Raw genomic sequence first — 57,671 nt, 5'->3', positions numbered from 1 at the left:
AGGTTGAAATAAAAGAGGTAGAAGATAAGTTACAAGACGCCATTGTTGAGGCCACTAAAAACCATACCAAAGCCTTAGAAAAAAAGAAAGAAGTTGAAGCCAAACTAGAAGCGCAATACGCCCTGCTTAAACAAGCAAGACAAGCTTTAGAAGATATAGCCGATAAACAATCTACCGAGTATGCCGAGGCCATTGGTAAAGTAACCACTTTAGAGCAAAAAGTAGAAGAATTAGAAGGTTTAAAAAATGCCTACACAACTTTAGCTGCCAGTAAAGATAGCTTTGTACATAAACATAACTTAACAATAAAAGTACTAACATCATTACGCAGCAACTTGCAAACACACCGCGCTAAATTAAAGAGTGATACCGAAGAGCGTTTAAAATATTATGATGGTTACGTAGTAGCATTAAAAGCACGAACAGACCAAGAATTTGCAGCAATTTTAGAGCATTTAGGTGTAAAAACCGATGAGCATATTGGCGAAACCCTAGCAGCAATGCATACCGCAAGTGCCAGAGCACGTCAAGATATGATGGACAACATTCCGGTACACGAAAAAGTAATGCAAGGTGTTTACAGCAGTTATGCCGAAGCCTTACAAGAAATTCGTGAAAAAGACGTAGATATACAAAAGAATTTTGCAGAGCGTTATGGTATAGACATGAAAGAAATTTTTGAAGAATATTATAAAGCAGATGCTAACAAACCAGCCAATGATGGTGCCCCAGAAGGCAACCCAAAACCATCAACAACTGAAGATGATTTGTTGTCTTAAAACATAAAGGGCGTTACCCCGATGAAAAATCGGGGTCAGGCTTTTCGTTGCAAGTCCTCGCTTCGCTGTGGGCTTTCCACTACAATCCTTAACGCACCTATTTGCTAACAAAAGCAAAAATCACAATGTATTTTCTGCCCTTCGCAATTGTACACTCAATATTAAAAAATGTCAATCAACCACATTACAACACCATTAGATTCCGCAACTTTAGACTCTAAAGAACATTACATATTTTACCATAAAATGGTAGATTTTGTATTCAAAGAACTCATAGTTGCCATACAGCGCCATAAACTTATCAATTCACAAGAAATAAACATGTTTAAACAATACTGTGATTTGTTATTGTATTCAGTAGAAGCTATGCGCGTAAAATACATGTATGATGAAGAAGATAACATGAAGGTTGATTTAACCGAATCTGGTTTTCCTAATTACTTAGAGTTTAGGTACCTGTTTAATGATTTAGAATTGCGTAACGAATATTTGCAAAAACTAACACCAATAACAGTACTACAAAACGAGTTTTTAGATACACTTATGCGCAAAAAAGAACCTATACAGCGCAGTAAACTTTTTCAAGCAGCATCAATTGTGTACTACACATCAGTTAATAAACAATTTATATTTAACCGGTTTGTACAAGGTAAAATTGTAAGCGCACCTAAAGATGCTCCTGCCAGTTTATTAACCAGTTGGAGTTTTTACGATGTAGCTACTAACAGGCCTTTTGTATGTTTTATGTACTTTAATTATGAAGGCAATAGAATAAACGATTATAAAAACGAAATTTATGAAGTTTTAAAACATAGTGCAGATAGAAAAATGAACCTAGACACTATGGCTTATGGTATTGATAGAAAATTAGAAAAAATATCACCTAAACTTATAAAACGCATAGATTTAGGACCACTTCATAATATGTTTGCTAAAGATGAAAATAATTTAACTCACACAATTTTAGAGGGCTTAAGTAAAAAAGAAATCCCTTTAGAATCTTATGCTTTATCATTAAAAATAGACGAAGTAACATCAAAAAGTGAATTTAAAGAAGGCAGCTTTTTTAATAAACAAATATTACAACGTTGGGATAACGTTTTTAAACAAAAATATGTATTTGCACCACACAGAATTATTCAACTATTCTATAATAAAACACCAGAATTAATGAACAAATTAGCTATTCCGCCAATTGAAATGGCAGATTTGAAGATTGAAAAAGTTAAAAATTAGTTAAGTCTATTAAGCATTATATTTTAAAATAGAGTCATTACACTTTTAACCTCTCAACCAATAACTTTTTACTAAAAAAAATGGAACACAACTCAACATTTCCTATAAAACAAACTGAATTAGATATGCTTCGTGATGAAGCAACCTCATACATAAAAAGCATACAATGGGAGCAAGGTGCTAAAGCAAAAAGTAGAGATAAAAACAACAAAGATGAATCTATTTTACTCTATTTATCACGTGCTAATAATGGAACAAGCACCACTGAAATAACATCAGTATCAAAAACTATTTTAGCTTTAAAAAAGCGTTTATTACCAGATTCTGTAGCAATACCGGTGTATTTAAACCAAACACTATTTGTAGTGCAAGAAGGCTTAACGTTGGGTATTTGGATTAAAGATAGTTATTATGACGCTTCAGGCTTAACAAGTTTAAACCAAAACAAATCGGCTTTAGATGCTACAGGAAAACGTGAGTTTGAAAGTAAAATGCACACCGCAACAGCATTTATGTTGTTTGCAACATCCTATAAAATTTTGCACGATTTAAAACCACATGCTTCAGATGATTTAAGTGTTATGAAACAGAAGTTTGCGGGCATTCCTGAAGTATCATTACTATCGCCTATAAAAGGTATATCATGTGCCTTATTTTACTTTGATAAGTATTTGGGCCATCCAGATATTATTAAATCTGATAAAGATGTTATAGATTTTACGGTGGTGTATTTTGAAGCTTTAATTGATGAAATTCAGCTTCGTAAAAATAGTTTAGAATACACTGAAACCATTGAAGACAGAACATATAAACTAGAAAACAGTGAATTTGCTGTAGCAGGCTGGAGCAATGTGTTTTCTGGCACTGCAAAAAGCGTAGAATTCAATAAAATTAAGTTTGAACAAATTGTAGGTAACCGTGATGCTAAACACTTTGCCCGCCGCTTAACCGAACGCATGTTAAGTTATGATTTTTCAGTAAAGAAAAACCCATTTCAAGAATTAGGTGGTTTTATGCCTGTGTTTATGGGCTATGGAATTCCCGGTACTGGAAAAAGCATGCTTATTGCAGCCATTGCAACCAGATTAAAAGAACATTGTGATGCATTAGACATTCCGTTTCTATTTCATCCCATGCCCGATACGCTAATTAGCACATTTCAGGGCGGTTCTGCCGAAAAAATGGTAGAATGGATGAAACCAATGCAAGACCCTTCAAAGTTAATTTTTGCACCTATTGATGATGCTGAAAATAACTTACAAGAACGTACAGCACAAGGCGTATCAGCAGGTGTAAAAGAAGTTATTGGTGTATTTTTACGTTACACTGAAGGTGCTTACGCAGTAAACTATGGTAACAGTTCTATTGGGTTGTTTACCAATTTACCCGAAATGCTTGATAAAGCAGTAATTTCGCGTGTACAAGGGCGTTTTAAAATTGATGGCGCACGTACTGAGCATGATTTTTTAGATCAAGATCACCTGTGGTGGCGTAAATTAGATGATACCATGCCTAATTTTGTAAACATGCAAGGGCCTGAAAATTACAGCTATTTACAAAATCAAGGCTTGGCTAAAAATATGGGTGAAATTTTAAGTCATGTTGAAAAACCAACTGAAGCCCGTGTTCATGCTATTTATGATGCGGTAGAGAAACAATTTAAAACCAATCAGCATTTGTTTTTTGCAAACTTGTATAAAGCTATGCAAGATGAATTTCCGTTCTTTTCATCGCGTGATGTTAGAAACATTCAAAGCGCCATTTCATTGCGTTTAACCGATTTTGATTTAGAAGAAGACTGGTTTACAAATCCTGAAATTTATTTCAAACAAGATTATGATACTAAATTTAACATGCTACAAGAATTAATGCGTAGTAACATGAAAGGTTTAAACTTTTCTGAAATTCGTCGTCAAGAAGTAGTACGTTATTTAGATAATGTGGCCACTATTGCTGATACCGATTTTAAACGAAAAGTTGATGCTAGAGTAAACCAATTAAATATTGAAATGGAAGCCCGTAAAACTTTTGACAATGCCTAAAGAATACATAAAAAACATAAAAAAAACGCTACTTTCAGATAATTATTATATTCTTAACAAAGTAACGTTTGATTATTTGATGAAAAACGGACGCTGGGTTAATACCATGCGTGAGGTGTATGATAGAGGTGATGGTGCTGGCATTCTTCTATATAACAAAAAAAAGCGCACCGTAATTTTAACAAAACAATTTAGAATGCCTACATATTTAAATGACAATGAAGATGGCTTTTTGGTTGAAATTGCTGCAGGCATGTTAGATAAAGATAACCCAGAAGCCTGTATTATTAGAGAAACCGAAGAAGAAACAGGCTACCGTTTAAAAAGTATTGAAAAAGTTTATGAAGCTTACTCATCACCGGGTGTAATGACCGAAAAAATGCATTTTTTTGTAGGTGAATATACTGATGATATGAAGGTAAATAATGGTGGAGGCGTAGCTAATGAACATGAAGATATTGAAGTGCTAGAAATGCCCTTTAATGAAGCTATAGATAAGTTACACAATGGCCAAATAGTTGACACACGCACCATAGTTTTGCTACAATATGCCATTATTAATAAGTTATTAGAATAATTTTGTTATGTCGTTTAAAGGCATAAATCACAAAAATTAAGTGTACAAAGTAAAAATACATTCCTGCTTTAGCAGTATGGAAATATGGAAAAATTAATAGAAGCCAATTTATACCGAAGTGAATTAATACCCGTAAGCGGTAAACTGGTAGAGCGTTACAACAAATGCTTGGTGAAACTTGGTTTTACACCAACAAAACTTACCAGTTTTTTAATTGACGGTATAGGCTGGAGCCCTGAAATTGCCGAAGAAAAAAACAATATAAACTACTTAAATAATGGAGAAGCAAACCCACACGGAATTATAATTTCGCCATTGCAAAAAGGCAAACCAGTGTATTTACCATTTCATACATTTGATAGAGATATGATGAAACATATTTTTAAAGTGTATGAACATCAAATTAAAGATATAACCAGAGACTCGGCCATTTGTATTGATTTTGATCAGAAAATTGATGCATTCTATGAACCTTTAGATGTGCTTAAATACAATACTATTCATATAAATTTTCATTTAATGAATAACTTGTATCATCAACAAAAAGAGCAACTTGCTTTAATTGATAAGTTTAAACATCACCATAATTTTATAAATGAAGATATTCACAATGAAATTTTAAAATCTGTTAAAACTTATGGCGATTTACGAGATAGGAATTTAGATTTACCAGCGCTCGATTTTTCAGTAAGTTCTTTTTATACAAGAGCCTTTGGTGGTGTGTATGTTTTAAGAGATTTTATATCGCCAATAGTTATTTTTGAAGATAAAAAATGGCATAAAGAAGCTATAAAAGACACTAATTATGATGTGTTAATTTTTCATATTCAACAAAAAGAATTAATGGATAAGTTAAGAGATCACATGATTATAGAGTATGATCTTGAAAAATCTGTTGAAACAAAACAATACCAACGTATAAAAAAGTTTGAGTTAGCACAACATTTAAAAGCACCCGAGCATCCTATTAACGATATTTTAAATAACCCCATACTTTTTAAAAGTTACTTAAATAAATTGACTATTGAAGACAGAAAAAAAGTAATGAGTGTAGAGCGTTATTTAGAAAAATTAGAAACTAGCAACCAGTATAAAATTGCCGATATAATAGACCCAGCAATGTTTAATGCATTGCATAAACCACATTCATCATTAGAAACAAAACACCAAGATTTAATTTGGAAACTCTTGGTAAACATAGCTCCAAAAGATGTATTATATTGGTATTGGTATGATAAACAAGATTTTTACAAGCATTTTGAAACATGGAATAATGCATTAAAAACTTGGGTAGTACAAACTATTAGTAACAATGTATAAAAATTTTATACTAATAATTGTAAACGGTTATAACGTAACAAACAACTAACAACAACAAACAAACAAACAACTATGGGATTAGAATTGGTAATTTTCATTGGCGCTATATTAGTAGGAATTCTTGTGTATTGGCGTGAATCACAAAGCAATGCTTTATACAGGTTTTTCAATAAAATTTTCAACAGTAAAGCACTTCAAATGAAACCAACAGATAAAAAGGGTTTTGTTTTTAAGCAAGCTTTTTTACCAAGATTAGTGTATGTAGTAGGCATTTTTTTAATTATAGGCTTAATAGTTCAGTTTTTAACACCTTTTAAAATTTTTACCAATTACAATGGTATTTCTGCGTTTTCATCGGTGGTTGTTGGGGTTTTAATTGGTACGTATGTGGCTAATTTCGTTTTAAAATCGGGTAAAGTTATTGAAGAAAAAGCCGATGTTGTTGAAGATTTAGTTAATGACGCTGTTGAAAAAGGTAAAGATTTAATTGAAGACATTACAACAAAAGAAGTTGCTGCTGATGATGTAACACCAACCAAAGAAAACGTACCTGAAAGTAACACAGATAATGAAACTAAAAAAAGCGCCAGAGAACGCTTAAAAGATAAAGGGTACCTTAAATAGTTAATAAAAAGCATTAAAAATTAGTGATAAAGCCATAATAAAATGATAAAATCTTACTGGAATAAAGGCGCAAAACAAAAGCGTAACACCATAATTTTTGGTTTAATTTTACTCATACTCCTTTTTGTATTAAGAGATGATTATCAACCAGCACTATTATTTATTAGAAAATTTATTTTTGTTATTCTTTTGAGTGCTTTGGTATTGTTTTTTGGATTACGAAAATTTAGAAATACCGCTAGTACAGGTGGCAGATTGGGCATTTTAGCACTTTTAGTTGTGTTTTTTGGTATTTTATATGTAGTTGGTTGGCATTACAACATGTATAATTACATGAAAACCTATAATGTATTTAATAGTTTAAATAAAATTGAAATTAATGAGTTGCCATTAACACAAAACGAGCGTATACAGCCATTACGCAATATTTTTTCAATGGCCAATGAAAGTGTTGGCGAAACCAAAGATGTATCATTACCACATTTAGTTAGAATAGGCAATGAAAATAAATGGACCATGGCCATACAACCAACCGAAAAATACGTTTGGCAAGGCATGACAGATAATACAGAAGAAGTTTTTGCGGTGTCCAGTACCACGCCTTTTCCTAGATTTTCAAGTGAAAACCGTATTCCGGTTACATTCTCAATTGGCGAGTCGTTAAAATTTAGCCGAAACACATACAATGCCGTAGTACAGCGCTTTAACTTTTTTCAGTTGTTTACCATGGAACCAAGTGATACCTATTATATGAAAAATGATAATGGACAATGGGTGCAAGTTGTTAGTTTAATAAAGTGGAAAGGTTTTTTATTTCCGTATCCAACCTTTGGTGGTGTTATGGTAATTGATAATGGCGAGCATAATTTAAAGGATTATTTAGAGCGCATTGCCATAGGTAAAGGCACCTATGTTAGTCCAGAAAACATGAGTAATTATCCATATTTAACACGCCAAAATACCTTAGCTGAAAAAGTATCACGCTTGCAGGCAGAATCGTTAAAGTTTTTAGGTGGTTTTAGTGATCCGTTACCATGGAATATGGAAACCGCTGTTAAAATTCCTATACTACCCGATGACCAAAATCAACAACCATTTGTAACAGATTTTGATTTTTCTGACACTAACACAAATGCTTACAGCGGTTTATATCACTGGTTTGGTTTAGAGCCCGTTGGTGACGAGCGTACAAGCTTAACCTTTAGTGTTTTTGTGCCTGCCGATGGTACAAACAAGTTTTACTACTATAATCATGCTGCTAAAAAACAAGGATATGCAGGCGTATCGGCAATGCCATTAAAAGTTATTGAATCTAGAAAAGAGTTTGATTGGTCTGTTAATAAACCTGTTGAATTTAGGCCGTATATTAAGAGTATTGCAGGTAGAAAACGTATGTTTTTCTTAGGAACTATTTCTGCTATAAGAGATAATGAAGCCGAAAAGTTTGATGGGTCTGCAACTCCAGATTTGGCATTAATAGATAGTGAATATAGAGATGTTATTTGGATAGATGTTAAGCATCCAAGCCAATGGGATAAAACAGTTTACAATCAATTAGGCGAAGCTTGGAGAGCAAGCGAGGGTATTGGTTACTACTTTGTTGAAGAAACTAAAGATATTGATGTTGAAACCCAAACAATTGACGCTACGTCTGTATCCATAAAAACAGAAAAAGAAATTCAAATAGAACAACTTCAAAAACAAATAGATTCCTTAAAATCATCTAATTAACAGTTAATTATGTTAAATGTATAGTTTTTGTCAAGTTTTATTTGGCATTTACAAAACATTTGTTTCATTGCAATAACCATACGTTTTAGTATTAACTTTAGTTGTCGTTTAATTTTGAATAAATCATAATTAATAACGATGAAATTAAAGTTAAACGTACAAGCATATATAATGCTTTTTACTATTTTTTTTGGTGTTGTAGTAAGCTGTAATAGTTGTTCTAGCAGTAATTCTAATGAGGAAGAACAAACCGAAACACCTAATGATACACCAACAGCTAAAAATGATACTTTAACAGTTTTAGAAAATAGTACATCTGGCACCGCTAATCAAATTGATGTATCACAAAATGATGATATTGGTAATGATGGTGGCGATACTAACAATTATAGCATAAAAACTAATGCTACAAACGGCAGCGTTACAGAGGTTTCTGATGGTGTGTTTGAATATATTCCCAATACAAATTTTAGTGGGCAAGATAGTTTTGTGTATACCTTAACAGATGAAGATGGAGATACAAGTGAAGCCACAGTAACCATAACAGTTACTGAGGTTCCTAATGGACCAACAGCAGAAGATTTTAATAACATTGACCCAAATTTCCCGTCATTTGTTTCTATTGAAAATACAACACCAACAGGAAAAAAATGGGTAAAACATGAACCCATGTCTGATGAGTTTGATACCTGGGATAGTACAAAATGGTTTAAATCTACATGGCATTATGGCGCACCTGTATTTATGTCAAATTCAGCTACAAACTCAGGAGTTACTGATGGTAAATTATGGATTAAAGCTACCTTAAATGAAAGTAATCCAGAAAATAGATGGTTTCAAACTGCAAGAATTCACTCAAAAGCAGAAACCAAATATCCCATGTACACTGAGGCTAGTATAAAAACAGCCCATATTTCAGCATATAATACGTATTGGTTAAACAACGGTGATATTAACAATAGAGATGAAATTGATATTATTGAAAATAACTCTAAACCTTCATGCACTAATTGCGATGCCGAAATTTTTCCTGAAAGAATGAATTCACAATATTTTCAGGCAGATGAGAATGAAACACCGCAAACCATTAGAAATAAAGGAACCTATCTTAGAGCAGATTTATCTGATGCAAATCCTTTAAAAAATAAAGGGTGGAATGAAGCTTACCATACGTACGGCGTTTGGTGGAAAGATGCTAAACACATACAATTTTACTTAGATGGTGAACCTGCAGGAAGTGTTGTTGTAGGAGAACATAACGATGGAAATACTTATGACAGAGTGTTTACCCGCGATTTAGAAATTATTTTTGATTTATGGACCAATGAAGCTGGTTGGTTAGGTGGTTTGCCACCAAAATCTGATTTAGCAGATGATACAATTAACACTATGCGAGTTGATTGGGTAAGAACTTGGAAGTTAGAAGACGAATAGTTAGTCTTTTTAATTTAGTTTGTTTGTAAAAACCGAAGTTTTAGCTTCGGTTTTTTTGTTTTAAAAAATCAATTCCATTTTAATATCACTACGTTTATAAGGTGAGTTAGGTTCAACAGGAATTTCAACAAAGCCAAATTTTTTATAAATATAAATAGCGTTTTCAAGTTTTGTGTTAGAGTAGAGTATGAGTTTAGGTAGTTTCATAGTATGTTTTGCAAAATTTATACAATGCTCTAATAATTTCTGACCAATTTTTAAACCTCTATGTGTAGTTGACACCGCCATTTTTGTGAGCTCAAACTGGCCATTATTACCAATAGGCATTAAAGCTACTGTGCCAACAATGGTATTGTTTAGTTTAGCAAAAAAAATGTGGCCGCCTTTATTAATAATATATGTTTCAGGATTGCTTAAAACATTTTCATCAAAAGGTTCAACCACAAAAAATGTTTTTAACCATTCAATATTCAAACTGTAAAAATGCGTTGTATATTCAGGTTTAAAAGTATCAAATTCAATGTTCATTTGCTTTTATAAAATCTGTTATTAAATAAGTTATTAGTTTACCAATTTGTTGTTGATTTTTCTTTTTTGGTATGGCTTCACAAATGTGTAAATAGGTAGCGTTTTCGTGTTTAGCAAAATAATTTATAAATTTTCGTGTTTTACTAACACTAAATCCGCTGGGTGTCATAGCACTGCTTGTTATATTTTCAATAGCATCACAATCTACTTCAATACCAAAATTAAATTTACTTATATGGTTTAAAGCGCGTTCCATTTCGGATTTAAACTTAAGTGTGCTAGTTATTTCAATACTTTCAAATGTATTATATTTAACAGCTTTAACTATATTTAATGAAGTTAAAACAGCTTCAGAGGTGTAGTTTTCGTGCAAACCAAACACAAAGTATTTTTTTAAAAAACCTTCTGCATAAGCATAACTAAATCCGTTGCCACTGTGTCTTCCTTTGTCAAATCTAAAATCTGTGTGAGCATCAAAATTAATAGCGTTTATAGGGCTGTTTAAAGCCAATGCGGCTCCTTTAATGTTTCCGTAAGCATTATTGTGGCCACCACCAATAATAATAGGTTTTTTTCCGGCAGCAATAATAGTATGTACTAAATGCGTAACATCTTTATCAATAGTATCAACTAAATTTCGGGCTTTCTTTATGTTGGCTTGTGTTTTGCTGTTTAAAGGCTTTATGTGGTTTAAGGCATCAGTGAAGTTTAAATGCCCTAAAATTAAAACACGTTCGGGTTTAGTAAAACGGTTGCTTTGTATGTTAAGCAAAGCCTGTAAGGTAGCTTCCCAGGCTTTGTGAGTTCCTGTGTTTCCGTAGTTTGCATATACGCCAACATCTTCACAAATACCAAAAATTACGTAAGAAACATCTAAATTAACAAGTTGCTCGTATATGTTAGAAATGCTTGAAAGTAATTTAACATGTTGTCCAAATTTAGATTCGCCTAAACGCTTATTTATAAGTTTATTTTTAGTAACGCTATCTAATAAAACAAGTTTATCCATTTGGTGGAAATTTTTATATAAAAATACACTAAATAATTATTTAAAAGCATTACATTGAAAACAATAAATTAAACTTAAATTTTACATTAAAAAACACATAACTATGGAAGGAAATAAAGGTAACACAGGGCTTAAGGTGGCGTTAGGTATTGCTTTTGCTTTATTTTTAGGACTTGGTTTTTATACCATGAATTTAATGAATGAAAGCAAGCAAACTAAAAACGATTTAATGGCTGAAAAACAGCTAGTAATGAATGATTTAGATGCTATGGCTAAACAATATGACGAGGCTATTGGTGAAAACAAAACAGCTAATAAAAATTTAGTTGATGCCAGAGAACGTATTCAGGGATTAATAGATTCTTTAAAAATTTCAGAAACTAACGTAAGAAGCCTATGGCGTTATAAAAAGAAATACTTATCGTTACAAAAAGAAATGGATGTATTGTTAGCTCAAAATGATTCATTACGTGTTGAAAACAGCTACTTAGCATCATCATTAGATAGTACACGCGTAAGGTTAGAAGAGCGTACAATGTTTACAGATTCATTATTAGTACAAAACACAGCTTTAGCCGAAGTTGTTGAAAATGCTGCAATTTTAGGTACAGTTGGATTAAAAGGATTTGGGGTAATTGAAAGAACTTCGGGTAAATTAATTCCTACTGAAAGAGCTGGTAGAACCGATAAAATTAGAGTATGTTTTACCGTAGCTAAAAATAATTTAGTACAAGCTGGAGATCAAGAACTTTATATACAAGTTATAGACCCTCAAAACAATATTTTAGGTTTAAATGAACAGGTACAATTTGACGGACAAACATTAAACTACAGTACTATTAGTAAGTTTAATTATGAAAACGCTAATTTAAATGTTTGTGAGTTTGTAGTTAAAGCCGATGAAGATTTTGAAAAAGGACGTTACGTTGTAAATATATACAATGAAAAAGATTTAGTTTCAACTTCAGAATTTACGCTAAAGTAAATTAATATAACACTTAAAGTTAAGCTCCTAGTTTTCTGCTAGGGGCTTTTTATTTTTACTATTAAACAAGATTATTGGTAAATAGTAGGGAAATAATTGTGATAAATTAATAAACATTTTAACTTAGTTTAACCAATTTACCCTAACAAAATTTTAATGCATCCTAACTTTCATTTTTTAAACAAACTTGGTAATATATCTGAAGAAACATTTTTAGAAATTGCAAACATTACAGAGTTTAAACGCTTAAAAGCGGGTACACAGCTTATAAAACATGGCGAAGTACCCACTAAACTTTATTTTTTAGTAGGTGGTGTTGTAAGGTGTTATGTAACTACCGAAAAAGGAAAAGAGTTTAATAAATCATTCTATTTACAAAACCATTTTGTAGCTTCTTTAACAGCTTTAGTTACTAATAAACCATCAAAATTTGTATTTGAAACACTTACCGATTGTAAAATTTATGAAGTAGATTATCATAAAATTAAAGATATGTGTAAAACCAATTTAGCGCTTAGTAATTTAAACGCTACAATTTTAGAGTATGTGTATATAAATTATGAAAAACGCCTGTTAAATTTAATAACGCTTGATGCTACTGAACGCTACTTAGCTTTACGTAAAGAAATTCCAGATTTAGAAACTATTATTCCGCAATATCATATAGCTTCATATTTAGGTATTACACCCGTACAATTAAGCCGAATTAGAAAAAAAATTGAAGCACGTTAACATTTGTTAACTATTAAAAACATCAATAATTATATATTTGAGATATATTCCTTGTAACATTTGTAATTTATGTAAGGATTGATAGCTAACTAACCAAAAAAAACCAGGTAATAATTAATTAACCTGGTTTTTTGTTATAAATAGTATGTGTTTTTTGGTGTTATTTTAAGCTACCAACCATGTCTTTAGGGTTTACCCATTCATCATATTCTTCAGCAGTAACATAACCTAAATTAATAGCTTCTTCTTTTAAAGTAGTACCATTTTTGTGCGCTGTATTTGCTATTTCAGCAGCTTTATAATACCCTATTTTGGTATTTAAAGCAGTAACAAGCATTAATGAGTTGTTAAGCAGTTTTTCAATTACAGTATGGTTAGGCTCAATTCCAACAGCACAATTAACATCAAAACTCACACAGGCATCTCCAATTAATTGAGCCGATTGTAAAACATTTGCTGCCATAACTGGCTTAAAAACATTTAATTCATAATGGCCTTGAGTGCCACCAACAGTTACAGTTACATCATTACCAAAAACCTGTGCGCAAACCATCGTTAAAGCTTCGCATTGTGTTGGGTTTACTTTTCCGGGCATTATAGAACTTCCTGGTTCATTGGCAGGAATTATAATTTCTCCAATACCACTTCTTGGTCCAGAAGCCATCATTCTAATATCATTAGCTATTTTATTTAATGATACCGCTAATTGTTTTAAAGCACCGTGTGTTTCAACTAAAGCATCATGAGCTGCTAATGCTTCAAACTTATTAGGTGCTGTTACAAATGGTAAATTGGTAAATTTTGCAATATATTCAGCTACACGTTTATCATATCCTTTAGGCGTGTTAAGGCCTGTACCTACAGCAGTACCACCTAAAGCAAGTTCACTTAAATGCGGCAAGGTATTTTCTAAAGCTTTAATGCCGTGGTCTAGTTGTGCTACATAACCCGATAATTCTTGCCCTAAAGTTAAAGGTGTAGCATCCATAAGGTGTGTTCTACCTATTTTTACAACATCTTTAAATGCTTTAGATTTTTTATCTAGTGTGTTTCTAAGTTGTTTAACACCAGGAATAGTAACTTCTACTATTTTTTTATAGGCAGCAATGTGCATACCTGTAGGGAAGGTATCGTTTGATGATTGCGATTTGTTAACATCATCATTAGGTTGTATTGTTTTTTCACCTTCACCAATAGTTTTTCCAGCCAATTGGTGTGCTCTGTTTGCAATAACTTCATTTACATTCATATTGCTTTGTGTACCAGAACCTGTTTGCCAAACAACTAACGGAAATTGGTCATCATGTTTTCCTTCTAAAATTTCATCACAAACTTGGGCAATTAAATCGCGCTTTTCAATAGCTAAAACGCCTAATTCGCAGTTAGTGTAAGCTGCGGCTTTTTTCAAATACGCAAATCCGTAAACAACTTCAAGCGGCATTGAAGCAGCCGGACCAATTTTAAAGTTATTTCTAGATCGTTCTGTTTGTGCACCCCAAATTTTATCGGCAGGTACTTTTACCTCGCCCATGGTGTCTTTTTCTATTCTGAAACTCATGTTTAATACGTTTTAATTGTATAACACAAATTTACTGTTTACTAACTTTTTATCTATGATATTTGTTATTTTTTTTAACAGATATATAACACAAATTTTTTTCGTTGCATTGTAAAATCTACTAATTTAGTAGGAAATAAAAAACTATATAAAATTTAAATATTATGGCAACAATAAGGTTAGGAGATACGGCTCCAAATTTTACAGCGCAATCAACTGAAGGTGATATAAATTTTCATGAATGGTTAGGTGATAGTTGGGGGGTGTTGTTTTCACATCCGTCTGATTATACACCCGTTTGTACTACTGAGCTTGGTACTGTAGCAAAATATAAAGATGAATTTGATAAACGTAACACCAAAGTAGTAGCTTTAAGTGTAGATGGTTTAGAATCTCATAAAGGTTGGGTTAATGATATAAATGAAACCCAAAATACAACGGTTAATTTTCCAATAATTGCCGACGAAGACAAAAAAGTATCTGAACTTTATGATATGATTCACCCCAATGCCGATAGTAATTTAACTGTTAGATCTGTTTTTATTATTGGTGATGATAAAAAAGTGAAGTTAATTATAACATATCCTGCATCAACAGGTAGGAATTTTGATGAATTACTTCGTGTTATAGATTCTTTACAACTTACAGCGTACCATAAAGTGGCAACACCAGCCAACTGGAATCATGGTGATGATGTTGTGGTAAGTCCTGCAATTTCAACTGAAGATGCTAAAACCATTTTCACAAAAGGTGTTAATGAAGTGAAACCTTATTTACGCATGACACCACAACCTAATTTAAACTAGTTAAAAACTCTGTTAATAAATTTAAAAACTATATTGTATAACAAATAGCTTTGCATTATCTTTGCAACAGTTTATTAAAAGAGAACTTACAATTATGTTTGAATTTGACCAATATTTAGGATTTTTAGCTTTTTTAACCATTTTAACAATAGGTTTTTGGTTAATGATATTTTTATTAACGTTTGTAATTCCTTACTGGATTTTTGGATCTTCAATTGAAAGATTAAAAGAAATAATAGAGGAAAAGAAAGCTAAACGTGCTCAAGCATAATTTCAAAAATACTTTAAATAAAAAAAGGAAGCGATTAGCTTCCTTTTTTTATGCCTATTATTTGGCTTTTACATTTCCATGCCATCGCCGCCGCCATCATAATCGCCATTACGCTCGCGTTTTTTCTGTTGGTTAAATCTGTATGTAAATGATACGTTATAAATTGTACCTCCTCTAAATTGTATTTCTTGGTAGGCTCTAAACGTATCGGCAGTAATATTGTTTCTAGAGTAGCCACTGTTAAAAACATCTCTTACATTAAAGGCTATAGATGCTTTATCATTAAATAAATCTTTACTTAGCGCTTGGTTTACTGAAAACACACCTTCTCTGTCGTTTTGATTATCTGAACTTGGGCCACGGTAATTAGCCATGGTTTGCCAGTCTATATCAAAAGGAAGCGTTACTTTATTTGAAATTCTTCCACGCCATGTAAAATTATCAGCACCTAAATCTATACCTTCAAAACTGCCTTCTCTTTCAAATTTAAAAAAGTTTACATCGGTATTAATACGCCATTTTCTAGAAGGGCTATAGTTAAGGTTCAATTCTATGCCATAACTATCATCTGTAGCAACATTAACAGGGCTTCTTTGTATTACAGGAAATGCTTCATTACCAACCATAGCAGTTTCACCAGTTTCTCTACTTACAAAGGCCATAACATCGGTAGCGTGGGCATAATACACAGCCGAACTTAAGGTAATATTACCAAACCTATTTAAATAACCAATTTCATATTTGCTGGTGTAAGTTGGGTCTAAATCTGGGTTTCCTTGAAATACATTTGTAATACTTGAGCGTGAGGGGAATGGGTTTAACATAAAACCACCGGGTCTTCTTAATCGGCGGTTGTAGCCCAAGGTAATACTTTCATCATCACTTAATTCTAAATTTATATTTACCGTTGGAAATAGGCCTGTTAAGTTTTTTCGTTTAAAATCGCCAGTTGTAGGTTGGTCTAGGGTAGTACGTGTGTTTTCTAACCTTACACCTAATAAATATGAAACTTTGTTTATTTTACTACCATATTGCGCATATGCAGCCATTAAATATTGTTTGAAGTTGAATACGTTTGATAAATCTGTGTTTACTTCAAATTCATTAGTGTTAGTGTTTAATAATTCAACATTATAATCGGTTGAAGTATTATTGAAATCACCACGAACACCCATTTCAATTTGGCTCATGTTTCCTATTGGCAATACGTAATCTGAACGTAAAAGAATTTTAGATTCCTTTTCAATATTTTCTAAAATATCGGTGTCTGTACCGTTAAAGTTAATTAATGAAAATTCATTATCATCATTATCTTCATACTGAAAATCTAACGTAAGTTTGTGGTCTGTTTTTTCAAAATCTTTCGTAAAATTTAAGGCATACTGAATGGTTTTTCTATCGCCATCTTCCGGATCTAATCTAATATCGGTAGTTGTGGTATTATTTATTTTATCAAACTGAATCATGCGGTTTACAGAGTTGTTTTCATTGTTGTTGTTTCTGTAAACAACCGATGTGGTAATAGAAGCTGTTTCATTTACATACCACTCTAAACCTACATTTGTGGTAATACCATTGTTAATTCTGGTAAAATCGCGTCTTTCGTTTAAATCGGGTGTGTTAATATCAAAATATTCTACATCGTTATACCAGCGTCCGGGTCTTTCATTGTATCTGTAGGATGTTGTATTAAAAAAGTTTAAATCGCCTGTTCTGTAATTTATATTACCTGAAATTCCAGCGGCTTTTGGATGTCCAGCATTGGCTGTTACAGAGCCGTTTAAACCCTGTAATTTACTACGGCGTAAAATAATATTTAAAATACCAGCAGTACCTTCAGCTTCATACCTTGCTGAAGGCGAGGTTATAACTTCAACTTTTTCAATAGCATCAGCTGGTAATTGCTGTAAGGCGTCTGATGAATTTAAACCTACCAAGCCAGATGGTTTGCCGTTAATAAGTATACGTACGTTGTCATTTCCGCGAAGCGCAATACCGCCTTCAGCATCAACAGATACCGAGGGTACATTATCTAAAACATCACTAACGCTGCCGCCACTTACGGTTAAATCTTTACCTACGTTGTATATTTTTTTATCTAACTTTATTTCAACCGATGTTTTTTCGGCTATAATTTCAACTTCGCCTAAAGAGGCAATATCAATATCTAAAAAAATAGTACCTAGGTTTTGCGATTTAAATATATTTTGATTGAATAGTTTTTGTGTTTTGTATGAAATATATTCAATAGTTATATCATAAGTGCCTTGTGGTACAGGAATGCTAAAGCTACCATTAATATCAGTAATACCGCCGGTTACAACTTTATTAGCCTTTTTACTAAAAAATGAAATGGTTGCATATTCTAACGGGTCATTGGTTTCTTTGTCTAAAACTTTACCTGTAACGGTAACATCTTTTATGGTTGATGTTTTTATTACTAAATTTTCTTGGGGTTTTGGTTGGGCATTAGTGTTTATAACACTTGTTAATAAAAAAAAGAGTGTAAAAATTTTATACATAATTATAGTTTAGACTTAAGACTCCAAAAATATAATTAGGTAAAACCGATTTTAGTTAAAGTTGTGCTAAATTGAAGATTGAAATGTTAAATTATCTCTTTAATTTTCTCAGGAGGCCTGCCAATAACGGCCTTTTTGTTGTTTATTACTATAGGTCTTTCTATAAGTTTAGGGTGGTTTACCATAGCCGAAATAATAGCATCATCAGATAAATCTTTACCTTTAAAATCTGTTTTCCAAATAGTTTCATTTTTTCTAACAAGGTTAATTGGGGCAATGTCTAACAGTTTAATAATGGCTCTTAATTCGGTTTCTGTAGGTGTGTTTTCTAAATACTTTATAACTTCAAAATCTTTACCAGAAGCCTCTAAAATACTTAGGCCTTGTCTTGATTTGCTACAACGATTATTATGGTATATCGTAATCATTTTTTTAACGTTTAAATATTAATGTTGAATGTTTTTAATTCTGAAATAAGCTGTTCAGGATTTTTAAATTGAATACCGTTAATACCCAATGTGTTTGCTGCTTGAATATTACGGATGTTATCATCTATAAAAATAGCGTTTTCGGCAGTAATATTGTAACGGTTTAGCGTAGTGATGTATATATCTTTAAAAGGTTTTCTGGTTTTTTCATCACCAGAAACTACAATGCCTTCAAACCATTGTAAAAATTCAAATCTTTTTAGTGCAATAGGGAAGGTTTCATTGCTCCAATTTGTTAAAGCTACTACTTTATATTTTTTTGAAGCAATCATTTTCTTAAGAATATCAACTGTTCCAGAAATGGCATCACCTAACATTTCTTCCCAACGCCCGTAATACATTCTAATTAAATCTTCATATTCCGGAAACATGGCTACTCTTTCTTCTGTTGCTTTAGCAATAGGGTAGCCGGCATCTTGGTTTTCATTCCAATCCATAGTACAAACATTGTTAAAAAACCATTGCATTTTTTCACGATTGCCATTAAATTCATTAAGATAAACGTATTCCGGATTCCAGTCTATTAAAACACCACCAAGATCAAAAATAACAGTGTCTATTTGTTTCATTTTAAAGCTCGTTTGTGTTTTCTTCTTGTTGGCCCATCATCATTAAATAGGCTTTTAAAAATGGGTTTATGTCGCCATTCATAACAGCATCAACATTACCTGTTTCATGTGCTGTTCTAACATCTTTAACCAATTTATAAGGGTGCATTACGTAATTACGTATTTGGCTTCCCCATTCAATTTTCATTTTACTAGCTTCAATATCATCACGTTGCGCGCGTTGTTTTTCTAGCTCAATTTCATATAATTGAGAGCGTAACATTTGCATAGCACGGTCTCTATTATCATGTTGCGAACGTGTTTCTGAACATTGAATTTGTATGCCTGTTGGTTTGTGTAATAGCTGAACTTTTGTTTCAACCTTATTTACATTTTGCCCGCCAGCACCACTAGAGCGTGCGGTTGTAATTTCTATATCGGCTGGGTTTATAGCTATTTCAATGGTATCATCAACTAAAGGGTACACGTAAACCGAAGCAAAACTTGTGTGGCGTTTAGCATTACTATCAAAAGGAGATATTCTTACCAACCTGTGCACTCCATTTTCACCTTTAAGCCAACCAAAAGCAAAATCGCCATTAATTTCTAAAGTAACGGTTTTAATACCAGCCACATCGCCTTCTTGGTAGTTAAGTTCTTTAACTTTGTAGCCTTCTTTTTCGGCATACATTAAGTACATGCGCATAAGCATACTTGCCCAATCGCAACTTTCAGTTCCGCCAGCGCCGGCTGTAATTTGTAATACAGCACTTAGGTTATCACCTTCATCAGATAGCATGTTTCTAAACTCTACATCTTCTAAAAAGGTAGCTGTTTTATTAAAATGCGTGGTAACATCATCTGCTGTAGATTCGCCTTCTTTATAAAATTCATAAAGCACCTCTAAATCTTCAATTTGCGATTTTAAGGTTTTGTAATCTTCAACCCATTTTTTCTTAACCCTGAGCGATTTCATTACAATTTCAGCTTCTTTGGGGTTGTCCCAAAAATTAGGGTCGAAGGTTTTTTCTTCTTCGTTTTGTATTTCAATTAATTTCCTATCTATGTCAAAGATAGTGCCTTAGTTTGTCAAGGCGGGTATTAAGATCTTTAATTTGATCTGAAGTAATCATAATTTGAATATTTTGAACAAAAATATAATTAATACCTAACAGGAAAAAACTTTAGATATTTTTTTAGTTTTATCTTTTTAAATTTCTCAGAGTAATGAAAATAGACTTAAGAAGTGATACTGTTACCAAACCAAGCGCCCAAATGCTTGATGCTATGATGCAAGCTACTGTGGGCGATGATGTTTTTGGAGAAGATGAAACCATAAACCTCTTAGAACAAAAGGTAGCCCGTATGTTTGGTAAAGATAAGGCTTTGTTTTTTCCAAGTGGCACTATGGCAAATCAAACAGCTATAAAATTACATACACAACCAGGTAACCAAGTTATTTGTGATGCATATGCACATATTTATAATTATGAGTCTGGTGGTGTGGCTTTTAACAGTGGTGTGTCTTGTAAACTATTAGATGGTAATAATGGCCGATTTACAGCTAAACAGGTTGAAGCCGCTATAAACCCTACAGATTATTGGTATGCTGAAACACGTTTGGTAGCTTTAGAAAATACAACCAATAAAGGTGGTGGTGCTTGTTGGGATTTTAGTGAAATTGAAAAAATAAAAAACCTGTGTATTGATAAAAATTTAGGGCTTCATTTAGATGGGGCCAGACTCTGGAATGCCTTAGTGGCTAAAAACGAAACTACACAACAGTACGGAGCTGTATTTAATACCATATCGGTTTGTTTAAGTAAAGGTTTAGGGTGCCCTGTTGGATCTGTTTTAGTTGGCGATGCTACCATTATGAAAAACGCCCAAAGAATTCGTAAAGTTTTTGGAGGTAATTTAAGGCAAGCAGGGTATTTAGCAGCCGCAGGTATTTATGCGCTAGATAATAATATAGCACGCTTAGCCAATGATCACAAAAAAGCTATAGAAATTGGTAATGCACTTAATAGTTTACCAATAATTAAGGTAGTAGAACCAATTGAAACTAATATTGTGATTTTTGAGCTAAACCCCGATGTTAACGAAACACATTTTATTAATAAACTAACTGAAAATAACATTCATATTATTAGTATGGGTAGTAATAAATTGCGTATGGTAACACATTTAAATTACACCAATGATATGCATGAAATACTGTTAAGGGTTTTAAAAAATACTAATTTTAACTAACAACTCTATTTAAACATATCCATACCAGGAATATTCGGTAAGCCTTCTTTGGCGGCGGCAGCTAATTCAGCTTCGTTTACTTTGGTGGCTTTTTCAATAGCTTTGTTTAGTGTTAAAACCAAGTAATCTTCAAGTTGCTCTTTGTCTTCAAGTAGGGTGTCGTCTATTTCTAAACCTTTAATTTCTCTATTGGCAGTAATAGTAACTTTAAGTTTATTGTCTGAACTCGCTTCATCAATTAAAACCGTATTTAAGCGTTTTCTAGTTTCTTCTACTTTTTTTTGGGTTTCTTTAAGTTTCCCCATCATATTCATCATATCTCCAAACATATGGTATCAAATTTTATAAATGCAAAACTATTTAATTTTATATTTGTGCGCTAAAATTTAACAATAAATTGAAAAATACAATAACGCCCCCAAAAGCAAAAAAAAAGCCAGAACAACTTCAGGCGCATAACGATATTAGAATAGATAACTACTTTTGGCTTAATAATAGAGAAGACCAAGAAGTAATAGATTATTTAGAGGCCGAAAACCAGTATACAAAAGGTATTTTAAAGCATACTGAAGCTTTTCAAAATTTACTTTTTGAAGAAATGAAAGGCCGCATAAAGGAAGATGATGAAACTGTACCGTATAAATTAAATGGCTATTGGTACATTACACGTTTTGAAAAAGATAAAGGTTACCCCATTTACACACGTAAAAAAGGAACACTAGATGCCGATGAAGAATTGCTGTTTGATTGTAATGAAATGGCCAAAGACCAAGCTTATTTTAAACTAGGTAGTATAGCTATTAGTCCAGATAATAAGTTAGCCGCTTTTACAACCGATTTGGTAAGTAGGCGCCAATACACAGTACAAATAAAAGACTTAACCACAGGCAATATTCTGCAAGATACTATTATAAACACCACAGGTAGCATTACTTGGGCAAATGATAATAAAACGCTTTTTTATGCTTTAAAAGACGACGTTACGCTACGTTCGCACAAAATATGCAAACATGTTTTAGGCACGCCTGTTAGTAATGATGTTGATGTATTTCATGAAACTGATGATACCTTCAATACCTTTGTGTATAAAACAAAATCTAGAAAATACATTGTTATTGGTTCATCAAGCACCTTATCTACAGAATACAGATTTATAAATGCAGATACGCCTGAGGCCGATTTTGCAATATTTCAAGAAAGACAACCCGATTTAGAGTATAATATTTCGCATTATAATGACGCCTTTTATATTATGGCTAATAATGATGGTGCTACCAATTTTAAACTTTTAAAAACACCTGAAACAGCTACAGCTATTAATAATTGGGAAGAAGTTTTACCACACAGAGATCACGTTTTGTTAGAGGATATTGAAATTTTTAAAGATTATTTGGTAGTTAATGAACGTGAAAATGGTTTAAATAAACTACGTATTATAAGTTGGAATGGTGAAGAAGATTATTACTTGCCGTTTAACTCTGAAACTTACACCGCATACATAGGTAATAATCCAGATTTTGAAAGCAATTCATTGCGTTACGGTTTCAATGCATTAAACACACCAAGTTCGGTAATTGATTATGATTTAGAAACCAAGCAAAGCACCATAAAAAAAGAACAACAAGTATTGGGCGGCACATTTAACAAAGCCAATTATATAACAAAACGTGTTTGGGTTACCGCACGCGATGGTGTTAAAGTTCCTGTGTCTTTAATATACCGAAACAATTTGGTTTTAAATGGTGAAAATCCGCTATTACAGTATGCATATGGTTCCTATGGTTCTACCGTAGATCCTTCGTTTTCTTCCATTAGATTAAGTTTATTAGATCGTGGTTTTATTTATGCCATAGCACACATTAGAGGTAGTGAGTATTTAGGAAGAGATTGGTATGAAAACGGTAAATTACTTACAAAAAAGAATACGTTTTATGATTTTATTGATGTATCTAAATATCTTATAGAAAACAAATACACATCAAATAAACATTTATACGCATATGGCGGGTCAGCAGGAGGTTTACTTATGGGCGCTGTAATGAATATGAATCCTGAATTGTATAATGGTATTATTGCAGCAGTACCGTTTGTTGATGTAGTTACTACCATGTTAGATGAAACCATACCATTAACAACAGGTGAGTATGATGAATGGGGCAACCCTAATGAAGAAACCTATTATCATTATATGAAATCATATTCTCCTTATGATAATGTAGAAGCTAAAGCTTATCCAAATGTATTAGTAACTACAGGTTTGCATGATTCGCAAGTACAATATTGGGAACCTGCAAAATGGGTAGCTAAGCTACGCGAATTAAAAACAGACCAAAATATTTTATTATTGCATACTGATATGGATGCTGGCCATGGTGGTGCTTCGGGCAGATTTGAAAGCTTAAAAGAAGTAGCCTTAGAGTATGCTTTTTTATTAGATTTAGAAGGTATTAATGCTTAATTTAAAAAAAAAACTTATTTTTGTCAGGTTTTAAGTCGCGTTTTAATAATACATTGCGCCCTTTAAAAAGCATTTAATGAAACAAGACAATAAGGTTTACAACAGTTTTTTAGACTTAATTGGCAATACGCCGCTTGTTAAGCTTAATAAAATAACCTCAGAATTTGAAGGTAATTTCTATGCTAAAATAGAATCTTTCAATCCGGGTCAATCATCAAAAGATAGAATAGCACTTTATATAATAGAGGAAGCCGAAAGAAAAGGTATTTTAAAACCAGGTGATACTATTATTGAAACCACATCAGGCAATACAGGCTTTAGTATAGCCATGGTTAGTATCATAAAAGGCTATGAGTGTGTTTTAGCAGTAAGTTCTAAATCTTCACCAGATAAAATAGATATGTTAAAAACTATGGGTGCTAAAGTATATGTGTGTCCTGCACACGTTAGTGCCGATGATCCTAGATCTTACTACGAGGTTGCAAAACGTTTACACCAAGAGCGTAAAGGTTCAGTATATATAAATCAATATTTTAACGAATTAAATATTGATGCACATTACCACTCTACAGGTCCTGAAATTTGGCAACAAACCGAAGGAGAAATTACACATTTAGTTGCATGTAGTGGTACAGGTGGTACTATTTCAGGTACAGCAAGATATTTAAAAGAGCAAAACCCTAACATTAAAGTTATTGGTATTGATGCTTTTGGATCTGTTATTAAAAAATATCACGAAACACGTGAGTTCGATGAAAAAGAAATTTACCCATACCGTATTGAAGGTTTAGGTAAAAACTTAATACCTGCAGCAACAGATTTTGATGTTATAGACGAGTTTGTAAAGGTAACCGATGAAGAAAGTGCGCACACAGCAAGAGAAATTGCAAGAACAGAAGGCATGTTTGTTGGCTATACTTCTGGCGCTGTAGTACAAGGCTTAAAGCAATTAGGAGAAGCAGGAACCTTTAAAAAAGATGATAAAGTAGTGGTTATTTTTCCAGATCATGGCTCAAGATATATGAGTAAAGTATACAGTGATAAATGGATGAACGATCAAGGATTTTTTGATAGTGTAAATGAAGAAACACTAGAAAAAGTTCAATATATAAAGTAAAAAATATACTTTTCAATAAAAGAGATTGTGTTTTGTTTTAAAGCAAAATTTAATCTCTTTTATTTTATAATAATTGCGTGCTAAAAATTATGTTCAAAACAATTAAATAATTAATTTTGCACCAACTAACTAAGGTACTAAACTAAATATTTTTTATCCGTAAAAAAATAGTGTGTTAGCACAGTAAACAATCACCTTAATTAGTATTATCTTAGAATTAAATAGCGTTAAGACATTTTTAAATGAAGGATTTATTTGAAAAAATTTATAAAGACAAAGGGCCATTAGGTAAGTGGGCATCACAAGCAGAAGGGTACTTTGTATTTCCTAAATTAGAAGGAGAAATTTCAAATAGAATGAAATTTCAAGGGAAAGAAGTTATTACTTGGAGTATAAATGATTATTTAGGTTTAGCAAACCACCCTGAAGTAAGAAAGGTTGATGCTGAAGCTGCTGCTCAATACGGTTCTGCATATCCAATGGGAGCACGTATGATGTCTGGTCACACAGATTTGCATGAAAAACTTCAAAATGAATTAGCTTCATTTGTTAATAAAGAGGCTGCATACCTTTTAAACTTTGGTTACCAAGGTATGGTGTCTACCATAGACGCTTTGGTTTCTAAAGATGATATAATTGTGTATGATGTTGATGCGCACGCATGTATTATTGATGGTGTGCGTTTACACATGGGTAAACGTTTTACTTATAAGCATAATGATGTTGAAAGTTTAGAAAAAAACTTAGAGCGTGCCTCTAAAATGGCAGAACAAACAGGCGGAGGTATTTTAGTTATTTCTGAAGGTGTGTTTGGTATGCGTGGTGAACAAGGACGCTTAAAAGAAATTGTAGCTTTAAAAAAGAAATTCAATTTCAGATTATTTGTTGATGATGCACACGGTTTTGGTACATTAGGCGCTACAGGTGCTGGTGCTGGTGAAGAACAAGGTGTGCAAGATGATATTGATGTGTACTTTGCTACGTTTGCAAAATCGTTAGCAAGTACAGGTGCTTTTATTGCAGGTGACAAAGAAATTATAGATTACTTAAAATATAACTTACGTTCTCAAATGTTTGCTAAATCACTACAAATGCAACTTGTAGTTGGTGCTTTAAAACGTTTAGAAATGTTAAGAACCATGCCAGAATTAAAAGCGAAACTTTGGGAAAATGTTACAGCTTTACAATCTGGTTTAAAAGCCCGTGGTTTTGATATTGGTACAACACAAAGTTGTGTAACACCAGTGTATTTAAAAGGAAGTATTCCGGAAGCCATGGCTTTAGTTAAAGATTTACGTGAAAATTACGGTATATTCTGCTCTATTGTAGTATATCCTGTAATTCCTAAAGGTTTAATTTTATTACGATTAATACCTACGGCATCACACACGTTAGATGATGTAAATGAAACACTTGCTGCCTTTGAAGGGATTAGAGACAGGTTAGAAAACGGTACTTATAAGCGTTTATCTGCCGCTGTTATGGCAGCAATGGGTGAGTAATAAATAAATTAATTATTCTCATAAAAAAGTCCGAATTTTAAATTCGGACTTTTTGTTTTTATAAATCTTTTCTAAAGGTTTTACGCTTGCGGTACACTTCAGGACTAAAATGCTTCCAAATTTGATGAATAGCTATGTTGTCTTCCAATTCGGGTGTTCTATAGCAAAATTCAATGCCTTTTTCAGTAAAAGTTTTATAGTATTCATTAAAAATTACTGCATGTACACCTTTATTTTGGTAATCTGGGTGAATACCTATAAGGTAAAAGTTAACGTCTTTACTGTGTTTTTTTGCTTTTAAAATATGCCTAAAACCAAATGGAAATAACCTGCCATTGGCTTTTTGTAAGGCTTTTGCAAATGAAGGCATTACTATGGCAAACCCTATTAAATTATTGTCTTTGTCAATTACAAACTTTATATATTCAGGGTTTACAAAACTTATAAATTTCTTTTTAAAATATTCCTTTTGAATATCAGTAATAGCTACAAATGATGATAATGAGGCGTAGGTTTCATTAAATAAATCAAACATTTTATCTACATACGGCATAACTTCAGATGTTTTTGTGAAGTTTAATGCGGTAAGTTGGTAACGTCTTTTTATAAGTGCTTGTGCCTTTTCAAAGGTTTCAGGTTTTACATTACTAAATGGAAATTTACTTTCTATATATCCTTTTTCAACCTTATAATTTGCAGCTTCATAATGTTTAGCATAATAGGGGTGGTTATACCATGTTACCATTGGGGTATTGTGCTCAAAACCATCGGTAATTACGCCAACTTTATCAAGGTTTGAAAACCCAACAGGACCTTCGGCATACTCTAAATTATGCGCTTTTCCTATTGCTTCAACTTTGTTTAATAATGCTTTTGATACTTCTAAATCATCAATAAAATCAAACCAACCAAAACGCATTTTTAATTGTTTTTGGTCTTTTACTTCAAGCCAATTAATAATGGCAGCAATTCTACCAACTACGGTATTGTTTTTATAGGCTAAAAAAAGTTTAGCTTCGGCATCATTAAATACAGGGTTTTCGTTGGTGTCAAAAGTTTTTAATTCCTGACTTAAAATTGGTGGTGTCCAGTATTGAGAATTTTTATAGAGTGTAAACGGAAATTTAACAAAGGTTTTTAAATCCTTTTTATTGCTAACTTCTTTAATTGTAATCATATACAGTTAACGTCTTTTTGTGTTATTTAGTTTAATCAAAGTCTATGCTTCGTTTTTTTTGTTTCTTGGGGCTATTATCATTGGTATCTTTATTTTTTTTAGATGCTTTTTTTGATCTTTTTTTGCCGCTTTTCCTGTCGCGTCTGCCAGCTTCATCTTCAGCACTTGTGCCATTATCTATTACAGGGTCTTTATGAAAATCTAATCTATATGAAGCACCAATGCTTGCGTTAAAAACCGAAGGTGTATCTTTGGTGTTAAAGGTTATAGCGGTGTCTAATTGAAAATTTTTACCAAATAAGCGTGCACCACCAACTCTAAATAAGTTATCGGCATAAAAATCACTTTTAATACCTTGCGTTTCACCAAAAATAACCCAATTAGCGTTTAAGGCGTGTGTTAGTGTTAGTATGTATTGAAAATCAGATTGGTCTGTGCCAATACGGTCTTTAATTAAATTCATTACAAAAACCCAACCGCCAGCAAAATTGTTTTGCGTAGCAATCATTACTTTAGGGCTTATGCCTTCAATACCCGGCGCGGTAAAAGGATTGTTTTTAGTGTCATAGTTTATACCAGCAAAAATAGAAACGGCGGGTATTAAATTACGCCATTTAAAACGGTGGTTGGCTTTCCAGCTATAAAGGTTTGGTTTGTTGGCTTCTTCGTTCTTATAAGGATCAAAAATTAAATATTTAGCACCCAACGCTAAGTGTTTAAAGTTGGCTCTATCATCTTCGGCGCCTGCTTGGTAGGTGTATGTTTTTGTATCGTTTTGGTAGGTACCTTCAATATTAATTTCTAATTGCTCAAATAAAAAGCCATAACGAGCTGCAAAATCAGCTCCTAAGCCAGAAACTTCGTAAGTAGTTGCAGGTGTGCGTTTTTCTTTCACAAAATAAGGGCCAACTTCAAACTGTACAACGTTTTTTCCAACTGAAAAAGCACTTCTAGATACTCCTGGGCGATTTGAGTTTATAACATCAGTATATTGACTAAAGGCGTGTATAGTAATAAAATACATTAAGGCTAAAAGGATAGATTTGTAAGGCTTCATCATAAAAATTAAGTATTATAAAGAATAAAATAAGGTATAACACATGGGGCTGTTACCTTAAATTTGGTTACCAAATATATATATTTTATAGTTTTTTTATCAGTTTTAAACGTTTTTTAAGTATATAGAATTGTATTTTTGTTTAAAAAAGAATTTTCATGCAACAATTTGCATCTGCCACAGGTTTAGTAAAAATGATTCTCATCATTTTGTTAATTTATTTTGGTGTTAAAATATTGGCACGCTTGTTTTCGCCTTTTTTAATAAAGTTTGTAGCTAAAAAAGCAGAAGAGCGTTTTGGGCAACAGTTTAATGGCGGCTTTCAAAATAGAAAGCCACAAGAAAAACCTAAAAAAGAAGGCGAAGTCACCATAGATAAAATACCAACACGTAAGACTTCAAATAAAGATGTTGGAGATTATGTGGATTTCGAAGAAATTGATTAATTTCACAATCATTGATTTTAAAGCACGTTCATGCAACTTTCATTTAAAAAAATATGGCCGCACATACTTGTGTTAGTGGGGTTTGTAGTTATTTCATTAGCCTATTTTAGTCCTGTTTTACAAGGAAAAGCTATTTTTCAAAGTGACATCAAGCAATATATTGGGATGTCTAAACAGCAAAAAGATTATAAAGCACAAACAGGTGAAGAAACCTACTGGACAAACAGTGCTTTTGGTGGTATGCCAACCTACCAACTAGGGGCTAAATATCCGCATAACTACATTAAGAAGTTGGATTTAGCATTGCGGTTTTTACCAAGACCAGCCGATTATTTGTTTCTATACCTTTTAAGTTTTTATGTTTTGATGCTGGTATTAAAAGTAGATTTTAAACTAGCTGCTGTTGGTGCTTTAGCGTTTGGTTTTTCTACCTATTTAATTATAATTTTAGGTGTAGGGCACAACAGTAAAGCGCATGCTATTGCTTATATGCCATTGGTTTTAAGTGGTATATTGCTTACGTTTCAAAAAAAATATATAGCAGGCTTTTTACTAACTACTGTGGCTATGGGGTTAGAGATTGTATCTAATCACTTTCAAATGACCTATTATTTACTATTATTGGTTATTGTTTTAGGGGTCGTGTATTTAATTGATGCTTTTAAAAAACAATTATTACCACATTATTTTAAGTCGGTTGGTATTTTAGTGCTAGCGGTAGTGTTATCAATTGGTTTAAACGCTACAGGAGTTTTGGCTACCCAAGAATATGTAAAAGAAAGTACCAGAGGTAAAAGTGAGTTAACTATAAATGCTGATGGCACTCCAAAAGAAGTCACTTCGGGCTTAGATAGAGATTATATTACACAATTTAGTTACGGTATTGTTGAAACTTTTAATTTGTTTATACCACGTTTTATGGGTGGTGGTAATTTTGAACACGTAGGAAAAGATTCTGAAACCTATAAAAAATTCCGATCTGAAGAAGCACCAACTTACTGGGGTAATCAGCCCATTGTAGAAGCACCAGCATACGTAGGTGCTGTTGTTCTTTTCTTGTTTGTTTTGGGGCTATTTTTAGTTAAAGGCCGTTTAAAATGGTGGTTAGTAGGCGGTACACTATTGTCGTTACTTCTGTCTTACGGAAAAAACTTAGGCTTTTTAACCGATTTATTTATTGATTATGTGCCGTTTTATAATAAGTTTAGAGCCGTAAGTTCTATTCAAGTACTATTAGAATTGTGTGTGCCTGTGTTAGCCATATTTGCTTTAGCACGCTTGTTAAATAATTTTGAAAAAGACCATGAAAAACTTAACGCGCTTAAATACACTACCCTTATTACAGCGGGGTTAGCTGTTGTGTTTTTGTTGTTTAAAAACACATTGTTTACATTTTCTGGTGCAAATGATGGGTATTATTTACAAAACTATGGGCAAGATTTTATAAACGCTGTCAAAGATGATAGAAAATCTATTTTTACTGCCGATACTTTACGAACATTGGTTTTAGTATTGCTGGCTGCGGGTACTGTATATTTCTTTCTAAAAAATAAAATTAAAGAAAACGGTGTCATTGCTGTTTTCGCTATACTTATTGTATTCGATTTGGTGGTTGTTGATAGGCGATATGTTAATAATGATGATTTTGTAGCAGCTATTAAAGTAAATAAACCATTTTCTGCAACTGCTGCCGATAGTGATATTTTAAAAGACGAAGGACATTTTAGGGTGTTTGATATTACTAATGAAGGTTTGCAAAATAGAACCAGAGCATCATATTTTCATAATTCGTTAAACGGATATAATGCAGCAGAATTAAAACGCTACCGTGAAGTTTTTGATTTTTATATTGCAAAAAACAATATGAATGTGCTTAACATGCTTAATACAAAGTATGTGATAATTGATGGCGAAAAAGGGCCTTCGGCATTATTAAATGATGAAGCAAATGGTAATGCTTGGTTTGTTAAAACCTTAAGAAAAGTAGCTACAGCTAATGACGAAATTTTAGCTTTAGATAGTTTAGATACTAAAAACAAAGCTGTTTATACACAAGGATCTGTTGCGAAGCATATGTTTACAGTAGATTCTTTGTCAAATATTGAATTACAAGAAGTTGCGCCTAATTATTTGAAGTATACATCTAACAATAAAAATGATGGGTTTGCGGTATTTTCGGAGGTGTATTACGGAAATGGCTGGACAACCCTTTTAGATGGTAAACCAACAACACACATGCGTGTTAATTACACGTTGCGTGGCATGCAAATACCAAAAGGTACGCATACCATTGAATTTATTTTTGATCCTGAGGTTGTTAAAACAGGTAGTAGTATTGCTTTGGGTAGTTCTATGTTGCTGGTGTTTTTGCTAGCTGGTGGTTTGTTTTTTGAATTTAAAAAAACACGCCAACAACGTGCATAAAAAAGCACTCATAATAACTTATTATTGGCCGCCTGCTGGTGGTCCTGGTGTACAGCGCTGGTTAAAGTTTGTAAAATATTTACCAGATTTTAATATTGAACCTATAGTTTTTATTCCTGAAAATCCAAATTATGCGTTAACAGACCCTAGTTTGGTTGAAGATGTGTCTAAAGATTTAAAACTGCTAAAACTCCCTATAAAAGAGCCGTATAAACTAGCGCGCTTTCTTTCAAAAAAGAAATCAAATACCATAAGTAAGGGTATTATTTCTGATTATAAAAATCAGAGCTTTATAGAAAAAGTCATGTTGTTTATTCGTGGTAACTTTTTTATTCCCGATGCTAGGAAAAATTGGGTATCGCCTGCTGTTCGGTTTCTGCGTGAGTATATTGAAAATAATCCGGTAGATGTGGTTATTACTACAGGACCGCCGCATAGTTTGCACTTAATTGGTATGCAATTAAAAAATCAGTTACACGTTAAATGGCTAGCAGATTTTAGGGATCCGTGGACAACCATTGGGTATCATAAAAAACTAAAACTAACAAAGCCTGCAAAAAAGAAGCATTTGTTTTTAGAAAAACAAGTATTAAACACTGCAGATAGGGTGGTGGTAACTAGTTTTGTTACTAAGCAAGAGTTTTTAAAACTCACGAATAAGCCTATTGATGTTATTACTAATGGCTATGATTATGAAAACGTACCACCAGTGGCTTTAGATACTAAATTTTCACTAGCACATATAGGGTCACTATTGTCAAAAAGGAATCCTGAAATTTTATGGCGGGTGTTACGAGACTTAGCTCAGAAACATCCTGAATTTAAAAAGGATTTACAACTCAATTTTATAGGCGCTGTTAGTAATGATGTGTTGCAGTATATTGAAAAAAATGGTTTAAGTAATTGTGTGAATGAGTTTGGTTATGTTTCTCATAAAGAAGCTATTGTGTTTCAAAAAAAATCACAAGTACTGTTGCTTGTTGAAATTGATTCCGAAGAAACTAAGTGTATTATTCCTGGTAAATTGTTTGAGTATATGGTTTCAAATCGTCCTATCATAGCTTTAGGGCCAAAGGGGTCTGATGTTGAAAAAATAATAAAAGAAACCAATACAGGCGCCTATTTTAATTACGCTAATTATGAAGCGTTAAAAGTTGCTATTTTAAATCACTACAAAGCCTATAAGAATGATAGTTTAAAAGTGCATGCTGTAGGTTTGCAAAAGTATAGCAGACAAAAATTAACACAACAACTAGCTGAAATATTATAATGGGTATTGTTGCATCTCAATCTTTAAAAAATGTAGCTTCAACCTATTTAGGTTTCATAATAGGTGCTATAAATACGCTGTTTTTATATACCAAATTCTTGTCTGATGAGTATTATGGTATGGTGGGTGTAATGCTATCTGCAGCACATGTAATGATGCCTTTAATGGCGTTTGGTGTACATAATACGTTGGTTAAATTTTACAGTTCATTCAAAACACGTGTGTCATTAAATAGTTTTTTAACGCTTATGGTGTTGTTACCCATGCTTGTTATTATACCGGTTAGTATTATTGGGTATGTGTTTTATGATGTTATTGGTAATTTTTTAGCATCAAAAAATACACTCATTAAAAATTATGTTTGGCATACCATTGTTATAGCTGTTGCTTTAGCTTATTTTGAAGTGTTTTTTGCTTGGGCTAAAGTGCAAATGAAAACCGTGTTTGGTAATTTTATGAAAGAAGTTTTTCATAGAGTTGCTTCTATGGTTTTGTTGTTTGGTTTGTATTTAGAGGTTTTAAATGTAGAGCAGTTTATGGTGGGTTTGGTCTGTATGTATTTGCTACGCATGCTTATTATGAAAATGTACGCATTCAGTATACGCTTGCCGGTAATAACATTTAAAAAAATAGGTAATGTATCTTCTATACTAAAATATACGTCACTTATATTGATAGCAGGCTCGGTAGCTAGTATTTTATTGGATGTAGATAAGGTGATGTTGGGTAAATTATTAGTTAATTTAAATAACGTAGCGTATTATAATGTAGCGGTTTATATAGCAACGGTTATAGTAGTACCTCAACGTTCTATGCATCAAATATTAATGCCCTTATCAGCTAAGTATTTAAATGAAAAAGATTTTGATGCGCTGGATGCCTTGTATAAAAAAAGTTCTTTAAACTTATTGATTGTAAGCGGATTTATCTTTTTGTTAATAGTGCTTAATGTAAAACAATTTTATTTTTTAATAGATCCGCAATACAGTGTTGGTATTTATGTGGTTTTGTTAATTAGTACTGCAAAATTATATGATGCTATGCTAGGTAGTAACAATGCAATTTTGTTTAACAGCGATTATTACAGGGTAATACTTGTGCTTGGTGTTGTGTTGGTGGTATTAACACTTGTTTTAAATATTGTTTTTATTCCACGTTATGGTATTAATGGGGCAGCTATAGCAACGTTTTTAGCTATTGTTTTTTATAACTCTGCTAAACTATTTTTTGTGTATAAATATTTCAAAATACAACCGTTCACACAGCAAAGTTTAAAAGTAGGGGTGTTGTTGTTAGCTTGTGTAGTGTTGTTTTATTTTTGGGATTTCCCTTTTACGCCCATTGTAAGTGTTATTTTAAAATCTACTTTAATTAGCGTGTTGTATCTTTTTGTGGTTTATAGGTTTAGGTTATCTGAAGATATTACGTATGCTATGCAAAAACTCTTAAAAAAGTAAAAAAAGAAAACCCCATGATGCTGCTTTGAGGCAAACGTATCACAGGGCTTTCCAACTAACCAACCAAAGTTATTATGATCTTCTTCTTGAAGTAGATCGTGTATTGTTGCTAGACGTGCTTCTGTTTTGAGAAACCCTAGCGTTGTTATTTTTATTAGCACCTCTTGTTATGGTTCTTTGCGGCATGCTTTTGCGTTGTGTACTGCTTGATCTTTGATAACTTTTTTGAGGTGTTCTTGTAGTTTTATTAGCTACTTGTGGTGCTCTTCTTGTGTTACTACTGTTATAATTTCTAGATGTAGTAGTCTGTGGTTTATTGTATTTGTTGCTTTTTCTGGTAATGTTTGTATTACTAGATCTGTTTATGGTAGTATGTCTATTAATAATAGTTTTTGAGTTTCTATTGTTATTAGATACACTTCTAGAAGTGTTGTTATTTCTATTGTATGTGTTGTTACTTTTTCTAGAACTATTAGCGTAAGCTTTATAGTTTCTGTTTGTAGCATATCGGTTAACGCGTGTTACATTTCTGTTGCTGCGGTTTACGGTAGCATAACTTCTGTTTCTTATAATGTTGTGTCCGCGTCTGCTAGCAACAGCAGTTCTTGGTCTGTAATTATTGTAAAAAGGTCTTGAGTACACATATCTAACAGGTGTATAATATCTTCTATAAGGCCTGTTGTAAACCACACAGTAATTAACAGCTGGTACTGCGTAGTATCTATGCCATGGGCGGTATACGTAATTTCTATTGTAAATGTTTATAAAGCCTGTACAGTGTGAAAATGTATTATATCTATTGTAGTGTACATATAGTCCGCCAACTCTAGATACATACCCAAAATTGTTATAGTATATGTTTACATTTCCTGCTTGTACTATACGCCCGTAATGATCATAATAAATAGGTGTGTTTTCAATTTGAATAATAGCGCCAAATTCGTCATATTGCACATAAGCATTATAATCATACCCAGAATTAAAACTAACATGAACGTTAGGTGAACCAATTGATACGTTAAATCTGGCATTACCTCTCACAATGTTAAAATCGAATTGTCCATCTCTAAATACCGAGAATTCTATTCCGTTTTCTACAAATATGAAAGAATTACTGTAGCCTCCAATATAAGCAGATGTGTTGTTACTATTTTTTTTGGTGGTTGTAACGGCATTAGCAGTAAATCCTGTAAGGATAAATCCGGCTAAAATAAATAGTATTTTTTTCATAATCTGTAAGTTTAAATGTGAATACGATTATGTAATACCAAACAGCGTGCCAAAAAAATGAATGGATGTTTTTGGTAAGTATCAAAATTATGAATAATTGCAATTTTGAATCTATTTTTTTAATGTCAAGTTTATATCGAGTATTATTTTATGTGCTGTTTTGTGTGGTTAATTACATTTGGTTTAACTATTAACTAAATACATTAAGCATATATGAAAAACATTACATTGCTATTACTTTTTTTTATTTCAATGGCTTTTGCGCAACGAGTAGAGCCAACTTTTAATTGGTCTAATAAAGCTGATTATCAAATTAACGGCGAAACAGCAGTTACCTTTAAACCCGGTGATAATATTACTGTTGAAATAACGTATACACTAGGAGTCACTAACGGCACTAATGATGCGTTTAATTTTATGCTTGCGGGCTTGCAAGATGAACCTATAGCTAATCATGATGTGATTAATGGTACGTGGGCTAATGAAACTGTAGCGCAACCTAACGATTACGTGTATCCAGGGGCAGGAGCAGGTGGTGTTACTACGGTTAGTTATACCATTCCTGCAGATGCACAGTTGAGTTCAGAAAATGCTAATTTAACATATAGACTATTAACGTATTTAGCGTATACACCCGATGGAGGTGCTACTATTTATGGCGGCCCTGGCGCTAGTGATCCTACTTTGGTGTATATAAGAAGTCAGGCAGAAATAAATGCGTTATCAACGTCTGGTTTTAATAAAAATAAATTGAAAGCCTACTATAACGCCAATACAGAAGCTATCGTCTTTAAAGATGCTACTATTGCCGGTGATTATGCTGTTTATAATTTAATGGGGCAAGAGGTTTTAAGGGGGGCTGTATCAAAAGTAATTGCCGTAAGCACTTTAAAACCCGGACTCTATATCTTATCAACAGCAGGAGGTAGTCTAAAATTTGTTAAGTAATTTAAAATACGTAATTAATTAGTTTGTTGGGAAAAAGAACGCTTAAGTAGGCGTTCTTTTTATTTTATAACTTATCTTCTAAATACGTGCCCGTAACAGATTTTTTGTTTTTCACAAGTGCTTCAGGTGTGCCAAAAGCAACAATGTTACCACCATTTTCACCGCCTTCAGGTCCTAAATCTATAACATGATCTGCGCATTTAATTAAATCTAAATTATGCTCAACTACAATAATAGAGTGACCTTTAGCAATAAGAGCATCAAACGATTTTAATAATTTTTTAATATCATGAAAATGTAAGCCCGTAGTGGGTTCATCAAAGATAAATAAGGCTTTGTCTTTGGTGTTGCTTTTTCCTAAAAAAGTAGCTAGTTTAATACGTTGTGCTTCACCGCCAGATAAGGTTGAAGAACTTTGCCCTAAGGTAACATAGCCCAAACCAACATCTTGTAAAGGCTGTAGTTTGTTTTTTATTTTGGGTTGATTATTAGCTTCAAAAAAGGCAACAGCATCATCAATGGTTAGGTTAAGTATATCATCAATATTTTTATTGGCAAATGTAACCTCTAACACGTCTTTTTTAAAGCGTTTGCCTTTGCAGGTTTCACATTCTAAATGCACATCGGCCATAAATTGCATTTCAATGGTTACTTCACCTTCGCCCTTACAAGTTTCACAACGTCCGCCATCTACATTAAAACTAAAGTGTTTGGGTTGGTAGTTTCGTATGGTGCTTAATTTTTGTTTGGCAAATAGGCTTCTAATATCATCATAAGCTTTTATGTAGGTAACCGGGTTAGAACGTGAAGAACGCCCAATAGGGTTTTGGTCAATAAATTCTATGGTTTTAATATTGCTATAGTTGCCTTTTAATGCTGAAAATTGTCCGGGTTTATCACCAAAATCTGTTAGCTGTTTTTGTAGTGCTGGAAATAAAATTTTCTTAACCAATGTACTTTTTCCGCTGCCAGAAACACCTGTAACAACAGTAAGCATACCTAACGGAAAGCTAACATCAATATTTTTTAAATTATTTTCTCTAGCACCTATAATATCTACATGATATTTAGAAGTTCTGCGTGTTTTAGGTACTTCAATTTTTAAAGATGCATTTAAATACTGCGCGGTTAAAGAGTTTGAGGTCAGCATATCATTAAACGTGCCTTGTGCCACTACCTTTCCCCCGTAGGTGCCTGCTTCTGGGCCAATATCAATAACAGTATCGGCAGCTTTCATAATATCTTCATCATGTTCAACCACAATAACCGTATTACCTAAATTGCGTAACGATTTTAATACCGAAATGAGCCTTTCTGTATCTTTGGGGTGTAAGCCAATGCTGGGTTCGTCTAAAATATACATGGAGCCCACCAAACTACTACCTAGCGAAGTGGCTAGGTTTATACGTTGGCTTTCGCCACCAGATAAGGTGTTTGAGCGTCTGTTTAATGTTAAATATGATAAACCTACATTGGTTAAAAAAGACAGCCTGTTATTAATTTCGGTTAAAAGTCTGGCTGCTATTTTAGCATCATAATCGTTAAGTTCTAAATGTTTAAAAAATTGCGATAGCTTGTTTAATGGCATTTCCACCAAATCGGTAATGGTGGCATTACCAACTTTAATGTAATTAGCTTCCGGACGCAAACGTTTACCGTTGCAGGCTTTACATGTTGTTTTTCCGCGGTAGCGCGACAACATAACCCTGTTTTGAATTTTGTAGGCTTTGGCTTCTAATTCTGTAAAAAAGCTATTTAAACCTTCAAAATGTTGGTTACCGTCCCATATAAGTTGCTTTTGGGCATCGGTTAATTCAAAATACGGTTTATGAATGGGGAAATTAAATTTATGTGAATTGTTTACCAGTTGGTCCTTATACCAACCCATACTATCGCCTCGCCATGGGAAAATAGCGTTTTCATAAACCGACAAGCCTGTATTGGGTATCACTAAATCTTCATCAATACCAATAATATCGCCATAACCTTCGCATTTAGGGCAAGCGCCATAGGGGTTATTAAAGCTGAATAAATGTACATTAGGTTCTAAAAACGTCATGCCATCTAACTCAAATTTATTGCTAAATGTGCGTTGTTGGTTGTTTTTTAACGTTTCAATTAAGCATACGCCTTTGCCTTCATAAAAAGCGGTTTGTATGGCATCGGCTAAACGGTTGTAAAAATCGTCTTCATGTTTTACAATAACACGGTCTACTACTAACAAAATTGTATCGTTTTCGGTAACTTCAGCCTCATCAATACGCTGCACCTGCTTGTTTACTTGTATACGTGCATACCCTTGTTGGCTAAGTGCTTGTAGCTTGTTATTTATACTGCGTCCTTCTTCTAAAAAAATAGGCGCTAAAAGTAATAACTTATCGCCTTCAGTAAAGGTTTTAATGTGGTTTATAACATCGGTTACCGTTTCTTTTTTTACTTCTTGGCCAGAAATAGACGAGTAGGTTTTACCAATACGCGCGTACAGAAGTTTTAAGTAGTCATAAATTTCGGTGGTAGTACCAACAGTAGATCGTGGATTGGTAGAATTTACCTTTTGTTCAATAGCTATAGCGGGTGCAATGCCCTTAATATAATCTACTTTGGGTTTGTTTAAGCGCCCTAAAAACTGACGTGCGTAACTTGATAGGCTTTCAACATAGCGTCTTTGGCCTTCGGCATATAAGGTGTCAAAGGCTAAACTAGATTTTCCTGAACCTGATAACCCCGTGATTACCACTAATTTATTACGAGGTATAACAACATCAATATTTTTTAAATTGTGCAATTTAGCACCTTTAATAATAATGTTTTCTTTGGGGTTTACGTCTAAAATGTCAGTACTCATGGGCTTTTTAAAGATATAACCTAACAAAGATACTACAAGAATTTGAACTTAAAAAGTATAGGTAAACGTAAGGGTAGCATAAAAAAAATCTATAAATTTTGTTTTTTAGGAATGATTGTTGTTATATTTGGATTATAATAAACCACTAAAAACGAGTAGCCTATAGTATAATATTACTTTTAAAAAAGATAACCCCAAGCAACGAAGCTACGTTTCTTGTATTAAAAGTAATGATTATGCAACATCAATCTATTCCTGATGCTACTTTAGTAAGTAACTACATTAAAGGCGATGAATGTGCTTTAGAAACCTTAATCTACAGACATAAACAAAAAATTTACAGTTTTATATTTTCTAAGGTTTACGATAAAGATTTAGCCGAAGATATTTTTCAAGACACCTTTATAAAAGTTATAAAAACCTTAAAACAGGGTTCTTATAATGAAGAAGGTAAGTTTTTACCATGGGTTATGCGTATTGCGCATAATTTGGTGATAGATTATTTTAGAAAACATAACCGCATGCCTAAGTTTGATAATACAGGTGAATTTAGCATTTTTTCTGTGCTTAGTGATGCTACGCTAAATGCTGAAACGTCTATAATTAAAAATCAAATAGCGTATGATGTACGCCGTTTGGTTGATGAACTTCCAGATGACCAAAAGGAGGTATTGCTTATGCGCATGTACAAGGATATGAGTTTTAAGGAAATATCAGATAAAACGGGTGTTAGTATTAATACAGCTTTAGGTAGAATGCGCTACGCGCTTATTAATTTGCGTAAAATAATAGAAAAACACAATATTGTTTTAACCAACTAATACAATAAAGTAATTTTTGCTGCGTTATCAATGGTATAATTCTTAAATTGATATAATGGCAAAACTTTACTCTGAAAAACATTTTTCTGAAAACTTAAACAAATTAGAGCCTACAGAAGATACGGTTCAATTTATTTTAAACTATTCAAAGGCATTACGTGTTATAAATTGTAATAAATTAACGTTTGAAATGCTTCAAAATTAAGTGTTAAAAGACTGTTTGGTAAGCTCTAAACAGTCTTTTTCTTTTTGTAATAGTCGTTAATTACAGATTTTCTACCAATGGTTTTGGTAATAATATCTTTTTCTAAATCCCAGCCACGTGCCGGCGAATATTCTCTGCCATACCAAATAATTTGTAAGTGTAAATCATTCCATAATTCTTTAGGAAATAGGCGTTTGGCATCTTTTTCGGTTTGTGTAACATTTTTTCCATTGCTTAAATTCCAACGGTACATTAACCGGTGTATGTGCGTATCTACAGGAAATGCCGGTATACCAAATGCTTGAGACATCACAACGCTGGCGGTTTTATGGCCAACAGCAGGTAAGGCCTCTAAAGCCTCAAAACTTTGTGGTACGTTACCGTTATGTTCTTCAATTAAAATTTTTGATAAACCGTAAATACCTTTGCTTTTCATAGGTGATAAGCCTACGGGTTTTATAATGTCTCTAATCTCATCTACTGTTAGTTTCACCATGTCATAAGGGTTGTCGGCACGTTCAAAAAGCAGTGGAGTAATTTGGTTTACACGTACATCGGTGCTTTGTGCAGACATAAGTACGGCTATTAACAGTGTGTACGGATCTTTATGGTCTAACGGAATAGGAATTTCAGGATATAGTTTGTATAAAGTGTTTATAACAAAGTTTACACTTTCTTGTTTTGTCATAGAGTTGTATTTTTACAAAAAACAAAGATATTAAATATGACTACATTAAAAATAGGTGATAAGGCACCAAATTTTGAAGCCCAAGATCAGGATGGAAACACCATTCGTTTAAGTGATTATGCTGGTAAAAAGCTCGTGTTGTTTTTTTATCCTAAAGCAAGTACACCTGGTTGTACTGCCGAAGCTTGTAATTTAAGTGACAACCATGAGCGTTTTGAGGCGCAAGGATATCGTATTTTAGGTGTAAGTGCCGATAGTGCTAAGCGTCAATCAAACTTTAAAAATAAATACAATTTTCCATATCCATTATTGGCTGATGAAGATAAAACGGTTATTAATGCTTTTGGTGTTTGGGGGCCTAAAAAGTTTATGGGGCGCGAATATGACGGTATTCACCGTGTTACCTTTGTAATTGATGCAGATGGCGTGATAGAAGATGTTATTACCAAAGTAAAAACTAAAGATCATACCAGCCAAATTTTAAAGTAAGGTTTGTTGTAATTATTAAGCATAAAAAAAAGCCCTTAAAAAGGGCTTTTTTTTATTTTTTACGTGCATTTCGGCGTTTTATAACCAGTGGTTTCAGTGGTTTTCGGGTGTAGCCAAATAAACGATAATCTTTAATTAAATCGGCTGTACCATCGGGCAACATATCTTCCCAACCAGGTTCACCTTTATCAATCATTTTTAAGGCTTGTCTAGAAAATATATTCATAATACTTTCATCATAATCTTCAATATCTACCACTTTACCGTTGTATTTAAAGAATTTGTATAATTCTTTCATACGTGGGTATACTTTAAGGTTTTCGCTTGTAATGAGTTCACCTGTTTCAGGGTCAAACATAGGGTATAGGTATACCTTTAAATCTTTAAAGAATAATTTACCAAAGGCTTCTAAAATACCACCACTAATATGGCGGTAATATTTTTCATCAAAAATATCAACCAAGTTGCTTACGCCCATGGCAAGCCCCATACGTGCTTTGGTGTAGTTAGAGAAATACTCAACCACTTTAAAATATTCTTGAAAATTTGATATCATTACAGAGTGGCCTAGGGCACATAATAAATCGGCTCTGTCAATAAAATCTTGTTCGTCAATTTCACCTTCAGCTCTTAAGTTTGATAAGGTTATTTCAAAAACAGTTACAGTGTTATTGGCATCTACTTTACGCTCTTTAGTAAACATTTCATATGATTTCTCATACATAGCCATGTTCACCTTTGTTACGGGTCTAAAACTTCCGCGCAATGCTAAAATATTTTTCTTATAAAAAATTCTGGCGGGCAATACGTTTGTACCATCAGGCCCAAAAACAACAGCATCGGTCATACCATTTTTTACAAGCTGTAAACTCATCAAACGGTTGTCTACACTTTTAAATATGGGACCTGAGAAATTAATAGTATCAATTTCAATTTGGTCTTTATCTAAATGATCGTATAGATAACGCAGTAATTTTTTGGGTTGGTGGTAGTGGTAAAACGCGCCGTAAATAAGGTTTGTACCTAATATACCTAAGGTTTCTTGTTGTAAACGGGCATCGGTTTCTTTAAAACGGATGTGTAATGTTATTTCATTATATTCCTTTTGTTCTGCATCTACTTGATACCTAATACCTACCCAACCATGGCCTTTAAACTGTTTAGCAAAATCTATGGTAGCTACCGTATTGGCATAGGTGAAGAAAATTTTATCCGGATTCACGTCTCTAGTAATACGCTTTTCCATTAAATCCATTTCATGACTAAGCATTTTGCGAAGTCTAGATTCTGTTACGTAACGTCCGTCAGCTTCAGCACCATAAATAGCGTCACTAAAGGCTTTATCATAAGCAGACATGGCTTTGGCAATAGTGCCTGATGCACCACCAGCTCTAAAAAAATGCCTACATGTTTCTTGGCCTGCGCCAATTTCGGCAAATGTTCCGTAAATATTTTGATTTAAGTTTACGCGAAGTGCTTTAGATTTTATTGAAGGGATGTCATCAAATTCTCTATCGCCTTTAATGTGAATATCCATATAATAATAGGTTACATACGTTCTATGCAAAGTTATTAAATAAGTGAAGCAAACAAAAAAATAACGCTATTTTTGTGCAAAACACATTGTAATTGAAAGTAACGTTTTTAGGTACAGGCACATCACAAGGTATTCCTATAATAGGAAGCACGCATCCGGTGTGTTTAAGTAACAACCCCAAAGATAAACGCTTGCGTGTTTCGGTATTAATATCATGGGATGCTTGTAATTATGTGGTAGATTGTGGCCCCGATTTTAGATATCAAATGCTGCGTAGCGGTTGTGAAAAAATAGATGCCCTGTTGTTTACGCATGAACATTCTGATCATGTTGCAGGGTTAGATGATATTAGGCCGTTTTATTTTAAGCAGGGCGATATCCCCATATATGCCCACAAACGTGTTATAAAAGCCTTAAAAAAACGCTTTGATTATGTGTTTGTTACAAAAAACAAATATCCTGGGGCACCTACGGTGGTTATAAACAAGATTAAAAATAAGCCCTTTACTATTAATAATCATACCATTGTGCCTATTAATGGTAAGCATGGTACTTTACAAGTATTTGGTTTTAGGTTTGGCAATTTTGCTTATTTAACAGATATGAAAACGGTTGCCCCCAAAGAAATTAAAAAACTTAAAGGCGTAAAGGTGTTAGTGGTTAATGCCTTGCGCGAACAACCGCACCAATCGCATTTTAATTTAGCTGAAGCTTTAGCATTTATTAAACAGGTAAATCCTGAAAAAGCCTATTTAACACACATAAGCCATATGTTAGGGTTTCATGACGCTGTTGAGAAAACTTTGCCCAATAATGTGTTTTTAGCTTATGATGAATTACAAATTACCATTTAAACGTATATTATGAAACAACGTATTTTTATGTATCTGTTTGTGTTTTCCGTATTACTCATATTATTTCAGTATGTGAACGCCAAACGTGTTTTTGAAAATTTAAACACTACTTTAGAAAAACGAGAGGCTGCATTGCTAACCTATAAAGATTCTGTAGCCAGTTTAGAAAACGCCTATTTAAACGCGGCGCATTTTAATTTGGCACATAATGAAGACGCTATAAGTTATTTTGAAGCCGATGGTTATAACATAGATAGCCTTATACCGCTTGTAAAAGATGAATTATATAAGCTAAATGAGGTAAAAGGCCAACATCCTATTGTGCCTTATGGTTCTAGTGAAGGCCGAAAAATGATGATTAACACCGTGAAAATGCTTAACCATAAATGGATTATTGCCGATTTTTCAGATGGCGAATTCTGGGGCGAAGTATTTTTAACCTACCAAATAAACAACAATCATACGGTTACGTTTACCTTGGTAGAATCGTTTTTGTATCCTTTTGATTAAGGTGTTGTAGCTTTATAAGCCACGCCTTTTTGTTTTTTAGTTTCGCCTACGTATGAATATTCAAAAGTGTACGAACTATCAGTTGTTGTTAGTATTTTTAAGTGCACATCTTTTTTTTCAGCCATACTTTTAGGGTTAATGGTTTTAAAAATAACTTCACAATCATTAATCCAACGCAGTTTGGTAGAATCTACATGGTTGTTATAGGTTTCAATTTGTAAGGTATCGGTTCTTGTAAAGGTAGATTTGTACAGCGTACCATCTATAGTAATTTCACTGTAAAACGTGCCTGTTTTGTAATCAGTACATTGTCTTTCTACCTGATAACAATTAAAAAGCAACACAAAAAGGCTCATATATATAAAACGCATACGTAATATTTAAAATGCAAACTTATACTAATTTTGAAAGTTTTTAAAACTTCCATCGGTATAAAAAATTACAATGCGTTCAATAGCTTTTGTATTGTCTGTATTATGGTGTAATGCCTCTTGTAAAGGTAACGGGGCTTTTGGTGTTGTGTCTTCGTTTTTTGGTGGCGGCATCTGTTGCGTATTAGTATCATTAAAATTTAATGTACTTTGTTGGCTAGGGAAGCTGCCTTTGCCATTTAACAACCAATACAAATCTACTTCAGGATAGGTGGTTAAAATTTTTAAAACAAAGTCTAAACTCGGTTTATTTCTTCCTGATAGTATGTGTGAAATACTGGAGCGCTGTACGCTAATTTTTTCAGCAAATGACGAGGCCGATTCTCCGTAATAATCAATCACTTTTTTTAATCTGTTAGCAAAATCTTTGTTGTTTATCATTGTAAACAATAGGGTTTAGGTATAACTGTTACAAATGTAAAAAATAATTAAATTAACATCTGTAAACTTATGTTAAATATGCATATTTGTTAAATTTAAAGTTTATATAAATATATTTAAGTATCTGAAAAACAATGCTTTTTAGTTTTTATCGAACTTACAGATGTTTTTTGTGAATTAGCAGTTACTAATCTGTATACATCTGTAATCAACTAAGTGTATTTTTGTTGTTTACATTTGTAAAATTGTAATTGTTTACATTTGTATCCAAACTCATATGTATGAAAACCGATAGCTTACAAACACTTTATAAAACCCATAAAGCAACCGCCTTATTTGGTCGGTATATAACCAATGATACTATACACCCTTTATTAAATGCTTTACCCAACATATGTACTGTGCATACTATTGGGCATTCTGTACGTGATAAGCCTATTTACGGGCTTACTATAGGTACTGGTAAAAAGCGTATTTTAATGTGGTCTCAAATGCACGGTAACGAGTCTACAACCACCAAAGCGTTATTCGACTTGTTAAATACCTTGTGTAATGCATCGGCTGCTAGTAATAGCCTATTAGAAGCTGTTACTTTAAACATCATTCCTATTTTAAACCCAGACGGTGCTGAGGCTTACACACGGGTTAATGCCAACCAAGTAGACTTAAACCGCGATGCTCAAAACCTTACACAACCCGAAAGTTTAGTGTTACGCCACGTTTTTAACAGCTTTAAACCTCATTTTTGCTATAATTTACATGGGCAACGCACTATTTTTAGTGCTGGTAAGGCACGCAAATCGGCTACCGTATCGTTTCTATCACCTGCTGAAGATGCCGCTTGTACCGTAACGGCTACCCGAAAAAAAGCTATGGAGGTTATTGCACAAATGAATACTATGTTACAAGATGTCATTCCTGGGCAAGTGGGCGTGTATGATGATGCTTTTAATTTGAATTGTGTAGGTGATACGTTTCAAAGTGAACATGCGCCTACTATATTGTTTGAAGCAGGCCATTTTGAAGGCGATTACGATAGGGAATATACACGAGAACTCATTTATAGGTCTTATATAACATCTTTAAACTATATAGCGGCGCATGATGTTACAGGCACGCATTATAAGCCGTATTACGATATTCCTGAAAATGAAAAGTTATTTTTTGATATCATTATACGCAATGTATCAGGTTATGCGGCTAATTTGGTGGATGTAGCCATACAATTTAAAGAAACTTTACAGGGTACTAGCTTAGTATTTGTACCTGTTGTTGAAAAAATTGGTGTGCTGCATGATTTTTATGGTCATAAAGAAATAGATGCACAAGGTGAAACCCTGTTAGATGAAACGCATAAAATGTTAGCTGAAGGTAACGAAAACGTTATCGTAATATTGAAAAATGAAAAAATCGTATTAAAAGCAAAATAAAACGTACTTTATATGCGTAATTATTAATAAAAATATGCTAATTTTGATTTTTATCTAAGAATACTTTATTATGGGGAAAATTAAATTAGACGAAATCGATCATCAAATTCTTGATATGTTAATTGATAACACAAGAATTCCGTTTACTGACATTGCAAAAAAACTTTTAATATCTGCTGGTACCGTGCACGTACGTGTTAAAAAAATGGAAGAAGCCGGCATTATTAAAGGGTCATCGTTAATGTTAGATTACAAAAAGCTTGGGTATTCATTTATAGCCTATGTAGGGGTGTATTTGAATAACACATCGCAAACCAAGTTTGTATTAGAGCGTATTAATGAAATTCCTTATGTAACCGTGGCGCATATAACCACTGGAAAGTTTAATATTTTCTGTAAAATTAGAGCCCGAAGTACAGAGCACGCTAAAGAGGTTATCTTTTTATTAGATGATATTGAGGGTGTTTACAGAACGGAAACAATGATTTCTTTAGAAGAAAGTATTAATGATAAAAAGCGTTTAATGCATTCTATTTTTAATGATTTGTAAGATGTAATCATTAATAATCTTAAATAAAACACCGTCCAAATACTTTTATAGGTATTCGGACGGTTTTTTTTATGCCTTACCTTTATTTAAACTTCTGTTAAGTAACCCCATAGCTAAATATAGCATGGGTGAAATAAGCATTTCTTGTATGCTTTGTGCTAATAGCTTTAAGCGTAATGTAGATTCGCTAATAAGCCAATCATAACCACCTATTATAAATATAGCGCCTAAACCACTTATGTGTATAATATGCCATAATGCCGCCATCCACTGGTCTTTAAGTTTACCTAAATGTATAGAACCTATAACATACACCACAATGGTTGTACCTAATTTAATAACATGTCTTAGTTTTCTGGGTATGGCACCTGCGTCTGGGTTTTCGGCAAAAAAGATGTAATAACTAGAGTATATTAAAATAATTAATATTAGGCCAATAATAAAACGGGGCTTATCCTGCTTGTACAGTTTTTTCAATGTGTTTTGTTTTTAATGTTATTTTTCTACTAAACACGTACCACATAATAAAGGTAGCTGTATATACTACGGTGTTAAATAGGTAATGGTGTGCAAAGTCAAAGTAAATTTCATAATATTCACGTAAGTAAATAAGGCCCGTACAGCGTAAAATATTGGTTAGGTCTAAAATAATAACCCCTATTACAATATATTTTAATTTTCTTAAAAATGATGCAGGCATACATACTATAAAACCTATGTATAACACAATAAGTTCTAAACCATTGCAAACATTAGCTATATACAATACAATACGGTCATGGTGGTAAATAGCCGATGATTCATTTAAGTTAACACCACCTTCAAAATAATGTTTGACTACTTCGCGTTTAGCAGTAAACCCTTCCATGTCTCCTAGTTGGTTTATTAACCAAGCAGAGGCATTCCCTACGTGTGTAGTAAGTGGGTGGTCAAGGTATTTAGAGTCGTATAAAAAAATATTATACACAACTTTCCATACAATAAAGAAGAGGAGGGCTTTACCAAGAAAGCGCTTTACCTCTGTAGGGATGCTTTTAAAAAATGATTTGGGGTTAATCATGGTATTATTCTTAAAATTTAAGGCTAAAATACAGTACTTGCTTTAATGCCATTACTTTTTTCGATGAAATTACTTTTTATTGTAATGAATGCCTTTTTTTGTCCCTTATTTTATGTGTTTTTATTCCTATGCATTTTGTGGGGTTTTGTTGGTATTTTGAAGAAAAGTTTTGATGTATCTATTTAAATCTGTGATATTTGATTGCAATAAACCAACCCTAATACCATGATATTTAATTCGGTAGAATTTTTTATATTCTTAGTTATAAGTTACTTGCTTTACTGGAAGGTGTTTCAAAAGCACTTAAAGGCTCAAAACCTGTTTTTACTTATTATTAGTTATATATTTTATGGCTGGTGGGATTATCGGTTTTTATCGCTTATTTTTTTAAGTACGGTGGTCGATTATTTTGTGGGGCAACAAATATATGCACAAACACAGCAACATAAGCGCAAGCAGTGGCTGTGGGTAAGTGTTGTTTTTAATATAGGCTTGTTAGGGTTTTTTAAGTATTTTAACTTTTTTGTAGATTCTTGGGTAGATATGGCAGCGCTTATGGGCTACCACATTAAAAGTACCTGGACGCTTCGTATTATCCTGCCCGTAGGTATTTCATTTTACACGTTCCAAACCATGTCTTATGCATTTGATATTTATTACAAACAATTAAAGCCTACAAAAAATTTTATAGCATTTGCGGCCTTTGTTAGCTTTTTTCCGCAATTGGTGGCGGGCCCTATTGAGCGTGCCTCTAATTTATTATCGCAAATAACCCATGCACGTAAGTTTAATTATAACCAAACGGTTGAAGGCTTAAAACTCATACTGTGGGGACTTTTTAAAAAAATAGTGATTGCCGATGCGTTGGCACCTATTGTTGATGACATTTTTGCCAATGCCAATACATATCCAGCAACCACACTTATATTAGGGGTTACATTATTTAGTTTTCAAATATATGGTGATTTTTCTGGGTATTCAGATATTGCCATTGGTACTGCTAAATTATTTGGTGTGGAGTTAATGACTAATTTTAAATTCCCATACCTATCTAGAAATATAGCTGAATTTTGGCAGCGTTGGCACATATCATTATCTGAGTGGTTTCGCTATTATATTTATATTCCTTTGGGGGGCTCAAAACAAGGACGCTTTAAAGCGCTTAGAAATGTTGCTATTGTTTTTTTAATTAGTGGTTTTTGGCATGGTGCTAATTGGACATTTATAGCGTGGGGTGCTTTTCATGCTTTAGCTTTTATACCCTTATTTGTTGTTGGCAACAATAAAAAGTATAAAGATACTATTGTTGCAGAAAACCGTGTATTACCAACGTTTTCTGAGCTTTTAAAAATGCTTTTTGTGTTTGCCTTAGTAACCTTTTCATGGATTTTTTTTAGAGCAGATACCATTACACATGCTATGGCCTATATTGGCGGTATATTTACACGAACAGATATTACAGCCTATGCACACCCTATGGGATATCGTATGATTGATTATTATGTGCTAATTATACTTTTTGTGGTGTATGAATTTATAATTAGGCAGTATCCACGCCATCCATTTCCTTTTAAACACAAAGCTGTAAGGTTTGCTATATATACACTACTACTATTTTTAATGTTGTTGTTTTATGATGACGGTATTGATAAATCGTTCATTTATTTTCAATTTTAATTAAAAGATAAGTATTATGGTTATACTAGGTTTAAACTATTATTTTCATGACTCAACCGCTTGTATTGTGGTTAATGGTAAGCTTATAGCAGCCATTGAAGAAGAACGCCTTAATAGAGATAAGCACACCCGTGTGTTTCCGCATAAAGCTATAGATAGATGTCTTAAAATAGCAGGCCTAACTTACAATGATATAAACCATATAGCCGTTTCCATAAAGCCAACACATAATCTTGGAAAAAAAATTGTACACTGTTTAAAAAACGTAAAGGGTTTAAAAACCTTTATTAACCATGAGTTTGTGCATGCTTACAATAAGCAAAAAAGTTTTTGGAACTGGTTTAAATACCATTGGGATACCAAAAAGCAGGGGCCTAAAGTACATTTTATACCGCACCATTACAGTCATGCTCCAGGATCATTTTTTGTATCCCCCTACAAGGAGGCAGCACTATTGGGTGTTGATGGCTCTGGTGAATGGGCTACTACTTGGTTAGGCTACGGAAAAGACGCGCATATTTCGTGTATTAGTGAAAGTTTTTTTCCACATTCCTTAGGGTCTTTTTATGAGGCTGTTACCCAGTTTTGTGGTTTTAGAACTAGTTATGATGAAGGTAAAACCATGGGGTTAGCACCTATGGGTGATCCTGATGTGTTTAAAGCTGAGGTTGAAAACATTATAACCGTTTCTAAAAACGGCCAATTAACGTTCGATTTAAGCTATTTTAATTATCAGCATTTTAGTTGGAAACGTTGTTCGCCTAAGTTTTTCGAAGTTTTTGGAACACCACGAAAGCATGGAGAACCTTTTCAAAAACATCATATGGATGTAGCGGCCGCTTTTCAGCGGGTTTTAGAAGATAAGGTCCTTGAAATTTGTGATATTTTATATGAAAAAACCAAAGCCAACTATTTAGTAATTTCTGGCGGTGTGTCTTTAAATAGTGTTATGAACGGACGTATTGTTAGAGATAGTAAATTTAAAGATGTTTATGTCATGCCCGCTGCTGGTGATAACGGAACAGCTATTGGGGCGGCTTATTATTTATATAATGGTATTTTAAAGCAACCTAGAACTTTTGTACACAATAATCCTTATGTGGCTACTACCTACAGTAATGAAGCTATTGAACAGGTGCTTAAAGGAGCTAAACTACATTATACAAAGCATGATGATGTTTGTGAAGCTGCGGCTACCTTATTAGAACAAGGACAAATTATAGGCTGGTTTCAAGGCACTATGGAAATAGGTCCAAGAGCTTTAGGGAGTAGAAGTATATTGGCAAACCCAGCATTTCCTGATATGAAAGATAAAATAAATGCTGAAGTAAAATTTAGAGAAGCCTACAGGCCTTTTGCGCCCTCTGCCATTGTAGAGGCTAAAAATGATTTTTTTGATTTAACTGTTGAAGCACCTTTTATGCTAAAAGTATGTCATGTTTTAAAAGAAAAACAAGCGGTTATACCTGCTGTAACACACGTTGATGGTAGTGCAAGGTTGCAAACCGTTAAAAAAGAATTACACCCCAAATACTATAATCTTATTAAAAAATTGGGCGATAAAACGGGGGTTCCCGTAGTTTTAAATACAAGTTTTAATATTCAGGGTGAGCCTGTTGTAGAGTCTCCGCAAGATGCTGTTAGGTGCTTTTTTTCAACGGGTCTTGACAGTCTTGTTATTGGTGATTTTATTATTTCAAAACAACAAACCGCATGAAAAAATTAATAGTACGTTTATGCATTTACGGTTTACTGATGCTTTTAAGTTTAGAGTTGTTGGTACGCGCTTTTCATTTAACAAAAGATTATCCTGTGCGTATTGTAGATGCTCAGGAGGTAGAAAAATGGCAACCACATCAAACAGGGTATTCTGTAACAGGGAATAGACGCCAAAATTTTTCAGAATTTCATATTAATAGTGCAGGCTTTAATTCTTCCAGAGACTATAAGCCTTCCAAAACACACTTTGAGATAGCCTTGGTGGGCGATTCTTTTATAGAAGGTTTTCATCAGCCGTATTATAATTCCATAGGAAAAAAAATAGAAGCGCACTTTAACAACATTCCCGTGTATGAATATGGGTATGCTGGTTACGATTTTGCTGATGAGGTGCATTTAGTAGATGCATATAAAGACACCTTTGAAGCTATAGATTGTGTGATATTAAATCTAACATTTAAAGATGATTTAGAGCGTGATACCTACTCCGTATTAACAGATCGTATGCGTTTTGAAACACCATTTTACCGTCGCTTGCGTCAGTTTAAACTGCTTAACTATGCTAAAAACATAGGGGCTTTAAATCCTATTAAAGCGCTACCAGGTAAGTTAATTAATACGGTTAAGGGGCGTTTTAAATCAGATAAACAAGCGCCTCAAAAAGCGGTTTCATCTGTAGATAGTTTGGCTATCTATCAAAAACGTCTTGATAATTTTATAGCCTTAACCACTACCTATAATTATAATAAAGCTAAAAATATATTATTGTTAGATGCATCTAAAACACCCGATGTGTTTTTAAACTACTTACATACCCATAATTATAAGTATATAGATTATTCTCAACTATTGGCGCAGTCTAAAACCAAAACCAATTTAGTGTATGATATGCATTGGAATGATCATGGCAGAACACTTGTAGCCAAAGCTATTGCTGATTATTTAAAAACGCATGGTATTGTAAAAACACCTTAATCGGCTTCATGCTTACGGTATAACGGAAAGTAAGTATCATCATTAGTCTCTTGTATATTGTTTTGAGTAACTAACGCATTGTAAACCTCTGTATTTACAATGTATTTCCATACCTTAAAGGCTTTAAAATCTTTAGAAAACGAGGCTTTAAAGTTAAACAACGCATCATCACTACTGCCACCTAAACCACCGCCTAAATTAAAATGGGTACATTGGGCTTCTGTAGCTTTAATGCGCATGGTGTCTATTAATAATCTAATAGGCGATAGGTGTAAATATGCTGCATTAGTGCCCGAGAGGTGGTATTGTACTATGGTGTTGGTTTGTATCATTAAAGCAGCTGCCGCTACAGTATTGGTAGTATTATCAATAGCCATTAGTAACTGGGTATCAAAATCAGTACTCTCTAGTAATTTTTGAAAATAGGCCTCTGAAAAATAGTAGGCTTTTGTAGCTTGCACCCTGTCCATGTTTTCATAGTATAGTGCCATAAAGGCAGCAATATCTGCGGCTGTTTTTCCTGTTTTTACATGAAATTGTTTATAACACTTATTTAAATACCGCTTGGTGGTTTTTGAAAATAAGGTGCGTTGCGTATCTACGGGTAAGGTAATATCAATGTTTACTACATTGCCAATGTGTGTTGTGGTACCCATACCATCTAACATAGCTGTTTGTGCTACAAATGGGTGTAAACGCGAAAAAACCGATACAATATGTTTTTTTTCAAAAAACGCTTGGAGTAATTGTTTAAAGTCTTTTAAGGTATCAGGTTGTAAATTACCACTTGCTAACGGACCTACATAGCCATATACTGAAGTTGCATCAAAATACGGGGTACCTTCAATGGGCCTCAGTAACAAGGGGAGGGCTATGGTACTGGTATTTGTGGTATATACTAGTAATACCGCTTGATGCGCTTCATGTTTGGTGGCATGGTGGTAATTGTAGGTGTGGTACACATCATATGTTTGTATGTTTTTTAGTATCCTATCCCACGCATTTTTTTCAGTAATGATATCTAATTTAGTGTGTTGGGGTAACATGTTGTTGGTTGTAATAAGGAAAATAGGTGTTGGTATCTGTTATAAAGGTTGCTGCATCTGCAGTATTTACACCCATAGTGCTTAACAAGCGCTTGTATATGGTTTTGTTTATAATTTTTCTTCCTGTGTAAAAGGTGACATCCTCATCTTTAGGAAAAAAGGCCTTTTTATAATTATATAAGCCATCGCCATCTTTTCTACCACCACCTAAAATGTAATAGTAAATATCGTGTTTTATAGCCCATTTAATGGTTTCAATTTTTAAGAAATCATTAGGGCGGTGGGCAAAATAGTCGGCCAAAGTACCACCTAAATAGGAGTAAAGTGCTTTATTGTTTATAATACAAAGCTCTACCGAAATAGGTGTGTTTTCGTGGTATACAATAACCAATACTATATGGTTTTTGTTTTGCTGTATTAAATTTTCAAAATAGCTTTTTGGGTAAAAATAGTTATCCGTTGCATTATTTCGCACCATGGTGCTAATATAAATTGCATAAAAGCTACTAATATGGTCGTCCGTTATATTTTTATAGTAAAATTGTACCTGTAAGCCGCTTTGTTGGGCTTTGCGGTAGTTGTTACGTACTTTTTGTTTAAAATTATCCCAAATACTTTCAAAGCCTATAGATAAATTACCTTTTACATTGTTTAATGAAGGTATGGCTTGCCCAGAATAACACTTGTAATTACCATTAAGGTTAAAACGCATAAACTCTGTAACTACATTGTTGGTTTTGTACCAAGCATCTACCGCATCCCAAAATGCCGGTAGTTTATCTTTATTAGCTGTGTGATACATAGGGCCGCTATAGCCATATGGTGCTGTAACGTCATAATACACGGTAGTATCATCGGGTATGTTACGTTTTATAGCATTCCTATGTATAGGCATTAAAATTACGGGTGTATCGTTGTCCTTAAGTACAAAATAGCTAATGTTTTTATCAGGTAGGGTGTTGCAATAGGCTAAGGTGTAAAATACTTGGTCGTTGTCAATGGCTTGTAAAGTGTTGTTGTAGGTTTCAATATCTGCCGCGTTTGTAATGGTATGAAACTCTAAGGTATTAGTGTTTTTAGTAGTTACTAGCCCTAAATACCTGTCTTCTTTTTTGCGTTCTTTAACCACTTTTGCAGGTATACCATAGGCCACTTTATTGCTTCCAATGTTTTTGTTAACCAAGGCCGCAGCCCCTATAACGGTATGTTTGCCAATATGTACATTTTCAATAACCGTGGCATTAATAGATATAGATGAGCATTTGCCAATATGCACATTACCGCCTAAGGTAGCCCCAGGGGCAATACTGTTATAGCATTTTATGTTACAATCATGCCCAACAGAACTTTTGGTGTTTATAATACAATGTGTGCCTATTTTGGCATCGGCATTAATAATAGCACCTGCCATGACACAAGAGCCCGCATCTATTTGTACATTTTTACCTATAATAGCTTGCGGATGAATGGCATTAATAAACTTAAAATTAGTATGCTGGTCGTTTATAGTTTTAGCCAATTTCATGCGGGTATAATTATCACCAATAGCAATAATACCACCGTATAAGTTGTGGGTTTCTATAAGATTAGGTATGGCGTGCTCCGTACCTAATATTTTGTAATTAAATAAGGTTTCTGAAGTGCTTTTATAACTATCAACCAACCCCACAATATGATACATAGCGGTGCGTTCTATAATGTCAATAATTACTTTAGCATGGCCTGAAGCGCCTATAATGAGGATGTTTTTTTTCATTTGGTTCCTGTAAATTCAGGCATATTAACATTGGCATTACTATTAACGCCTTGCGGTTTAATTAGCCTTAAAAAGGTTAATAACATAATTTTTACATCTAAAGCAAATGATTGGTTATGTACATAATACACATCATATTCAAATTTTTTTTCCCAAGAAATGGCATTGCGTCCTTTTACTTGTGCCCATCCTGTAATACCGGGTTTTACATGATGACGTTGTTTTTGAAAATCGTTATAGCGTGTAATGTAAGATACCATTAAAGGTCTAGGCCCTACAATACTCATGTCGCCTTTTAATACATTAATTAATTGCGGAATTTCATCTAACGAGTAGGTTCTTAAAAAATTACCTGTTTTAGTCACTCTATTAAGGCCATTAGAATCTTCATTAGCCTTTAAATCGCGCATGGTTTTAAATTTAATAATTTTGAATATGCGTTCATGTTTTCCAGGGCGCTCTTGAAAAAAGAAAATACTGCCATTATTTGATATAGCCAATATGATAGCCACCGTTATAAAAATTGGGGATAATAGCACTAAGGCTGTAAAAGCAATTAAAAAATCAATGATTGGTTTGATATACGAATACATACAGGTGTTTTACTTGGGGTTATTTTACTACAAAAATAATACTAAAAGCGAAAGCACGTTTAAATTTAGCTTAAATGTCTTTAAAACTCGATATTCCGTGTGTGGTGGTTGTTAGCAGTTAGAAAGTTAATTATGGTTACGCCTTTAACTTTTAAACTTTTAAACCTTGTTTGAAGACTGTTGATAGTTGATAGTTGATAGTTGTTAGTTGTTGGCTGTTAGCTGTTAGAGAGTTAGTTATCGTTAGTACTTTTAAACGTTATAAACTTTTAAACGTTTCAACTATATTTAGTTAGAAAGTAAGTTATCGTTGTATCTTTAAACCTTTTAACGTCATAACCTTATTACGTTTCAACTTTAAAATATTACAAAACGGCATTATTCAGTATGTTGGCTAGGTGTGCTATATGTGCTTCGTTATACCTAAAGTCTATATGCAAATTCAAATAATAGCCATAGTTTTCAGGATTATCGGGCCATAGTAAAGAGGGGTACACCTTATTAGCAATCAAATAATTTTTAAAGCGGGTTAAGTGGTCATACGTTTCAAAGTGATATATCCATCCAAAATTTGTGCCTTCAGCGGCACACCATTGGGGGTGCATTTCAGGTTTTACAAGTGTTTTTAAAAGGGTTTCATGCTGTTTTTTGTAGTAAAGGGGATCAAAATTTAGCCATTGCGCTATTATAGATTCATGTTCAGGAGGTAAAGCTTCAATAGCGTGATGATTATGCATAGCAAGTTCAGCTGTGTTAATTAACTCTAAAAACACCTCTTTTTTAGCGCTACTGTGTTTTGCTTTTAAAAAATCGGCTTTTTGGGTCATGGCTTTGGCTGTGGTGTCCCATATCGTTTTAAATGTGTCGGCCTCTGTATTGTAGGTAATTTTAGGTAAAGTGTGTGTATTTGACCATGCCATACCGCCAAGAGGTATGGGTAATGATTTCCTTAAAGACGCAAAACAATAGTCGGCAGCACTGTTTAGGCAAGCGTTGCTTAACCAACCATGAGAATGATCTTCTATAGTAATTAAGGTTTTACCTAAGGTGTTTATACTGCAATTGGCTGTACCCCAAAAGTTGTTAATTAATACAATGTCATGGTCTTTTGCCTCAGGGATATTTATAACGCCTTTCGGTTGGTTGTTAGGGTCTACAGGGTATGTTTTTATGGTGTTGTAACATGTTTTTAACCAATGGCTTACATGCTGGCAGTAATATTCAGGAATCCAAATACGGTTTACTGTATGCATGCTCATAATACCATCTATTAAATATTTAACAGCATGCCGCCCGTTATAAAATAGCGCCTGATTTTTAAATGCGATGTCATGGGTTTTATACGCTGCATTTTCAGGTTGTTGAAAAAAGGAACCAAACTCTAAAGTCTTTGTATTCATAAGGCATACATTGTTACAAGGAAACAGGTGTGTTAAAAAAGGCTAATATTCTATAAAATTATGAAATTACAAAACCCTAAGGGGAGAATTTGTTGTTAGTTGTTAGCAGTTAGAAAGTAAGTTATCGTTATATCTTTTAAACCTTTCAACGTTATAAACTTTTAAACTATTGGTT

Annotated in this window: 53 protein-coding genes (1 of these 53 cut by a window edge); 31 read left to right on the top strand and 22 right to left on the bottom strand. The window is 33.3% G+C overall.

All coding sequences use genetic code 11. The features are described 5' to 3' along the window. The 8 genes from FUA26_RS06530 to FUA26_RS06495 form a co-directional block, all read left to right on the top strand. Positions 1-779: the 3' portion of a microtubule-binding protein gene (locus FUA26_RS06530; protein WP_147133289.1), read on the top strand. 562 nt of this gene lie to the left of the window's left edge; only the last 779 of its 1,341 coding nucleotides appear in the window; the start codon falls outside the window, past its left edge; it ends in the stop codon at positions 777-779. 168 nt (positions 780-947) lie between these two features. Next, positions 948-2,015, top strand: a complete 1,068-nt coding sequence (locus tag FUA26_RS06525) for a hypothetical protein (protein WP_147133287.1) — start codon at positions 948-950, stop codon at positions 2,013-2,015. Between the two features lie 80 nt (positions 2,016-2,095). Next, complete coding sequence (locus FUA26_RS06520; protein ID WP_147133284.1) at positions 2,096-4,057, top strand: AAA family ATPase; 1,962 nt, start codon at positions 2,096-2,098, stop codon at positions 4,055-4,057. After that, positions 4,050-4,634: an NUDIX domain-containing protein gene (locus FUA26_RS06515; RefSeq protein WP_147133282.1), complete on the top strand. Its 585-nt coding sequence runs from the start codon at positions 4,050-4,052 to the stop codon at positions 4,632-4,634. The genes FUA26_RS06520 and FUA26_RS06515 overlap by 8 nt, the downstream gene beginning before the upstream one ends. An 84-nt stretch (positions 4,635-4,718) precedes the next feature. Further along, positions 4,719-5,954, top strand: coding sequence for a DUF6638 family protein (locus FUA26_RS06510; protein WP_147133279.1), 1,236 nt, complete (start codon positions 4,719-4,721; stop codon positions 5,952-5,954). Positions 5,955-6,026: 72 nt separating this feature from the next. Next, positions 6,027-6,578, top strand: a complete 552-nt coding sequence (locus tag FUA26_RS06505) for a hypothetical protein (RefSeq protein WP_147133276.1) — start codon at positions 6,027-6,029, stop codon at positions 6,576-6,578. 42 nt (positions 6,579-6,620) lie between these two features. Then, entirely contained in the window at positions 6,621-8,309 is a 1,689-nt protein-coding gene (locus FUA26_RS06500; RefSeq protein ID WP_147133273.1) for a hypothetical protein, read from the top strand. A gap of 138 nt (positions 8,310-8,447) precedes the next feature. Then, positions 8,448-9,743: an Ig-like domain-containing protein gene (locus FUA26_RS06495; protein ID WP_147133270.1), complete on the top strand. Its 1,296-nt coding sequence runs from the start codon at positions 8,448-8,450 to the stop codon at positions 9,741-9,743. A gap of 60 nt (positions 9,744-9,803) precedes the next feature. Here the strand turns inward: FUA26_RS06495 and FUA26_RS06490 are convergent, their stop codons facing one another. Both FUA26_RS06490 and FUA26_RS06485 read right to left on the bottom strand, forming a co-directional pair. Then, positions 9,804-10,271: a GNAT family N-acetyltransferase gene (locus tag FUA26_RS06490; RefSeq protein WP_147133268.1), complete on the bottom strand. Its 468-nt coding sequence runs from the start codon at positions 10,269-10,271 to the stop codon at positions 9,804-9,806. After that, on the bottom strand, positions 10,261-11,280 hold the full coding sequence (locus FUA26_RS06485; protein WP_147133265.1) for a formimidoylglutamase: 1,020 nt from the start codon (positions 11,278-11,280) through the stop codon (positions 10,261-10,263). The genes FUA26_RS06490 and FUA26_RS06485 overlap by 11 nt, the downstream gene beginning before the upstream one ends. Positions 11,281-11,383: 103 nt before the next feature. Between FUA26_RS06485 and FUA26_RS06480 the strand changes: the two genes are divergently transcribed. Next, positions 11,384-12,265, top strand: a complete 882-nt coding sequence (locus tag FUA26_RS06480) for a chromosome partitioning protein ParA (protein ID WP_147133262.1) — start codon at positions 11,384-11,386, stop codon at positions 12,263-12,265. A gap of 156 nt (positions 12,266-12,421) precedes the next feature. After that, complete coding sequence (locus tag FUA26_RS06475; RefSeq protein WP_147133259.1) at positions 12,422-12,997, top strand: Crp/Fnr family transcriptional regulator; 576 nt, start codon at positions 12,422-12,424, stop codon at positions 12,995-12,997. 160 nt (positions 12,998-13,157) lie between these two features. Here FUA26_RS06475 and fumC read toward each other — a convergent pair whose 3' ends face one another. Further along, positions 13,158-14,555 carry a class II fumarate hydratase gene (gene fumC, locus FUA26_RS06470; protein WP_147133257.1) on the bottom strand — a complete coding sequence of 466 codons (1,398 nt, stop codon included), beginning with the start codon at positions 14,553-14,555 and terminating at the stop codon, positions 13,158-13,160. Positions 14,556-14,719: 164 nt separating this feature from the next. Between fumC and FUA26_RS06465 the strand changes: the two genes are divergently transcribed. Beyond that, positions 14,720-15,361, top strand: coding sequence for a peroxiredoxin (locus tag FUA26_RS06465; protein WP_147133254.1), 642 nt, complete (start codon positions 14,720-14,722; stop codon positions 15,359-15,361). Positions 15,362-15,455: 94 nt separating this feature from the next. After that, positions 15,456-15,632, top strand: a complete 177-nt coding sequence (locus tag FUA26_RS15685; RefSeq protein ID WP_186826873.1) for a hypothetical protein — start codon at positions 15,456-15,458, stop codon at positions 15,630-15,632. A 68-nt stretch (positions 15,633-15,700) separates the two neighbouring features. Here FUA26_RS15685 and FUA26_RS06460 read toward each other — a convergent pair whose 3' ends face one another. The 4 genes from FUA26_RS06460 to prfB form a co-directional block, all read right to left on the bottom strand. After that, positions 15,701-18,154, bottom strand: coding sequence for an outer membrane beta-barrel family protein (locus FUA26_RS06460; protein ID WP_147133251.1), 2,454 nt, complete (start codon positions 18,152-18,154; stop codon positions 15,701-15,703). Between the two features lie 86 nt (positions 18,155-18,240). Continuing rightward, entirely contained in the window at positions 18,241-18,582 is a 342-nt protein-coding gene (arsC, locus tag FUA26_RS06455; RefSeq protein ID WP_147133248.1) for an arsenate reductase (glutaredoxin), read from the bottom strand. A gap of 11 nt (positions 18,583-18,593) precedes the next feature. Then, a complete protein-coding gene (locus tag FUA26_RS06450; RefSeq protein WP_147133246.1) occupies positions 18,594-19,211 on the bottom strand; it encodes an HAD family hydrolase in 618 nt (205 codons plus the stop codon). 1 nt (position 19,212) lies between these two features. After that, a protein-coding gene (gene prfB, locus FUA26_RS06445) for a peptide chain release factor 2 (protein ID WP_147133243.1) occupies positions 19,213-20,323 on the bottom strand; the annotation gives its coding sequence in 2 pieces (ribosomal slippage) (positions 19,213-20,259 and positions 20,261-20,323; 1,110 coding nt in all). A gap of 94 nt (positions 20,324-20,417) precedes the next feature. On the opposite strand from prfB, the gene FUA26_RS06440 reads away from it, so the two are divergent. Further along, complete coding sequence (locus FUA26_RS06440) at positions 20,418-21,443, top strand: threonine aldolase family protein (RefSeq protein WP_147133241.1); 1,026 nt, start codon at positions 20,418-20,420, stop codon at positions 21,441-21,443. A 5-nt stretch (positions 21,444-21,448) separates the two neighbouring features. On the opposite strand, the gene FUA26_RS06435 is transcribed toward FUA26_RS06440, so the two are convergent. Continuing rightward, complete coding sequence (locus FUA26_RS06435; protein ID WP_147133237.1) at positions 21,449-21,772, bottom strand: YbaB/EbfC family nucleoid-associated protein; 324 nt, start codon at positions 21,770-21,772, stop codon at positions 21,449-21,451. A 68-nt stretch (positions 21,773-21,840) separates the two neighbouring features. On the opposite strand from FUA26_RS06435, the gene FUA26_RS06430 reads away from it, so the two are divergent. The 3 genes from FUA26_RS06430 (at position 21,841) to FUA26_RS06420 (ending at position 26,520) form a co-directional block, all read left to right on the top strand. After that, complete coding sequence (locus FUA26_RS06430; protein ID WP_147133234.1) at positions 21,841-23,901, top strand: S9 family peptidase; 2,061 nt, start codon at positions 21,841-21,843, stop codon at positions 23,899-23,901. Positions 23,902-23,977: 76 nt separating this feature from the next. After that, positions 23,978-25,018, top strand: coding sequence for a PLP-dependent cysteine synthase family protein (locus FUA26_RS06425; protein WP_147133231.1), 1,041 nt, complete (start codon positions 23,978-23,980; stop codon positions 25,016-25,018). Positions 25,019-25,260: 242 nt separating this feature from the next. Continuing rightward, entirely contained in the window at positions 25,261-26,520 is a 1,260-nt protein-coding gene (locus FUA26_RS06420; protein WP_147133228.1) for an aminotransferase class I/II-fold pyridoxal phosphate-dependent enzyme, read from the top strand. A 58-nt stretch (positions 26,521-26,578) separates the two neighbouring features. Here FUA26_RS06420 and FUA26_RS06415 read toward each other — a convergent pair whose 3' ends face one another. Both FUA26_RS06415 and FUA26_RS06410 read right to left on the bottom strand, forming a co-directional pair. Beyond that, positions 26,579-27,697: a GTP cyclohydrolase gene (locus FUA26_RS06415; protein ID WP_147133225.1), complete on the bottom strand. Its 1,119-nt coding sequence runs from the start codon at positions 27,695-27,697 to the stop codon at positions 26,579-26,581. A 31-nt stretch (positions 27,698-27,728) separates the two neighbouring features. Next, positions 27,729-28,757 (bottom strand): transporter, encoded by a 1,029-nt coding sequence (locus FUA26_RS06410; protein ID WP_317131283.1) that lies wholly within the window; start codon positions 28,755-28,757, stop codon positions 27,729-27,731. Positions 28,758-28,912: 155 nt separating this feature from the next. Between FUA26_RS06410 and FUA26_RS06405 the strand changes: the two genes are divergently transcribed. Genes FUA26_RS06405 through FUA26_RS06390 form a run of 4 tightly spaced genes read left to right on the top strand, consistent with a single transcriptional unit; the run spans position 28,913 to position 34,351 of the window. Continuing rightward, positions 28,913-29,200, top strand: a complete 288-nt coding sequence (locus FUA26_RS06405) for a DUF4834 family protein (RefSeq protein ID WP_147133222.1) — start codon at positions 28,913-28,915, stop codon at positions 29,198-29,200. Positions 29,201-29,230: 30 nt separating this feature from the next. After that, positions 29,231-31,624: a YfhO family protein gene (locus FUA26_RS06400; RefSeq protein WP_147133219.1), complete on the top strand. Its 2,394-nt coding sequence runs from the start codon at positions 29,231-29,233 to the stop codon at positions 31,622-31,624. After that, entirely contained in the window at positions 31,617-32,894 is a 1,278-nt protein-coding gene (locus FUA26_RS06395; RefSeq protein ID WP_147133216.1) for a glycosyltransferase family 4 protein, read from the top strand. The genes FUA26_RS06400 and FUA26_RS06395 overlap by 8 nt, the downstream gene beginning before the upstream one ends. Further along, positions 32,894-34,351 (top strand): lipopolysaccharide biosynthesis protein, encoded by a 1,458-nt coding sequence (locus FUA26_RS06390; protein WP_147133213.1) that lies wholly within the window; start codon positions 32,894-32,896, stop codon positions 34,349-34,351. Before FUA26_RS06395 ends, FUA26_RS06390 begins: the two co-directional genes overlap by 1 nt. 72 nt (positions 34,352-34,423) lie before the next feature. On the opposite strand, the gene FUA26_RS06385 is transcribed toward FUA26_RS06390, so the two are convergent. After that, on the bottom strand, positions 34,424-35,581 hold the full coding sequence (locus FUA26_RS06385; protein WP_147133210.1) for a hypothetical protein: 1,158 nt from the start codon (positions 35,579-35,581) through the stop codon (positions 34,424-34,426). Positions 35,582-35,794: 213 nt separating this feature from the next. Between FUA26_RS06385 and FUA26_RS06380 the strand changes: the two genes are divergently transcribed. Next, entirely contained in the window at positions 35,795-36,529 is a 735-nt protein-coding gene (locus FUA26_RS06380) for a hypothetical protein (protein WP_147133208.1), read from the top strand. A 64-nt stretch (positions 36,530-36,593) separates the two neighbouring features. Here FUA26_RS06380 and uvrA read toward each other — a convergent pair whose 3' ends face one another. Beyond that, on the bottom strand, positions 36,594-39,374 hold the full coding sequence (gene uvrA / locus FUA26_RS06375; RefSeq protein ID WP_147133205.1) for an excinuclease ABC subunit UvrA: 2,781 nt from the start codon (positions 39,372-39,374) through the stop codon (positions 36,594-36,596). Between the two features lie 236 nt (positions 39,375-39,610). Here uvrA and FUA26_RS06370 point away from each other — a divergent pair, with 236 nt between their 5' ends. Next, positions 39,611-40,195 (top strand): RNA polymerase sigma factor, encoded by a 585-nt coding sequence (locus FUA26_RS06370; RefSeq protein ID WP_147133202.1) that lies wholly within the window; start codon positions 39,611-39,613, stop codon positions 40,193-40,195. A gap of 55 nt (positions 40,196-40,250) precedes the next feature. Beyond that, positions 40,251-40,400, top strand: a complete 150-nt coding sequence (locus FUA26_RS15680) for a hypothetical protein (protein ID WP_186826872.1) — start codon at positions 40,251-40,253, stop codon at positions 40,398-40,400. Positions 40,401-40,425: 25 nt separating this feature from the next. On the opposite strand, the gene FUA26_RS06365 is transcribed toward FUA26_RS15680, so the two are convergent. Beyond that, positions 40,426-41,088 carry an endonuclease III domain-containing protein gene (locus tag FUA26_RS06365; RefSeq protein ID WP_147133200.1) on the bottom strand — a complete coding sequence of 221 codons (663 nt, stop codon included), beginning with the start codon at positions 41,086-41,088 and terminating at the stop codon, positions 40,426-40,428. A gap of 36 nt (positions 41,089-41,124) precedes the next feature. Between FUA26_RS06365 and bcp the strand changes: the two genes are divergently transcribed. Next, the gene (bcp, locus tag FUA26_RS06360; RefSeq protein ID WP_147133197.1) at positions 41,125-41,577 is read left to right on the top strand and encodes a thioredoxin-dependent thiol peroxidase; all 453 of its coding nucleotides are present in this window, start codon (positions 41,125-41,127) and stop codon (positions 41,575-41,577) included. A 52-nt stretch (positions 41,578-41,629) separates the two neighbouring features. Here the strand turns inward: bcp and FUA26_RS06355 are convergent, their stop codons facing one another. Continuing rightward, complete coding sequence (locus FUA26_RS06355; protein ID WP_147133194.1) at positions 41,630-43,114, bottom strand: TonB-dependent receptor; 1,485 nt, start codon at positions 43,112-43,114, stop codon at positions 41,630-41,632. Positions 43,115-43,206: 92 nt separating this feature from the next. On the opposite strand from FUA26_RS06355, the gene FUA26_RS06350 reads away from it, so the two are divergent. Both FUA26_RS06350 and FUA26_RS06345 read left to right on the top strand, forming a co-directional pair. Then, entirely contained in the window at positions 43,207-43,968 is a 762-nt protein-coding gene (locus FUA26_RS06350; RefSeq protein WP_147133191.1) for an MBL fold metallo-hydrolase, read from the top strand. 9 nt (positions 43,969-43,977) lie between these two features. Further along, positions 43,978-44,478 carry a hydrolase gene (locus FUA26_RS06345; RefSeq protein WP_147133188.1) on the top strand — a complete coding sequence of 167 codons (501 nt, stop codon included), beginning with the start codon at positions 43,978-43,980 and terminating at the stop codon, positions 44,476-44,478. Here FUA26_RS06345 and FUA26_RS06340 read toward each other — a convergent pair. Further along, entirely contained in the window at positions 44,475-44,849 is a 375-nt protein-coding gene (locus tag FUA26_RS06340) for a DNA topoisomerase IV (protein WP_147133185.1), read from the bottom strand. The genes FUA26_RS06345 and FUA26_RS06340 overlap by 4 nt on opposite strands. A gap of 27 nt (positions 44,850-44,876) precedes the next feature. Continuing rightward, complete coding sequence (locus tag FUA26_RS06335) at positions 44,877-45,290, bottom strand: helix-turn-helix transcriptional regulator (RefSeq protein ID WP_147133183.1); 414 nt, start codon at positions 45,288-45,290, stop codon at positions 44,877-44,879. A 281-nt stretch (positions 45,291-45,571) separates the two neighbouring features. Between FUA26_RS06335 and FUA26_RS06330 the strand changes: the two genes are divergently transcribed. Beyond that, positions 45,572-46,720 (top strand): M14 family zinc carboxypeptidase, encoded by a 1,149-nt coding sequence (locus FUA26_RS06330; RefSeq protein WP_147133180.1) that lies wholly within the window; start codon positions 45,572-45,574, stop codon positions 46,718-46,720. A 70-nt stretch (positions 46,721-46,790) separates the two neighbouring features. Further along, positions 46,791-47,270, top strand: a complete 480-nt coding sequence (locus tag FUA26_RS06325; protein ID WP_092850739.1) for an Lrp/AsnC family transcriptional regulator — start codon at positions 46,791-46,793, stop codon at positions 47,268-47,270. Between the two features lie 69 nt (positions 47,271-47,339). Here FUA26_RS06325 and FUA26_RS06320 read toward each other — a convergent pair whose 3' ends face one another. Next, complete coding sequence (locus tag FUA26_RS06320; protein ID WP_147133177.1) at positions 47,340-47,747, bottom strand: hypothetical protein; 408 nt, start codon at positions 47,745-47,747, stop codon at positions 47,340-47,342. After that, on the bottom strand, positions 47,722-48,330 hold the full coding sequence (locus FUA26_RS06315) for an exosortase/archaeosortase family protein (protein WP_147133174.1): 609 nt from the start codon (positions 48,328-48,330) through the stop codon (positions 47,722-47,724). Before FUA26_RS06315 ends, FUA26_RS06320 begins: the two co-directional genes overlap by 26 nt. 225 nt (positions 48,331-48,555) lie before the next feature. Between FUA26_RS06315 and FUA26_RS06310 the strand changes: the two genes are divergently transcribed. Genes FUA26_RS06310 through FUA26_RS06300 form a run of 3 tightly spaced genes read left to right on the top strand, consistent with a single transcriptional unit; the run spans position 48,556 to position 52,701 of the window. Further along, positions 48,556-50,007: an MBOAT family O-acyltransferase gene (locus FUA26_RS06310; protein ID WP_147133171.1), complete on the top strand. Its 1,452-nt coding sequence runs from the start codon at positions 48,556-48,558 to the stop codon at positions 50,005-50,007. A gap of 16 nt (positions 50,008-50,023) precedes the next feature. After that, positions 50,024-51,724 carry a carbamoyltransferase family protein gene (locus FUA26_RS06305; protein ID WP_147133168.1) on the top strand — a complete coding sequence of 567 codons (1,701 nt, stop codon included), beginning with the start codon at positions 50,024-50,026 and terminating at the stop codon, positions 51,722-51,724. Further along, the gene (locus FUA26_RS06300; protein ID WP_246109091.1) at positions 51,721-52,701 is read left to right on the top strand and encodes a hypothetical protein; all 981 of its coding nucleotides are present in this window, start codon (positions 51,721-51,723) and stop codon (positions 52,699-52,701) included. Before FUA26_RS06305 ends, FUA26_RS06300 begins: the two co-directional genes overlap by 4 nt. Here FUA26_RS06300 and FUA26_RS06295 read toward each other — a convergent pair. The 4 genes from FUA26_RS06295 to FUA26_RS06280 all read right to left on the bottom strand — a co-directional run bounded on the left by FUA26_RS06295 (position 52,698) and on the right by FUA26_RS06280 (position 57,496). Then, positions 52,698-53,747: a GNAT family N-acetyltransferase gene (locus FUA26_RS06295; RefSeq protein ID WP_147133165.1), complete on the bottom strand. Its 1,050-nt coding sequence runs from the start codon at positions 53,745-53,747 to the stop codon at positions 52,698-52,700. The genes FUA26_RS06300 and FUA26_RS06295 overlap by 4 nt on opposite strands. Further along, positions 53,728-55,503, bottom strand: a complete 1,776-nt coding sequence (locus tag FUA26_RS06290) for a NeuD/PglB/VioB family sugar acetyltransferase (RefSeq protein WP_147133162.1) — start codon at positions 55,501-55,503, stop codon at positions 53,728-53,730. The genes FUA26_RS06295 and FUA26_RS06290 overlap by 20 nt, the downstream gene beginning before the upstream one ends. After that, complete coding sequence (locus tag FUA26_RS06285) at positions 55,500-56,096, bottom strand: sugar transferase (RefSeq protein WP_147133159.1); 597 nt, start codon at positions 56,094-56,096, stop codon at positions 55,500-55,502. Before FUA26_RS06285 ends, FUA26_RS06290 begins: the two co-directional genes overlap by 4 nt. 365 nt (positions 56,097-56,461) lie before the next feature. Next, entirely contained in the window at positions 56,462-57,496 is a 1,035-nt protein-coding gene (locus tag FUA26_RS06280) for a hypothetical protein (RefSeq protein ID WP_147133156.1), read from the bottom strand. Between the last annotated feature and the right edge of the window lie 175 nt (positions 57,497-57,671).

The sequence above is a fragment of the Seonamhaeicola algicola genome (genome assembly GCF_007997385.1).
GTDB lineage: Bacteria > Bacteroidota > Bacteroidia > Flavobacteriales > Flavobacteriaceae > Seonamhaeicola > Seonamhaeicola algicola.
Note: the sequence above shows the minus strand (reverse complement) of the source record. Positions and strands in the feature narration are given on the sequence as shown.

Coding starts and splice junctions, on each gene's coding strand:
- FUA26_RS06355 (WP_147133194.1), bottom strand. CDS start 43,114: ATGGATATTCACATTAAAGGCGATAGAGAATTTGATGACATCCCTTCA.
- FUA26_RS06300 (WP_246109091.1), top strand. CDS start 51,721: ATGAAAAAATTAATAGTACGTTTATGCATTTACGGTTTACTGATGCTT.
- FUA26_RS06380 (WP_147133208.1), top strand. CDS start 35,795: ATGAAAAACATTACATTGCTATTACTTTTTTTTATTTCAATGGCTTTT.
- FUA26_RS06310 (WP_147133171.1), top strand. CDS start 48,556: ATGATATTTAATTCGGTAGAATTTTTTATATTCTTAGTTATAAGTTAC.
- FUA26_RS06280 (WP_147133156.1), bottom strand. CDS start 57,496: ATGAATACAAAGACTTTAGAGTTTGGTTCCTTTTTTCAACAACCTGAA.
- FUA26_RS06505 (WP_147133276.1), top strand. CDS start 6,027: ATGGGATTAGAATTGGTAATTTTCATTGGCGCTATATTAGTAGGAATT.
- fumC (WP_147133257.1), bottom strand. CDS start 14,555: ATGAGTTTCAGAATAGAAAAAGACACCATGGGCGAGGTAAAAGTACCT.
- FUA26_RS06410 (WP_317131283.1), bottom strand. CDS start 28,757: ATGATGAAGCCTTACAAATCTATCCTTTTAGCCTTAATGTATTTTATT.
- FUA26_RS06495 (WP_147133270.1), top strand. CDS start 8,448: ATGAAATTAAAGTTAAACGTACAAGCATATATAATGCTTTTTACTATT.
- FUA26_RS06460 (WP_147133251.1), bottom strand. CDS start 18,154: ATGTATAAAATTTTTACACTCTTTTTTTTATTAACAAGTGTTATAAAC.
- FUA26_RS06425 (WP_147133231.1), top strand. CDS start 23,978: ATGAAACAAGACAATAAGGTTTACAACAGTTTTTTAGACTTAATTGGC.
- FUA26_RS06290 (WP_147133162.1), bottom strand. CDS start 55,503: ATGAAAAAAAACATCCTCATTATAGGCGCTTCAGGCCATGCTAAAGTA.
- arsC (WP_147133248.1), bottom strand. CDS start 18,582: ATGATTACGATATACCATAATAATCGTTGTAGCAAATCAAGACAAGGC.
- FUA26_RS06330 (WP_147133180.1), top strand. CDS start 45,572: ATGAAAACCGATAGCTTACAAACACTTTATAAAACCCATAAAGCAACC.
- FUA26_RS06525 (WP_147133287.1), top strand. CDS start 948: ATGTCAATCAACCACATTACAACACCATTAGATTCCGCAACTTTAGAC.
- FUA26_RS06385 (WP_147133210.1), bottom strand. CDS start 35,581: ATGAAAAAAATACTATTTATTTTAGCCGGATTTATCCTTACAGGATTT.
- FUA26_RS06390 (WP_147133213.1), top strand. CDS start 32,894: ATGGGTATTGTTGCATCTCAATCTTTAAAAAATGTAGCTTCAACCTAT.
- FUA26_RS06400 (WP_147133219.1), top strand. CDS start 29,231: ATGCAACTTTCATTTAAAAAAATATGGCCGCACATACTTGTGTTAGTG.
- FUA26_RS06450 (WP_147133246.1), bottom strand. CDS start 19,211: ATGAAACAAATAGACACTGTTATTTTTGATCTTGGTGGTGTTTTAATA.
- FUA26_RS06295 (WP_147133165.1), bottom strand. CDS start 53,747: ATGTTACCCCAACACACTAAATTAGATATCATTACTGAAAAAAATGCG.
- FUA26_RS06340 (WP_147133185.1), bottom strand. CDS start 44,849: ATGCGTTTTATATATATGAGCCTTTTTGTGTTGCTTTTTAATTGTTAT.
- FUA26_RS06465 (WP_147133254.1), top strand. CDS start 14,720: ATGGCAACAATAAGGTTAGGAGATACGGCTCCAAATTTTACAGCGCAA.
- FUA26_RS15685 (WP_186826873.1), top strand. CDS start 15,456: ATGTTTGAATTTGACCAATATTTAGGATTTTTAGCTTTTTTAACCATT.
- FUA26_RS06500 (WP_147133273.1), top strand. CDS start 6,621: ATGATAAAATCTTACTGGAATAAAGGCGCAAAACAAAAGCGTAACACC.
- FUA26_RS06315 (WP_147133174.1), bottom strand. CDS start 48,330: ATGATTAACCCCAAATCATTTTTTAAAAGCATCCCTACAGAGGTAAAG.
- FUA26_RS06415 (WP_147133225.1), bottom strand. CDS start 27,697: ATGATTACAATTAAAGAAGTTAGCAATAAAAAGGATTTAAAAACCTTT.
- FUA26_RS15680 (WP_186826872.1), top strand. CDS start 40,251: ATGGCAAAACTTTACTCTGAAAAACATTTTTCTGAAAACTTAAACAAA.
- FUA26_RS06335 (WP_147133183.1), bottom strand. CDS start 45,290: ATGATAAACAACAAAGATTTTGCTAACAGATTAAAAAAAGTGATTGAT.
- FUA26_RS06440 (WP_147133241.1), top strand. CDS start 20,418: ATGAAAATAGACTTAAGAAGTGATACTGTTACCAAACCAAGCGCCCAA.
- FUA26_RS06510 (WP_147133279.1), top strand. CDS start 4,719: ATGGAAAAATTAATAGAAGCCAATTTATACCGAAGTGAATTAATACCC.
- FUA26_RS06515 (WP_147133282.1), top strand. CDS start 4,050: ATGCCTAAAGAATACATAAAAAACATAAAAAAAACGCTACTTTCAGAT.
- FUA26_RS06485 (WP_147133265.1), bottom strand. CDS start 11,280: ATGGATAAACTTGTTTTATTAGATAGCGTTACTAAAAATAAACTTATA.
- FUA26_RS06480 (WP_147133262.1), top strand. CDS start 11,384: ATGGAAGGAAATAAAGGTAACACAGGGCTTAAGGTGGCGTTAGGTATT.
- FUA26_RS06475 (WP_147133259.1), top strand. CDS start 12,422: ATGCATCCTAACTTTCATTTTTTAAACAAACTTGGTAATATATCTGAA.
- FUA26_RS06305 (WP_147133168.1), top strand. CDS start 50,024: ATGGTTATACTAGGTTTAAACTATTATTTTCATGACTCAACCGCTTGT.
- bcp (WP_147133197.1), top strand. CDS start 41,125: ATGACTACATTAAAAATAGGTGATAAGGCACCAAATTTTGAAGCCCAA.
- FUA26_RS06420 (WP_147133228.1), top strand. CDS start 25,261: ATGAAGGATTTATTTGAAAAAATTTATAAAGACAAAGGGCCATTAGGT.
- FUA26_RS06370 (WP_147133202.1), top strand. CDS start 39,611: ATGCAACATCAATCTATTCCTGATGCTACTTTAGTAAGTAACTACATT.
- FUA26_RS06435 (WP_147133237.1), bottom strand. CDS start 21,772: ATGTTTGGAGATATGATGAATATGATGGGGAAACTTAAAGAAACCCAA.
- FUA26_RS06520 (WP_147133284.1), top strand. CDS start 2,096: ATGGAACACAACTCAACATTTCCTATAAAACAAACTGAATTAGATATG.
- FUA26_RS06345 (WP_147133188.1), top strand. CDS start 43,978: ATGAAACAACGTATTTTTATGTATCTGTTTGTGTTTTCCGTATTACTC.
- FUA26_RS06285 (WP_147133159.1), bottom strand. CDS start 56,096: ATGTATTCGTATATCAAACCAATCATTGATTTTTTAATTGCTTTTACA.
- FUA26_RS06365 (WP_147133200.1), bottom strand. CDS start 41,088: ATGACAAAACAAGAAAGTGTAAACTTTGTTATAAACACTTTATACAAA.
- FUA26_RS06490 (WP_147133268.1), bottom strand. CDS start 10,271: ATGAACATTGAATTTGATACTTTTAAACCTGAATATACAACGCATTTT.
- FUA26_RS06405 (WP_147133222.1), top strand. CDS start 28,913: ATGCAACAATTTGCATCTGCCACAGGTTTAGTAAAAATGATTCTCATC.
- FUA26_RS06325 (WP_092850739.1), top strand. CDS start 46,791: ATGGGGAAAATTAAATTAGACGAAATCGATCATCAAATTCTTGATATG.
- uvrA (WP_147133205.1), bottom strand. CDS start 39,374: ATGAGTACTGACATTTTAGACGTAAACCCCAAAGAAAACATTATTATT.